At 67.8% G+C, this 56,550-nt stretch carries 49 protein-coding genes (2 of these 49 cut by a window edge); 18 read left to right on the forward strand and 31 right to left on the reverse strand.

The window, feature by feature from the left end:
- Positions 1-882, reverse strand: partial view of an ArnT family glycosyltransferase gene (locus tag ABIC32_RS04565; RefSeq protein WP_354072635.1) — the 5' portion only. 813 nt of this gene lie to the left of the window's left edge; the window shows 882 of its 1,695 coding nt (coding positions 1-882); the start codon lies at positions 880-882; its stop codon lies off the left edge, out of view.
- Positions 883-958: 76 nt separating this feature from the next.
- Here ABIC32_RS04565 and ABIC32_RS04570 point away from each other — a divergent pair, with 76 nt between their 5' ends.
- On the forward strand, positions 959-1,687 hold the full coding sequence (locus tag ABIC32_RS04570) for a glycosyltransferase family 2 protein (RefSeq protein WP_066553941.1): 729 nt from the start codon (positions 959-961) through the stop codon (positions 1,685-1,687).
- On the opposite strand, the gene ABIC32_RS15250 is transcribed toward ABIC32_RS04570, so the two are convergent.
- From ABIC32_RS15250 to groES, 3 genes are all read right to left on the reverse strand, one after another.
- Positions 1,635-1,799 (reverse strand): hypothetical protein, encoded by a 165-nt coding sequence (locus tag ABIC32_RS15250; protein ID WP_492946167.1) that lies wholly within the window; start codon positions 1,797-1,799, stop codon positions 1,635-1,637. The two genes, ABIC32_RS04570 and ABIC32_RS15250, sit on opposite strands and share 53 nt — an antisense overlap.
- Positions 1,800-1,903: 104 nt before the next feature.
- The gene (groL, locus tag ABIC32_RS04575; protein ID WP_055754584.1) at positions 1,904-3,550 is read right to left on the reverse strand and encodes a chaperonin GroEL; all 1,647 of its coding nucleotides are present in this window, start codon (positions 3,548-3,550) and stop codon (positions 1,904-1,906) included.
- 53 nt (positions 3,551-3,603) lie between these two features.
- Positions 3,604-3,891: a co-chaperone GroES gene (gene groES, locus ABIC32_RS04580; RefSeq protein ID WP_055808823.1), complete on the reverse strand. Its 288-nt coding sequence runs from the start codon at positions 3,889-3,891 to the stop codon at positions 3,604-3,606.
- 298 nt (positions 3,892-4,189) lie between these two features.
- On the opposite strand from groES, the gene ABIC32_RS04585 reads away from it, so the two are divergent.
- Entirely contained in the window at positions 4,190-4,612 is a 423-nt protein-coding gene (locus ABIC32_RS04585) for a YMGG-like glycine zipper-containing protein (protein WP_165114280.1), read from the forward strand.
- Between the two features lie 59 nt (positions 4,613-4,671).
- On the opposite strand, the gene pgi is transcribed toward ABIC32_RS04585, so the two are convergent.
- Positions 4,672-6,291, reverse strand: coding sequence for a glucose-6-phosphate isomerase (gene pgi, locus ABIC32_RS04590; protein ID WP_354072639.1), 1,620 nt, complete (start codon positions 6,289-6,291; stop codon positions 4,672-4,674).
- Between the two features lie 99 nt (positions 6,292-6,390).
- Here pgi and ABIC32_RS04595 point away from each other — a divergent pair, with 99 nt between their 5' ends.
- On the forward strand, positions 6,391-6,867 hold the full coding sequence (locus ABIC32_RS04595) for a hypothetical protein (protein ID WP_055808821.1): 477 nt from the start codon (positions 6,391-6,393) through the stop codon (positions 6,865-6,867).
- Positions 6,868-6,873: 6 nt separating this feature from the next.
- Here the strand turns inward: ABIC32_RS04595 and recQ are convergent, their stop codons facing one another.
- Together recQ and ABIC32_RS04605 are read right to left on the reverse strand one after the other, a co-directional pair.
- A complete protein-coding gene (recQ, locus tag ABIC32_RS04600; RefSeq protein ID WP_354072642.1) occupies positions 6,874-8,751 on the reverse strand; it encodes a DNA helicase RecQ in 1,878 nt (625 codons plus the stop codon).
- An 84-nt stretch (positions 8,752-8,835) separates the two neighbouring features.
- Positions 8,836-9,813, reverse strand: coding sequence for a complex I NDUFA9 subunit family protein (locus ABIC32_RS04605; protein WP_354072645.1), 978 nt, complete (start codon positions 9,811-9,813; stop codon positions 8,836-8,838).
- 115 nt (positions 9,814-9,928) lie between these two features.
- Here ABIC32_RS04605 and ABIC32_RS04610 point away from each other — a divergent pair, with 115 nt between their 5' ends.
- Positions 9,929-10,360, forward strand: a complete 432-nt coding sequence (locus tag ABIC32_RS04610) for a DUF488 domain-containing protein (RefSeq protein ID WP_354072647.1) — start codon at positions 9,929-9,931, stop codon at positions 10,358-10,360.
- 2 nt (positions 10,361-10,362) lie between these two features.
- On the opposite strand, the gene ABIC32_RS04615 is transcribed toward ABIC32_RS04610, so the two are convergent.
- Together ABIC32_RS04615 and ABIC32_RS04620 are read right to left on the reverse strand one after the other, a co-directional pair.
- Positions 10,363-12,315 carry a M1 family metallopeptidase gene (locus ABIC32_RS04615; protein ID WP_354072649.1) on the reverse strand — a complete coding sequence of 651 codons (1,953 nt, stop codon included), beginning with the start codon at positions 12,313-12,315 and terminating at the stop codon, positions 10,363-10,365.
- 62 nt (positions 12,316-12,377) lie between these two features.
- Positions 12,378-13,628, reverse strand: a complete 1,251-nt coding sequence (locus ABIC32_RS04620; protein ID WP_354072651.1) for a multidrug effflux MFS transporter — start codon at positions 13,626-13,628, stop codon at positions 12,378-12,380.
- Between the two features lie 128 nt (positions 13,629-13,756).
- Between ABIC32_RS04620 and ABIC32_RS04625 the strand changes: the two genes are divergently transcribed.
- A complete protein-coding gene (locus ABIC32_RS04625; protein WP_354072653.1) occupies positions 13,757-15,202 on the forward strand; it encodes an AMP nucleosidase in 1,446 nt (481 codons plus the stop codon).
- A 164-nt stretch (positions 15,203-15,366) separates the two neighbouring features.
- On the opposite strand, the gene ABIC32_RS04630 is transcribed toward ABIC32_RS04625, so the two are convergent.
- Both ABIC32_RS04630 and ABIC32_RS04635 read right to left on the reverse strand, forming a co-directional pair.
- On the reverse strand, positions 15,367-16,218 hold the full coding sequence (locus tag ABIC32_RS04630) for a metallophosphoesterase family protein (protein ID WP_354072655.1): 852 nt from the start codon (positions 16,216-16,218) through the stop codon (positions 15,367-15,369).
- Positions 16,218-17,156, reverse strand: coding sequence for a diacylglycerol/lipid kinase family protein (locus ABIC32_RS04635; RefSeq protein ID WP_354072657.1), 939 nt, complete (start codon positions 17,154-17,156; stop codon positions 16,218-16,220). Before ABIC32_RS04635 ends, ABIC32_RS04630 begins: the two co-directional genes overlap by 1 nt.
- Before the next feature lie 142 nt (positions 17,157-17,298).
- On the opposite strand from ABIC32_RS04635, the gene ABIC32_RS04640 reads away from it, so the two are divergent.
- The 3 genes from ABIC32_RS04640 (at position 17,299) to ABIC32_RS04650 (ending at position 20,457) form a co-directional block, all read left to right on the forward strand.
- Positions 17,299-17,649, forward strand: coding sequence for a YMGG-like glycine zipper-containing protein (locus tag ABIC32_RS04640; RefSeq protein ID WP_066625255.1), 351 nt, complete (start codon positions 17,299-17,301; stop codon positions 17,647-17,649).
- 119 nt (positions 17,650-17,768) lie between these two features.
- A complete protein-coding gene (locus ABIC32_RS04645; protein WP_354072659.1) occupies positions 17,769-18,209 on the forward strand; it encodes an OmpA family protein in 441 nt (146 codons plus the stop codon).
- An 85-nt stretch (positions 18,210-18,294) separates the two neighbouring features.
- A complete protein-coding gene (locus tag ABIC32_RS04650; RefSeq protein ID WP_354072661.1) occupies positions 18,295-20,457 on the forward strand; it encodes a protein-disulfide reductase DsbD family protein in 2,163 nt (720 codons plus the stop codon).
- A 3-nt stretch (positions 20,458-20,460) separates the two neighbouring features.
- Here ABIC32_RS04650 and ABIC32_RS04655 read toward each other — a convergent pair whose 3' ends face one another.
- The 4 genes from ABIC32_RS04655 to mutM all read right to left on the reverse strand — a co-directional run bounded on the left by ABIC32_RS04655 (position 20,461) and on the right by mutM (position 23,759).
- Positions 20,461-21,354, reverse strand: a complete 894-nt coding sequence (locus ABIC32_RS04655) for an alpha/beta fold hydrolase (protein WP_354072663.1) — start codon at positions 21,352-21,354, stop codon at positions 20,461-20,463.
- A 51-nt stretch (positions 21,355-21,405) separates the two neighbouring features.
- On the reverse strand, positions 21,406-22,194 hold the full coding sequence (locus ABIC32_RS04660; RefSeq protein ID WP_354072665.1) for an enoyl-CoA hydratase-related protein: 789 nt from the start codon (positions 22,192-22,194) through the stop codon (positions 21,406-21,408).
- 239 nt (positions 22,195-22,433) lie between these two features.
- On the reverse strand, positions 22,434-22,877 hold the full coding sequence (locus ABIC32_RS04665; RefSeq protein WP_354072667.1) for a hypothetical protein: 444 nt from the start codon (positions 22,875-22,877) through the stop codon (positions 22,434-22,436).
- Between the two features lie 18 nt (positions 22,878-22,895).
- Positions 22,896-23,759: a bifunctional DNA-formamidopyrimidine glycosylase/DNA-(apurinic or apyrimidinic site) lyase gene (gene mutM / locus ABIC32_RS04670; RefSeq protein ID WP_354072669.1), complete on the reverse strand. Its 864-nt coding sequence runs from the start codon at positions 23,757-23,759 to the stop codon at positions 22,896-22,898.
- 121 nt (positions 23,760-23,880) lie between these two features.
- Between mutM and ABIC32_RS04675 the strand changes: the two genes are divergently transcribed.
- Entirely contained in the window at positions 23,881-25,932 is a 2,052-nt protein-coding gene (locus tag ABIC32_RS04675) for an OPT family oligopeptide transporter (protein WP_354072671.1), read from the forward strand.
- Between the two features lie 53 nt (positions 25,933-25,985).
- On the opposite strand, the gene ubiG is transcribed toward ABIC32_RS04675, so the two are convergent.
- Entirely contained in the window at positions 25,986-26,807 is an 822-nt protein-coding gene (gene ubiG / locus ABIC32_RS04680; protein WP_313446372.1) for a bifunctional 2-polyprenyl-6-hydroxyphenol methylase/3-demethylubiquinol 3-O-methyltransferase UbiG, read from the reverse strand.
- 56 nt (positions 26,808-26,863) lie between these two features.
- Here ubiG and ABIC32_RS04685 point away from each other — a divergent pair, with 56 nt between their 5' ends.
- The 5 genes from ABIC32_RS04685 to ABIC32_RS04705 all read left to right on the forward strand — a co-directional run bounded on the left by ABIC32_RS04685 (position 26,864) and on the right by ABIC32_RS04705 (position 33,452).
- Positions 26,864-28,138 (forward strand): aspartate kinase, encoded by a 1,275-nt coding sequence (locus tag ABIC32_RS04685; RefSeq protein ID WP_017505449.1) that lies wholly within the window; start codon positions 26,864-26,866, stop codon positions 28,136-28,138.
- 62 nt (positions 28,139-28,200) lie between these two features.
- Entirely contained in the window at positions 28,201-30,459 is a 2,259-nt protein-coding gene (ptsP, locus tag ABIC32_RS04690) for a phosphoenolpyruvate--protein phosphotransferase (protein WP_369814640.1), read from the forward strand.
- 112 nt (positions 30,460-30,571) lie between these two features.
- On the forward strand, positions 30,572-31,675 hold the full coding sequence (locus ABIC32_RS04695) for a helix-turn-helix domain-containing protein (protein WP_354072674.1): 1,104 nt from the start codon (positions 30,572-30,574) through the stop codon (positions 31,673-31,675).
- Positions 31,676-31,723: 48 nt separating this feature from the next.
- Positions 31,724-32,860: a flavodoxin-dependent (E)-4-hydroxy-3-methylbut-2-enyl-diphosphate synthase gene (ispG, locus tag ABIC32_RS04700; RefSeq protein ID WP_354072676.1), complete on the forward strand. Its 1,137-nt coding sequence runs from the start codon at positions 31,724-31,726 to the stop codon at positions 32,858-32,860.
- Between the two features lie 124 nt (positions 32,861-32,984).
- Entirely contained in the window at positions 32,985-33,452 is a 468-nt protein-coding gene (locus ABIC32_RS04705; protein WP_354072678.1) for a PEGA domain-containing protein, read from the forward strand.
- A gap of 61 nt (positions 33,453-33,513) precedes the next feature.
- Here the strand turns inward: ABIC32_RS04705 and ABIC32_RS04710 are convergent, their stop codons facing one another.
- From ABIC32_RS04710 to ABIC32_RS04720, 3 genes are read right to left on the reverse strand one after another with little or no spacing between them, the layout of a single operon-like run.
- On the reverse strand, positions 33,514-34,290 hold the full coding sequence (locus ABIC32_RS04710) for a sulfite exporter TauE/SafE family protein (protein ID WP_137720337.1): 777 nt from the start codon (positions 34,288-34,290) through the stop codon (positions 33,514-33,516).
- Positions 34,291-34,323: 33 nt separating this feature from the next.
- Positions 34,324-34,764: an RrF2 family transcriptional regulator gene (locus tag ABIC32_RS04715; protein ID WP_354072680.1), complete on the reverse strand. Its 441-nt coding sequence runs from the start codon at positions 34,762-34,764 to the stop codon at positions 34,324-34,326.
- 57 nt (positions 34,765-34,821) lie between these two features.
- Positions 34,822-35,427: a response regulator gene (locus ABIC32_RS04720; RefSeq protein ID WP_354072682.1), complete on the reverse strand. Its 606-nt coding sequence runs from the start codon at positions 35,425-35,427 to the stop codon at positions 34,822-34,824.
- Positions 35,428-35,631: 204 nt separating this feature from the next.
- On the opposite strand from ABIC32_RS04720, the gene prfA reads away from it, so the two are divergent.
- Positions 35,632-36,699 (forward strand): peptide chain release factor 1, encoded by a 1,068-nt coding sequence (gene prfA / locus ABIC32_RS04725; protein ID WP_017505440.1) that lies wholly within the window; start codon positions 35,632-35,634, stop codon positions 36,697-36,699.
- Here prfA and ABIC32_RS04730 read toward each other — a convergent pair whose 3' ends face one another.
- The 8 genes from ABIC32_RS04730 to ABIC32_RS04765 all read right to left on the reverse strand — a co-directional run bounded on the left by ABIC32_RS04730 (position 36,700) and on the right by ABIC32_RS04765 (position 48,934).
- Entirely contained in the window at positions 36,700-37,062 is a 363-nt protein-coding gene (locus ABIC32_RS04730) for a hypothetical protein (RefSeq protein ID WP_205196067.1), read from the reverse strand.
- A 141-nt stretch (positions 37,063-37,203) separates the two neighbouring features.
- Positions 37,204-37,815, reverse strand: a complete 612-nt coding sequence (locus tag ABIC32_RS04735) for a glutathione S-transferase family protein (RefSeq protein ID WP_354072685.1) — start codon at positions 37,813-37,815, stop codon at positions 37,204-37,206.
- A 56-nt stretch (positions 37,816-37,871) separates the two neighbouring features.
- On the reverse strand, positions 37,872-39,470 hold the full coding sequence (gene odhB / locus ABIC32_RS04740) for a 2-oxoglutarate dehydrogenase complex dihydrolipoyllysine-residue succinyltransferase (protein WP_354072687.1): 1,599 nt from the start codon (positions 39,468-39,470) through the stop codon (positions 37,872-37,874).
- Positions 39,471-39,511: 41 nt separating this feature from the next.
- Complete coding sequence (locus ABIC32_RS04745; protein ID WP_354072689.1) at positions 39,512-42,526, reverse strand: 2-oxoglutarate dehydrogenase E1 component; 3,015 nt, start codon at positions 42,524-42,526, stop codon at positions 39,512-39,514.
- 262 nt (positions 42,527-42,788) lie between these two features.
- Positions 42,789-43,691, reverse strand: coding sequence for a succinate--CoA ligase subunit alpha (gene sucD / locus ABIC32_RS04750; RefSeq protein WP_354072691.1), 903 nt, complete (start codon positions 43,689-43,691; stop codon positions 42,789-42,791).
- Between the two features lie 57 nt (positions 43,692-43,748).
- A complete protein-coding gene (sucC, locus tag ABIC32_RS04755; protein ID WP_354072693.1) occupies positions 43,749-44,939 on the reverse strand; it encodes an ADP-forming succinate--CoA ligase subunit beta in 1,191 nt (396 codons plus the stop codon).
- A gap of 85 nt (positions 44,940-45,024) precedes the next feature.
- Positions 45,025-46,551 carry a spinster family MFS transporter gene (locus ABIC32_RS04760; protein WP_354072695.1) on the reverse strand — a complete coding sequence of 509 codons (1,527 nt, stop codon included), beginning with the start codon at positions 46,549-46,551 and terminating at the stop codon, positions 45,025-45,027.
- A gap of 142 nt (positions 46,552-46,693) precedes the next feature.
- A complete protein-coding gene (locus ABIC32_RS04765) occupies positions 46,694-48,934 on the reverse strand; it encodes a TonB-dependent receptor (protein WP_354072697.1) in 2,241 nt (746 codons plus the stop codon).
- A 177-nt stretch (positions 48,935-49,111) separates the two neighbouring features.
- Here ABIC32_RS04765 and ABIC32_RS04770 point away from each other — a divergent pair, with 177 nt between their 5' ends.
- Entirely contained in the window at positions 49,112-49,870 is a 759-nt protein-coding gene (locus ABIC32_RS04770) for a TetR/AcrR family transcriptional regulator (RefSeq protein WP_354072699.1), read from the forward strand.
- Positions 49,871-49,961: 91 nt separating this feature from the next.
- Entirely contained in the window at positions 49,962-50,726 is a 765-nt protein-coding gene (locus ABIC32_RS04775; protein ID WP_354072701.1) for a LytTR family DNA-binding domain-containing protein, read from the forward strand.
- A gap of 71 nt (positions 50,727-50,797) precedes the next feature.
- Here the strand turns inward: ABIC32_RS04775 and ABIC32_RS04780 are convergent, their stop codons facing one another.
- Positions 50,798-51,259 (reverse strand): COG3650 family protein, encoded by a 462-nt coding sequence (locus ABIC32_RS04780; RefSeq protein ID WP_354072703.1) that lies wholly within the window; start codon positions 51,257-51,259, stop codon positions 50,798-50,800.
- Between the two features lie 79 nt (positions 51,260-51,338).
- On the opposite strand from ABIC32_RS04780, the gene ABIC32_RS04785 reads away from it, so the two are divergent.
- Positions 51,339-52,463, forward strand: coding sequence for a DNA cytosine methyltransferase (locus ABIC32_RS04785; protein ID WP_354072949.1), 1,125 nt, complete (start codon positions 51,339-51,341; stop codon positions 52,461-52,463).
- Positions 52,464-52,856: 393 nt separating this feature from the next.
- Here the strand turns inward: ABIC32_RS04785 and ABIC32_RS04790 are convergent, their stop codons facing one another.
- From ABIC32_RS04790 to ABIC32_RS04800, 3 genes are all read right to left on the reverse strand, one after another.
- Entirely contained in the window at positions 52,857-53,216 is a 360-nt protein-coding gene (locus tag ABIC32_RS04790) for a DUF1318 domain-containing protein (protein WP_112862893.1), read from the reverse strand.
- A 33-nt stretch (positions 53,217-53,249) separates the two neighbouring features.
- Complete coding sequence (locus ABIC32_RS04795) at positions 53,250-53,438, reverse strand: YnbE family lipoprotein (protein ID WP_055754620.1); 189 nt, start codon at positions 53,436-53,438, stop codon at positions 53,250-53,252.
- Between the two features lie 77 nt (positions 53,439-53,515).
- Positions 53,516-56,550, reverse strand: the 3' portion of a protein-coding gene (locus tag ABIC32_RS04800) for an intermembrane phospholipid transport protein YdbH family protein (protein ID WP_354072705.1). Its footprint extends 196 nt past the window's final position; the window shows 3,035 of its 3,231 coding nt (coding positions 197-3,231); its start codon lies off the right edge, out of view; it ends in the stop codon at positions 53,516-53,518.

The following is a 56,550-nucleotide window of genomic DNA, read 5'->3' on the forward strand; positions in this document are numbered from 1 at the left end:
GGCGGCGGGCAACAGCAGGGTCGAGGGGAAGAACAGCAGGGGCGCCAGCAGCAGATACATGCCGGGGAAGCCCGAATGGCTTTCGTGCGCGCCGGCGATCTTGGGCGCCAGGTCTCCGCCGATGGCCTCGCGCCAGAAGCCGCCGTCGGTGGCGATGGTGATGGCGATGGCCCACGGTCCGACCATCAGGGCGACCAGCGGCAGACCCCACCCCCAGCCGAGGCGATACAGCCATTTGATGTTCCGATCCCAGATCGACAGGGCGATGATCGCCAGGGCCACGACCAGGAACCCGATCGGTCCCTTGATCAGGATCGACAGACCGATCCCGATCCAGAACAGCAGTTTATGCGGCCGGATCGGGCGTTCGCCCGCCTTCGTCGCCATATAGATGCGCGCCAGCGCCGCCATGGCCAGGGTCGTCGCGCCGCACAGCATGGCGTCGGTCTTGGCGATCCCCGCCTCGGTCGACAGCAGGAAGGTCGCCCCCATGATGGCGCCGCCGAAGAAGCCGACCCGGCTGCCCAGCATGGCCGAGCCGGCCCAGGCCACGGCCCAAGCCGCCAGCATGGCGCCCAGCAGGGAGGGGATGCGATAGGGCGCGATTTCGCGGTCCTCGACATCCGAGGTCAGGCCCACGGCGATCGCCTGCATCCAGTAGATGCCGACCGGCTTCTTCCAGCGCGGCTCGTCCTGATAGCGGATGTCGACATAGTCGCCGCTTTCCAGCATCTGGGACGTGGCCTGGGCGAACCGGCTCTCGTCGCGATCCAGCGGCGGCAGCAGCAGCAGGCCCGGCAGGCCGGCGATCAACGTCAGCAGGGCCGCGAGAACCGGCCCGCGCCAGCCGGCGATGCGGCCATCCAGATCCAAAGTCTTCATTCCAGACTCCTTACACGGCGACTACGCCTGCGTCAGCCGTCTCCCCTAAGCTCTCGTTATCCTCTATGGAGCGCCGATGACCGCCGAAACGCCCGAAATCTCCGTCGTCGTTCCCGTCCATGATGAGGCGGGCGCCGCCGTGCCCCTGGCGCGCGAGATCGCCGCCGCCTTCGCCGGCCGTTCGTACGAGATGATCTTCGTGGACGATGCGTCCAAGGATGCGACCTTGGCCGAGTTGAAGGCCGCCATGGCCGAACTGCCGGCCCTGCGCGTCCTGGCTCACGGGACCAATGCTGGCCAGAGCCGCGCGGTCCGCACCGGCGTCCTGGCCGCGCGCGCGCCGGTCGTGGTGACGATGGACGGCGACGGCCAGAACCCGCCGGCCGATGCGCCCCGCCTGGTCGATGCGCTTCTGTCCGCCCCCGGCGACGTGGGCCTGGTCGGCGGCCGTCGCGCCAAACGTCAGGACACCGAGGCCAAACGCCAGGCCTCCATCTGGGCCAACCGCATCCGCCGCAAACTGTTGGGCGACGACGCCGACGACACCGGCTGTGGACTGAAGGCCTTCCGCCGCGACGTCTTCCTGCGCCTGCCCTACTTCGATCACATCCACCGCTACCTGCCGGCGCTGATGATCCGCGAGGGGTTCAAGAACCAATATCTCGACGTGGACCACCGCCACCGCGAGGTCGGCCGCTCGAAATACACCAACTGGGGCCGCCTGCGGGCGTCGGTCTCGGACCTCTTGGGCGTCATGTGGCTGAAGACGCGGTCCCGCAAGCCGGGCGCGATTTCGGAGTTCTAGAACGCTGTCTCCTCCCCACCTCGTGGGGAGGTGGCGCGATGCCTCTTGCCGTCGTGACGGAGGGGCTGGCGCCGCACCTCCGACATCGGTGGGCCTTCAACAGCCCCTCCACCGCTCAGCGGTCCCCCTCCCCGCTTCGCAGATAGGATAGGCAAACAAAAAGGGCGGGACCTTGCGGTCCCGCCCTTCTGCATTTCAGCGTCGGTCAGCTTGGACTTAGAAGTCCATGCCGCCCATGCCGCCCATGCCGCCCATGTCGGGGGCCGAGGCGCCGCCCGACTTCTTGGGGGCGTCGGCGACGGCGGCTTCCGTCGTGATCAGGATGCCGGCCACCGAAGCGGCGTCTTGCAGGGCCGTGCGGACGACCTTGGCCGGGTCGATGACGCCCATCTGCACCAGGTCGCCGTACTCTTCGGTCTGGGCGTTGAAGCCGAACGAAGCGTCGCCGTTTTCCAGCACCTTGCCGACCACGATCGAGCCTTCGACGCCGGAGTTTTCGGCGATCTGACGGATCGGAGCCTGCAGGGCGCGACGGATGATCGCGATGCCGGCGTTCTGGTCGGCGTTGTCGCCCTTGACGTCGGCCAGGATCTTGGAGGCCTTCAGCAGGGCGATGCCGCCGCCCGGAACGATGCCTTCGTCAGCCGCGGCGCGCGTGGCGTTCAGGGCGTCGTCGACGCGGTCCTTCTTTTCCTTCACTTCGACTTCGGTCGAACCGCCGACGCGGAGAACCGCGACGCCGCCGGCCAGCTTGGCCAGACGTTCCTGCAGCTTTTCCTTGTCGTAGTCGGAGGTGGTGTCTTCGATCTGGCGCTTGATCTGGGCCACGCGGGCTTCGATCTCGTCCTTGCCGCCGACGCCTTCGACGATGGTGGTGTCGTCCTTGGTGATCGTGACCTTCTTGGCCTTGCCGAGCATGTCGATGGTGACGCTCTCAAGCTTGATGCCGAGGTCTTCCGAGATGACCTGGCCGCCCGTCAGGATGGCGATGTCTTCCAGCATGGCCTTGCGGCGATCGCCGAAGCCCGGAGCCTTGACGGCGGCGACGCGCAGGCCGCCACGCAGCTTGTTGACGACCAGGGTCGCCAGGGCTTCGCCTTCGATGTCCTCGGCGATGATCAGCAGCGGACGGCCCGACTGCACCACGGCTTCCAGGATCGGCAGCATGGCTTGCAGCGAGGTCAGCTTCTTCTCGAACAGCAGGATGAGCGGCTCTTCGAGTTGGGCCTCCATCTTGTCGGCGTTGGTGATGAAGTAAGGCGACAGGTAACCGCGGTCGAACTGCATGCCTTCGACGACGTCGACGGTGGTGTCGGCGGTCTTGGCTTCCTCGACGGTGATGACGCCTTCGTTGCCGACCTTGGCCATCGCCTGGGCGATCAGCTCACCGATTTCCGAGTCGCCGTTGGCCGAGATGGTGCCGACCTGGGCGATTTCCGAGTTGTTGGAGACCGGCTTGGAGTTCGACTTGATCTCTTCCAGCACCAGGCCGACAGCCTTGTCGATGCCGCGCTTCAGATCCATCGGGTTCATGCCGGCGGCGACGGCCTTCAGGCCCTCTTGCACGATGGCTTGAGCCAGAACGGTTGCGGTGGTGGTGCCGTCGCCCGCCTTGTCGTTCGTTTTCGAAGCGACTTCGCGGATCATCTGGGCGCCCATGTTCTCGAAGGCGTCTTCCAGCTCGATCTCTTTGGCGACCGACACGCCGTCCTTGGTCGAGCGCGGAGCGCCGAAGGACTTCTGGATCACGACGTTGCGGCCCTTGGGACCCAGCGTCACCTTGACGGCGTTGGCGAGCACGTTGACGCCGCGCAGCATCTTGTCGCGCGCGTCGGTGTTGAAGTGTACGATTTTAGCGGCCATGAGGGCAGCTCCTATCTATATGGATTGATTGAAGAACGTCGGACGTCGGGTGCTTAGGACAGCACGCCCAGGACGTCGGATTCCTTCATGATGATCAGGTCTTCGCCGTCGATCTTCACTTCCGTGCCCGACCATTTGCCGAACAGGATGCGGTCGCCGGCCTTCAGCTCCAGAGCATTGACCTTGCCGGTGTCGTCGCGGGCGCCAGGGCCGACGGAGACGACTTCGCCTTCCTGTGGCTTTTCCTTGGCGGTGTCGGGGATGATGATGCCACCCTTGGTCTTGGATTCTTCTTCAACGCGCTTGACCAGCACGCGGTCGCCGAGCGGACGGAACGCCATCGGACTTCTCCCTGTAAAACCCCCGGATCGGGGCGTTTTTGAAACGGTGTGCGGCTCTCTCGCGATCGCCGTTTTGGCAGCCGACCAGCGAGAGTGCTAACGCGAGCGGGAGTTAGGCAGAGGCAGGGTCATCGTCAAGCGGCGGCGGTGGATCGCCGCGCGAATTCTCTGTGACAAATGAACCGAAAATGAATGCCGACCTCCGGGGTCGTTCAAACTGGGAGCGATAGAAAGACCTCAACGCTGGATGCCTTCCCGCCCCGGAAACGCAGATCGGCAAGCAAACAAGGAGACCAAAATGTCCAAGCTGCTGAAGATCACTGCGGTCGCCGCCGCCCCCGTCGTGGCCCTGAGCCTGATGGCCGCTCCGGCTTCCGCCCAGTCGCGCGATCGCGACAACACCGGCCGTAACGCCCTGATCGGCGCCGCCGTGGGCGGTCTGGCCGGCGCCATCTATGGCAATGGCGACGGCAGCTATATCGCGGGCGGTGCGCTTGCCGGCGCGGCGCTGGGCGCGGTGGCCTCCAACCGCGGCTCGGGCTGCGAATACTACCGCGGCGGCCAATGCTACCGTAACCAAGGCCATTGGGAGCGCGAGCACGGCATCGACCGCAGCCGCTCGGGCTACGACTACCGCTACGACGGCCGCCGTTACGACTCGCGCTACGACCGCCGCGACTATCGCAATGATCGCGACTACCGCTACGACCGCCGCTGGTAAGCGTTCGACGGTCTAGATGATCGGAAGGGCCCGTCCGGCAAGGACGGGCCCTTTTCGCGTCAGCCCATCAACCGCGTCATCAAGGCTGCCGTGGACGGATCCAGGTCCGCCGAGGGGCCGCCCGCGTCCACGTCCTTCAGGATCGCCTTGGCCAGGACCTTGCCCAGTTCGACGCCCCACTGGTCGAAGCTGTTGATGTCCCAGATCACCCCCTCGACGAAGGTCTTGTGCTCATACAGGGCCAGCAGCGCGCCTAGGGTTTCGGGCGTCAGGCGGTCCATCAGGATGGCCGTCGATGGACGATTGCCGGTGAAGGTGCGGTGGGACGCCAGGCGCGTCGCCTCCTCCTCCGACAATCCTTGCGCCAACCCCTCGGCCTTGGCGGCCTCTGTCGTCTTCCCCAGCATCAGGGCCTGGCCTTGGGCCAAGGCGTTGGACCACAAAGGCGCTTCTGGCGGCGACTCCGGCGCGTCCGCGTGAGTCTTGGCCACGATCACAAACTCGGCCGGGACGGTCTGCGGTCCCTGGTGGATCTGCTGGAAGAAGGCGTGCTGGCCGTTGGTGCCCGGCTCACCGAAGACGACAGGGCAGGTCTGACGCGTCACCGGCGTGCCGTCGCGATGCACCCGCTTGCCGTTCGACTCCATCTCCAGCTGCTGCAGGAAGGACGGCAGACGACGCAGGGCGTGAGCGTAGGGCGCCACGGTACGGGCGGGCCGGTTCAGGCCATCGACATTGAACACCTGGGCCAGGGCCAGCAGGATCGGCGCGTTCCGCTCCAGCGGCGCCGACACGAAATGCTCGTCCATCGCGGCGGCGCCCGCCAGCATCCCTTCGAACACGTCCCAGCCTAGGGCGATGCCGCACGACAGGCTGACCGCCGACCACAGCGAATATCGCCCACCGACCCAGTCCCGGAAGCCGAAGGTCCGGCCGCAGCCGAAGGCCGCCGCCTTGTCCGGCGCCGCCGTCACCCCGATGAAGTGTTTCGTCATCCCCTCGGCCGACAGCGACGCCGCCAGCCAGGCTTTCGCCGCCTCGGCGTTGGCCAGGGTTTCCTGCGTCGTGAAGGTCTTGGACACGACCACCACCAGGGTGGTTTCGGGATCGAGGCCCGTCAGCGCCTCGGCCATGTCGCGCGGATCGATATTGGCGACGAAGCGCAGGTCGATGGCCGGGTCCAGCGGGCGCAGCGCGTCCCAGACCACGCGCGGCCCCAGGTCCGACCCGCCGATGCCGACATGGACGATCGCCTCGAACGTCTTGCCCGTCGCGCCTGCCTCGCCGCCCGACCGCACCGCGTCGGCATAGGCCTTCATGTCCGCCCGCACGGCGTCCACCTCGGCCGAGACCGGCTCGCCCAGGGCCTTGAAGTCGGCGCCCGGCGCGGCGCGCAGGGCCGGGTGCAGCACCGCCCGCCCTTCCGTCAGATTGACGGCCTCGCCGTCGAACAGGGCCGCGCGGCGCCCTTCGACGTCAGATGCCCTCGCCAGATCGAGGCAGGCGTCAAAGGCCGCGCGCGTCCAGCTCTGTTTCGACAGGTCCAGATAGAGGCCCGCCGCCTCGACCGACATCCGTGCCAGCCGGTCGGGATCGGCGGCGAACTGATCCACGATCCGCGCAGAGGCGGCCTCGGCGGCGGCTTGGTCGAATGCGGTCCAGGCGGCGTCGCGGGTCATCGTCGTCTCCATCGGGAATGACAGGGTAAACACTCGTTTACGGCTGGGGCGTATTCAGGTTCAACGTCCCAGCGGACGCTGAAACAGGAAGTCACCTCCATGTCCTGCGGCCTTGCTCTCACGATCGCCCTGGCGATGTCCAATCCGTCCGTCGCCCTGGCCGCCGAACAGCCGGCCGCCGCGCCCGGCGCGCCGATCTCGGTGGCGGGCGAGCCGCTGTTCGCTGACATCATCTCGCGCTCGGCCAGTCTGAAGGCCGTGGTGGACGGTTGGGCCGCCGCCAAGGCCGCCGACGACGCCGCCTTCTTCACCAGCCAGGCCTTCACCGGCTTCAAGGCCCAGGCCGAGCAGTTGGCCGCCCTGGACATGCAGGGCCACCTGATCCTGAAGGAACGCGGCACCGACGGCGATCTGAAATGCATCCTGCGCGGCATTTCCGAGGACATGCCCAAGAAGGTTCAGGCCGTTCAGGCCGCCGCCAACCCGGCCGAACGCGCCACAGCCCTGTCGGAACTGTCCTATCTGCTGAACGACAATGTCGAAGTCATCACCGCCCCGCCCAAGCCGGAAGTCTGACGGCTTCTAAAGGGCGGCCAGCGCCTCCAGCACGCCCTTGCCATAGCGATCCAGCTTGGACTGGCCGACGCCGGAAATGGCGCCCAGACTGTTCAGGTCGCCCGGCTCGGCGTGGGCGATTTCCAGCAGCGTCCGGTCCTGGAAGATGACATAGGGCGGGACGTGCTGTTCCGAGGCGCGGTCGCGGCGCCAGGCGCGCAAGGCCTCGAACCGGGCGCGGACGTCTGCGTCCATCGTCTCCAGCGCCGCATTGCGCCCTTCGCCAGAGCGGTCACGACGGCGCGGGGCGGTATCGGCCCTCAGCGGCGCGCGACGCACCTCGATCTGGCGCTCGCCGCGATAGACGGCGCGCACCGCTTCGGGATCGCCCAGCCCGACCAGCGGCTTGCCGTCGTTGGGATCCTCGGCCAGCAGGCCTTCGAACAGCAGGTGATCGACGATCTCGCGCCAGCTGTTCAGCGAAATCTCGCGCCCGATGCCCCAGGTGGACAGTTGCTGCTCCCACGGCTGCACATCCTTGGTGCGGGCGGTCAGGTGATCGACGACGCGGCCCCTCCCAAACCGGCCGCCCAGCCGCTGCACCGCCGCCAACGCCTTCTGGGCCGGGACGGTCGCATCATAAAGCTGGGGCGGGTCGCCGCAGATGTCGCAGACGCCGCAAGGCTGGGCGTCATGCTCGCCGAAGTATCGCCGCACGGCCTGGGCGCGACAGACGGCGCCGTCCAGCATGGCGAACAGCTGACGGGTTTTGCGCACCTGAACCGATTTGACCTCCTCGGCCATCGGGCGGCTGTCGAGACGACGCAAGGACCAGGCGATGTCGGAGGGGCCATACAGGGTGATGCCCTCGGCCGGTTCGCCGTCGCGACCGCCCCGGCCGATCTCCTGCCAATAGGCCTCCAGGCTGCCCGGCGGATCGGCGTGGATGACGAAGCGGACGTCGGCCTTGTCCACGCCCATGCCGAAGGCGATGGTCGCGACCATCACAGCGCCCTCCTCGGCCAGGAAGCGTTCCAGCCGGCGGTCGCGCTCCTTCGTGTCCATGCCGGCGTGATAGGCGATGGCGTTGGTCCCGGCGTCGCGCAGCGCCTGGGCGACGCGGTCGCAGCCGTCGCGGCTGCCGCAATAGACGACGCCCGACTTGCCCCGCCGCTCGCGCACCAGTTCGATGACGCGGGCGTCGGTCTTGGCCCGAGACGCGCTCTCCTTGCGCTCGGCCGACAGTTGCAGGTTCGGACGCGCGAAACTGTCGACGAAGACCGTCGCCTCTTCCAGCCGCAGCGAACGCAGGATGTCGTCGCGGGTGCGGGCGTCGGCGGTGGCGGTGACGGCGATGCGCGGCACGTCGGGGAACCGCTCGGCCAGCAGACCCAGGTTGCGATAGTTGGGGCGGAAGTCGTGGCCCCATTGCGAGACGCAGTGCGCCTCGTCGATGGCGATCAGGCTCAGCGGCAGTTCGGCCAGCCGGTCCATCATGGCCCCCGCCGCCAGGCCTTCCGGCGAGACATAGAGCAGGTCCAGCTCCCCCGACCGCGCCGCCGCCCAGATGGCCGAACGCTCGTCCAGCGACACGCCGGAATCCAGCCGCGCCGCCGCGACGCCCTGCTGCTTCAACGCCTCGACCTGATCGGTCATCAGTGCGATCAGGGGCGACACCACCAGCCCCAGTCCGGGGCGCAGTATGGCCGGGATCTGATAGCAGACGCTCTTGCCGCCGCCGGTCGGCAGGACCGCCAGCACATCGCCGCCCGACAGGATTTGCTCGACCACCCGTCCTTGCAGCCCCCGAAAGTCGGCATGACCCCAGACACGCGCCAGCAACGCCCGCGCGTCGTTCAGGTCAGGCGTATCGGTGGTGGAGAAATGGGGGCGCGTGGCCGGCATCCTTAAGCTGTGCACTCTTTGTTCCCGAACAGAAGACGCCGCCGGCCGCGAAGGCGACCGGCGGCGGCGTCATAGGGGACGGGTTTAGTGGGCGGGCGCTTCGGCGAACTGGCCGCCGACGCGGTAGCGCCACAGATAGGACGGGGCGATCGCCGCCATGCCGGCCGGATGGTCGATGCCCAGATCGCTGAGGCCGAACGCCTCGGCGGCGACCACATTGTCCTTCTCCAGCATCAGCACCTGATCGCGCGTCAGCGGCGGGGTCAGGCCGACGAACCGGCTCAGTTGCAACAGCGATCCCAGGGGCTTGGCGACGATGAAGGGCACCGAAACCAGCATCCGGTCGCGGCCCGTCTCACGACGCACCAGCTCCAGCACCTCGCGGAAGGTATAGAGGCTCGGCCCGCCCAGTTCATAGGTGCGGCCGGCCGCGTCCGCGCGGGTCACGCCGCGCGCGATGGCCTCGGCGACATCGCCGACATAGACCGGCTGGAACCGGGTCTCGCCGCCGCCGATCAGCGGCAGGGCCGGCGCCATCGTCGCCATGGCGGCGAAGCGATTGAGGAAGCTGTCGCCCGCGCCGAAGACCAGCGACGGACGCAGGATCACCGCGTCCGGATAGACGGCGCGAACGGCCGCCTCGGCCTGAGCCTTGGTGCGACCATAGGCCGAAGGGCTGGCGGCGTCGGCGCCGATGGCCGAGATCTGGACCAGGCGCTCAACGCCCGCCGCCTTGGCGGCCTCGGCGATGGTCTTGGCCGCCTCGGTGTGAACGGCGTCGAAGCCGCGCTTGCCGCCTGCGTCATGCAGCACGCCGACCAGATTCACGACGGCGTCCGCGCCGCGCACGGCCTGCGCCACATCCGTCGGGTTGGTGATGTCGCAGCGCATGAACTGGATCTGGCCGGGATCGCCCAGCGGCTGGATTTCGATCGCCAGGACCGGGTTGCGCACGGCCACCCGAATGCGCCAGCCGCGACGCGCCAGGGCGCGCACCGCCTGCGACCCGATAAAGCCCGAACCTCCGAAGAGGGTCACGACGCCGGGGGCGAGGTCAGCCATGGGGAAAGCTCCAGTCGAAATCCGTTTCGGCGGGATAGACGATAGGGCGCCGCACCGCAACGCGGGCCTTCACGGTCACGCTGGCGTTCGACGCGCGGCCGCCCATCTGAGGCGGATGAAGCTTTTCACCATTGGCTACGAGGGCGCGACCCAGGCCGACGTCATCGCGCGGCTGAAGACGGCCGGCGTGCAGACCCTGGTCGATGTCCGCGCGGTCGCCGCATCCCGCCGCGCCGGCTTTTCCAAGACAATCCTGGGCGAGAGCCTGAAGGCCGAAGGGATCGACTATGTCCACCTGCGCGGGCTTGGCACGCCCAAGACGGGACGTGACGCGGCGCGCAAGGGCCGTGTCGACGAGATGCGCGCCATCTTCGCCGATCACCTGGCCGAACCCCAGGCGCAGATCGAGTACGAGCGGCTGAAGGCGCTGGCGGCTGAAAAACCCGTCGCCCTGCTGTGCTTCGAGGCCGACCACGCCGGCTGCCACCGCGCTGTCCTAGCGGAACGGCTGTCGGCGGAAACCGGCGTGGCGATCGTGGACCTCTAGCCTTACGGCCGTCCGACCAACTGATCGACCGAACCGCTGGTGACCGGGTGATAGAGCGGCCGGGCCTCGGCGTAGATGCGTCGCGCATTGCCGCGACCCCAGTCGCCCTCGTTCCACAGGGTCTGGAACAGCGGCAGGACGAACTTGCGACGGCCCTGGCTGGTCAGGAACTTCTCGGCCGTGGCGACCGACGGCTGATAGCGATGGGCCAGGGCGATCTGCAGCCAGGCGAAGGTCAGTTCGGCGTTGCCTTCGTTCGCCAGGTTCAGCGTACGCTCCAGATCGGCCAGCTGCGCATTCGTCAGCCAGTCGGCGCCCGTCCGCAGACCCTCGGGACGCCAGCCCAGGAAACGCTGGCGCTGCTGGGTGTTCCAGTCCGCCCACGGAATGGCCGAGGCCGGTCCCTTGTCCTTGAAGAAGGCGACGGCGGCCGCATCCACCGGCTCGAAGGCATGGGACACCGGCGCGACAGCGTTGGACGGCAGGCCGGGCTGATAGACCCAGGCGTCCATCTGCAACTGGCTTTCCAGCGCCGCGTCGGCCTTGATCAGGTTGTCGCGGATGTCCTTCAGGAACATGGCCGTGGTCATCGGACGATAGGCGTTGCGGTCGAAATAGCCGCGCAGCCAGGCATCGAACCGATCCCGTCCGACGGTGCGTTCGATGGTCCGCAGGAACAGGGCGCCCTTCTCATAGGCGATGTCGTTCATGCCGTCGTCGGGATCGCGGCCCTTCAGGTCCAGGTGCAGGCGGGTGTCCGCCGCCGGCAAGGACTTCAGTGTGTCCTGAAGGCTGTCCCAGCCCAGCACCTGCTCCTGCATGGCGCGGTCATGGCCATAGACCGACTCCATGATCCGGTTCTCGAAATAGACGGTGAAGCCCTCGTTCAGCCAGAAGTCGTTCCAGGTCGCGTTGGTCACCAGATTGCCCGACCAGGAGTGCGCCAGTTCGTGCGCGACCAGCGACACCAGCGAGCGATCGCCGGCGATGATGGTCGGGGTGGCGAAGGTCAGTTTCGGGTTCTCCATCCCGCCGAACGGGAAGGACGGCGGCAGGACCAAGAGGTCGTAGCGGCCCCAGCGATAGGGGCCATACAGCTTCTCGGCCGCCGTCACCATCTGGGCGGTCGGCTCCAGTTCCCATTGGGCGGCGCGCAGGCGGCTGGGCTCTGTCCAGACCCCGGTGCGGCCGTCGAACGGTGCAAAGGCGATGTCGCCGACGCCCAGCGCGATCAGATAGGGCGGGATCGGATTGTCCATCCGGAAGCGCCAGGTCTTCATCCCGTTTGCGGCTCGCTCGCCGTTCGGCGTCAGATGATCGGCGCTCATGACCACCGTCAGGTCTTCGGGCGCGGTGATGCGGGCCGAATAGGTCTGACGGATGCCCGGGCTGTCTTGGGTCGGCACCCAGGTGCGGGTCAGGATCGCCTGTCCCTGGCTGAACAGATAGGGCTTCTGTCCACCCGCCGTCTGGCTGGGGTTCAGCCATTGCAGGGCCGCCGCATTCGGACGGGTCGAATAGCGGATGGTGATCTTGCGTCGCTCATTGGCGGCGAAGGCCGGGAAATAGACCGTCAGCGGCTGGCCCAGAACGGCGTCATTGTCGCCGACGACATAGCGCAGCGGCTGGCCCGCCGCGTCGCGCACGTCCTGAATGTCCAGGTCGCGGATATCCAGCACGATCTCGTTGGCCCCCGGGATCGCCAGGATGTCCAGGGTCGCCGTGCCCGCCAGGGTCTTGGCGTTGAAGTCGGCGGTCAGGTCCAAGGCCACATCGACGACGCGGGCGATCTCGGGCCGGGCATGGGTGTGGACGTCCACCGCTTCGGGACCGGGCGCCGGGGCGATGGCGGGCGGGGTCATGGCCGACCCTCCCGTCGTGGTGGAGCAGGCGCTCAGACCCATGGCGGCGGCCAGGGCGAGGGCGGAGACGAGACCGAGCGCTTTGCGCGTCATCGAGGTTTTCCTGGGCTGATCTTGAAGATTGGCCCGGAGAACGCGCGGAAACGCGAAAAAGATCAAGCCTTGGCGGCGACCGGCGCGTGATGGGCCCGGAACAGCCGTCCTCGCTCGGCGAACAGCACCCAGCCCAGGGCGATCAAACCAAAGACGGTGAAGCCGACCGACATCGGAATGGTCGTGCCATTGAACTGTTGGCCCACCGCAAAGCCCAGCAGCGAGCCGACGATGGTGGAGATGAAGCCCTGGATCGACGCCGCCGTGCCCGCGATCTTGCCCATCGTCTCCATGGCCATGGATCCGAAATTGCCCGCGATCAGGCCGAAACAGAACATGGTCAGGGTCTGCAGCACCGCAAAGGTCCAGATCGATTCATGACCGCTGATCGCCACCACCGCATGGATGGCGGCGATGCTGGTGAAGCCGATCAGAGCGGTGTGCGAAATCTTGCGCGAACCCAGCTTGACCACCAGCCGCGCATTGACGATCGAGGCCACGGCGATGCCGCCCGCGATCAGAGCGAACACCGCCGGAAACGCCGCCTCGGCCTGAAAGACGTCGGCGAAAATCTGCTGCGACGAGTTGATGAAGCCGAACAGGGCCCCGGTGATCGCCGTCATGGCCAGGGTGTAGCCGACGGCCGTACGATCGGTCAGGGCGATCTTGTAGGCTGCGGTCAGCCGCTTGACCTGGATCGGCAGCCGATCCTCGGGCTTCAGCGTCTCGGGCAGACGCAAGCTGGCCCAGACGATCAGGCCGACCCCGATCAGGCCCAGCCCGGCGAAAATCCAGCGCCACGGCCCGACCAGCATGATCATCTGACCCAGCGACGGCGCCAGGATCGGCACGCCCAGGAAGACCAGGAAGCTGAACGACATGACCCGCGCCATGGTGCGCCCTTCGTAACGGTCGCGCACGATGGAGACGGCCAGCACGCGGGTGCAGGCGCTGCCCAGACCCTGGCCGACGCGGGCCATGATCAGCGTCTCGAAGGTTGGGGCCAGGGTCGCCAGCAGGCTGAACATCACATAGACGCCGACGCCGAACAGCAGGACGGGCTTTCGACCGAACCGATCCGCCAACGGACCGTAGAACAGCTGCGCCCCGCCGAAGCCCAGCAGATACGCCGTCACCACCCATTGTCGGTCGTTGTCGGTCGCCACGTTCAGGTCGGCGCCGATGTGCGGCAGGGCAGGCAGCATGGAATCGATCGCCAGCGCATTCAGCGCCATCATCAGGGCGATGAGGCAGACGAACTCGACGAAGCCGAGCTCCTTCTTGGCGGGCGCTGACGCAAGGGAAGAAGACATCCGGGCCAGATGCGCCGTCACGCCCCGATCCGCAACCGCACGCCCGTCATAAATTGCTGCAATGCAGCGAAATCGGGTTTGAACGGCCGGCACCTCGCCAAAGCCGCGAAGCTTCGCTAGAGGAAGTCATGACAGAACAGATGACAGCACAGGCGGCGCTGGACCGCCTCGAAACCCTCTACACCCAATCCGTGACCAACCTGCGCGACGCCGTGCGGGATTTCGTCAACACCGGCGCGCGGCCCGATCCGGTCAAACGCGCCGAAGGGGTGTTCGCCTATCCCGAACTTCGCATCCGCTGGGACGGGGATCGCCCCCAGGACCTGGAGCCGCGCGCCTACGCCCGACTGTCGAGACAGGGCAGCTATTCGACCACGATCACGCGGCCCGACCTTTTCCGCCCCTATCTGACCGAACAGCTGGGCCTGCTGGAGCAGGAATATAATGCGACCTTCGAGGTCGGCGTCTCGCGCCAGGAGATCCCCTTCCCCTATGTGACCGACGGGCTGGAGGTCGCGCTGGACCGGTCGATGACGGCGGCCCTGGCGCGCTGGTTCCCGACCACGGACCTGGCCCATATCGGCGACGAGATCGCCGATGGTCTGTTCGAGATGGGCGGCGACTTCCCCCTGTCGCACTTCGACGGCCTGCGGACCGACTTCTCGCTGGCGCGGCTGAAACACTACACCGGCACGCCGGTGGACGACGTTCAGTCCTATGTCCTGTTCACCAACTACAATCGTTACGTCGATGAGTTCGTGCGCTGGGCCATCGAGCAGCTTCGAACGCCCGGCTCGCCGTATCAGACCCTGTCCTGCGCCGGCGGCGTGGTGATCACGCGCGACACGCCCAACCCCGAGGCGGCGATCAGCGACACGGCCTGGAAGAAGCACCAGATGCCGGCCTATCACCTGACCGCGCCGGGCCATAAGGGCGTGACCCTGGTCAACATCGGCGTCGGCCCGTCCAACGCCAAGACGATCACGGATCACCTGGCGGTCACCCGTCCGCACGTCTGGCTGATGATCGGTCACTGCGGTGGCCTGCGCGCCAGCCAGACCATCGGCGACTATGTGCTGGCCCACGCATATCTGCGCGACGATCACGTTCTGGACGCAGTGCTGCCGCCCGACATTCCGATCCCCTCGATCGCCGAGGTTCAGCGCGCGCTCTATGACGCCACCAAGTCGGTCAGCGGCATGCCGGGCGACGAGGTCAAACTACGCCTGCGCACCGGCACCGTCGTCACCACCGACGACCGGAACTGGGAGCTGCGCTATTCCAAGTCGGCCCTGCGCTTCAACCAGAGCCGCGCCGTCGCCATCGACATGGAAAGCGCCACCATCGCGGCCCAGGGCTATCGCTTCCGCGTGCCCTACGGGACGCTGCTGTGCGTGTCGGACAAGCCGCTGCACGGCGAGATCAAACTGCCGGGTCAGGCCAACCGCTTCTACGAAGGCTCGATCTCCGAACACCTTCAGATCGGCATCCAGGCGGTCGATCTGATGCGCAGCGAAGGGTCCAAGCTGCACTCGCGCAAACTGCGCGCCTTCGACGAGCCGCCGTTCCGGTAGGCGAGAAAGTCTCCTCCCCACAGCGTGGGGAGGGGGACCGCGGAGCGGTGGAGGGGTTGTTGAAATCCCACTAGCGCCTGCAATGCGGCAAAGAACCCCTCCGTCTCTCCGCTACTCTTCGAGCCACCTCCCCGCTTCGCAGGGAGGGGATGGATCTGAGGTCTTCAGACCGCCGCCTTCTCCAAGGCACCCGGCTCGACCGGGCTGGGCGCGGTGGTCGCCTTGCGGGTGTCCTGGCGGCGCGGCAGTCGCCACACCTGGTGCGAGCGATAGCTGGTTCCATCCCATGCCAGGGCCGTCACGGTGATGGTCTTGGCGTCCCAGTCGATCTGGTTGAAGCCGGGCGGTGCGCCGCGCTCACGGTGCGACAGGGTTCCGCAGCCGACGGCGTAGGAGCAACGATCCGCCAGCGGAATCGGCATGGCGAACGGCACATGGACGTGGCCGGTCATGATCAGATCGACGCCGGCCTCGGCGAAGATCAGGGCCGCCTCGTCGCCGCGCTTGACGTCGCCGGTCATCGGCGTGCCGACCATCTCGATCAGCGGATGGTGGCAGGCCAGAATTCGCAGCGCGCCGATCGGCGCCTGACGCAGGGCCTCGGCCGCGCGCCGCGTCTGGTCCAGATCGATGACGCCCTTCGACCAGTTGGGCCGCGCCTGCCAGCCGCGCGCGGTGACGACACCGCGCACCATCACCGCATCACTGCAGAACTGGCCGTCGTGGGCTGGAAAGCCGGTCGCCGTCTCGAACGCCCGCCAGGGATGGAAGACCCGCGCGATAGCGTCCCAATAGGGCACGTCGTGATTGCCGACGATGACGAAGCGCGGCTCGGGCATAGCCCGCATCCATTCGCCGGCCGCCTTGAACTCGTCGGGAAACCCCTTCTGGGTGATGTCGCCGGTGATCAAAACCAGATCGTTCGGCGTGGCGTGGGCGTATTCCAGGGCGGCGGCGCAGGCGCGTTTGTGCTCGCAGCCGAAATGGACGTCGGAGAACTGAAGAACGCGTCCCACTAGATGCTGTCCTCGGCTGAGGGCGGCTTGGGCGCCAGCGCCTTGAAGGCCTTGGGCACGAAGCGGATCACGGCCTCGGGCTTCAGCAGCAAGGGTTCGCCATCAATTACGGCCGGAATCTTGGAGCGAGCGCGGACCTCGATCCGTTTCGCCGGGCGGGTCGAGACGGCCGGATCCTGGCGCCAATCGCTGAACAAGGCTGTCGCAGCCAGGCGGAAGGCCTGGGTCGTGTCGCTGGGGTCCATGGCCGCGGCTTCCAGGCCGATGGGATCCTCCATCGCCTTGGAGATCATCGGGCTGATCAGCACGAGCGCCTCGGTGCGGCGTTTCTCGCCGCCATCCAGGGTGAACCGCAGACGACCGGAAAAGGCGCGTTTCAGAGCGCGGCGGCCGTATTGCCAGGCCAGCTTGATCTTGCCGGTCCGCATCGCCTCGCGCGCCGGGGCCCACAGCGCGGGCGATCCTAGAATGGCGGCGCAATAGAAGTATTCGCCCTGAACCTCGCCGCCGGAAACAGCCTGAGGCTCGCCCTCCTCTAGCGCCCGCTTCAGCGCCAGCTTCCAGTCGGCGGTGCCGTAAAGCGCCTTGGGCAACATATTCATCGTGCCGCCCGGCAAGGGGGCGATCATCGGACCGTCCGGCTTGGCCTTGGACGCCACCGAGCGCGCCGTGCCGTCGCCGGCCAGAACGAAGATTACGTCCGGCTTGGCGTCGAACGCCTCCGCGATCGTCTTGTCGAAGTCGCCGCCGCCCAGCGTCATCACCTCGGCCTTCAGATCGTAGTCCGCCAGGATCGCCTCTGCCTCGCCCGCCGCACGCGGTCCCACGCTGCCGGACAGCGGATTGACCAGCATCACGACATGCCGGATCTGGGAGCGGATGGACGGCGCGCAGCGCACGTCTGTTTCGGGCGTATCGGGAGCAGCGACATCTATCATGGCGGCCGAACGCCCCGCAGACGCCGTCGTTCCGCCCAAGCGTCACCATAGTTGCCGATGCAGTTTGTCGATGCGGAACCTATGCCGCGAGGACACGTTTGCTGCCCACAGGGGCCAACACCCAGGGACAAAGGAATTCATCATGAAAAAGGCGATTATCGCGATTGCCGGCGCCGGCCTGCTGGCTTCGGCCTGCGCCAGCGACCCGTACGGCTATAACAACGGCTCGAACGAAACCGTTCGCCAAGGCGCCATCGGCGCCGGCCTGGGCGCCGTCGCCGGCGCCATCATCGGCAACAACGTCGGCGGCGGCAACGCTGCGACCGGCGCCCTGATCGGCGGCGCCCTGGGCGGCACCGCCGGCGCCATTCGCGGATCCAACCAGGACCGCAACAACCAGCAGCGTTATCGCGACAGCCAAGGTCGCTACTACTACTGCTACGACAACCGTCAGGACGAGTGCTACTGGGACAACGGTCAACGCCGTTATTGATCAGTGATCAAATGCCGGTCGCGAAGGTCCGCGACCGGCGTTAGGTTGAAGAGGCGGCCTGTCGGACGACGGGCCGCCTCTTTTGCGTAATGGGCCGGCCGAGCCGGAGGAGGGCTGAGATGAAGCGATCGATGGGTCTGGCCGTGGCGGCCGTGGGTGTGCTGGCGGCGTGCGCGCCGATGCCCAAGCGCGAGGCGCTGGTGGTGGGCGAGTCGCTGTGCGCGCCGGGACGTTTCGATATCTATTTCCTGGAGGATCAGGCGCGGCTGACCGAGCCGGCGGCGATGGTGCTGAAGGCGGCGGCGACCAAGGCGAAGGATTGCGACGTGCGCAAGGTGCGCGTGGTGGGCCTAGCTGACGCCACGGGCACGCCCGAAGCCAATCTGAACCTGTCGCAGCGGCGCGCGCGGACGGTGGTCGAGGCGCTGACCCAAGCGGGCATGCCCGCGCCGATCTTCGAGCTGAACGCCGCAGGCGATGCGGGCGCCACGACCGCAGCCGGCAATGACGAACCGCTGCGGCGCCGCGCGGAAGTGATCTACGAGGCCTATCCGCGCTGATCGACGCGGGGGCGGGCGCGGCGATGGCGCGGGGACGCGTGACGCATTAGGTTGCGGCGCTCCCCTCGCCTGCCGGAACACGCGTTTGCGCCTCTTCGCTCTTCTCCTCGGCCTGCTATTCAGTTTGACGGGCGTTTCGGCGACCGTCGCTCAGCCGGTTCAGAGCCAGCCTGCGGGCGTCGTCGCCTTCGGACCGCAGCGGACCGAGCGGATCGAGGCCGAACTGGTCCCGATGTCGCAATGGGTCGCGCCCGGTTCGACGACCGTGGTGGCGGTGCGCCAGAAGATTGCGCCCGGCTGGCACACCTATTGGCGCAATCCGGGCGACAGCGGAGGGGCGACCAGCCTGATCTGGACCCTGCCCGCCGGGGTGAGCGCCGATCCGATCCTGTGGCCCCTGCCCAGCCGCCAGCGGCTGATGAGCCTGATGAACTATGGCTATTCGGGCGCGGTGCTCCTGCCCGTGCCGATCCACGTGCCGCCCACGGCGCGGCCGGGCGAAGTGCTGACCCTGACGACGGACGTGCTGTTTCTGGTGTGCAGCGACCAGATGTGCGTGCCCGAGCCGATGACCCTGTCGCTGGCCCTGCCGGTGCGCGAGGGCGCAGCGCCGCTGGCCAAACCCTGGGGTGGGGAGATCGAGCGGCTGGTCGAGACCGCGCCGCGACCCGCCGGGATCGAGGCGCGCGCCACGCGTCAGGGCGGCCAACTGATCCTGACCGCGACGGGCGGACCGCTGATTGGGGCCAATATCGGTCAGGTCTATTTCTATCCTTTCGACGGCGGGCGAATCGACCATGCGGCGGCCCAGTCGGGCCAGCGGGGGCCCAACGGCCTGACCCTGACGCTGGCGCCCGGCAAGGAAACGGCGACGACGGCGCTGAGCGGCGTCCTGGCGACCGACAAGGGCGCGTGGGAGATCACGGCGGAGCCGGGCGCGCCTCTGGCGGGCGCCCAAGGCGTCGCGGCGCTGAAGCCGCTGGACGACACCACGGCGACGCCGACGAAGACCGGCGCTTGGGTCTTCCTTCAGGCGCTGGGCCTGGCGCTGCTGGGCGGGCTGGTGCTGAACCTGATGCCGTGCGTCTTCCCGGTTCTGGCGATGAAGGCGGCGTCGCTGTCGGCGGCGGCGCATGATCCGGCGCGGGCCCGGCGCGACGGCCTGGCCTTCACCGCCGGGGTGCTGGTCAGCTTTATGGTTCTGGCCGGCGCCCTGCTGGCGCTGAGGGCGGCGGGTCAGGCGATCGGCTGGGGGTTCCAGCTTCAGTCGCCGGGCGTGGTCGCGGCCCTGGCTTTGGTCATGCTGCTGGTCGGGTTGAACCTGTCGGGCGTCTTCCATGTGGGCGCCGGATTGCAGAACGCGGGGTCCGGCCCCCTGTCGCGCCTGCCCGGTTCGGCGGGCGCCTTCTTCACCGGCGTGCTGGCCGTGGTGGTCGCCGCGCCCTGCACGGCGCCCTTCATGGCGGCGGCGCTCGGGGCGGCCCTGGTCCTGTCCTGGCCGATGGCGCTAGCCGTGTTCCTGGTGCTGGGGCTGGGTCTGGCCCTGCCCTATCTGGCGATCAGCCTGTCGCCCGGCCTGCTGTCGCGCCTGCCGCGACCGGGCGTCTGGATGGAGCGGCTGAAGGGTCTTCTGGCCTTTCCCATGTATGGGGCGGCGCTGTGGCTGATGTGGGTGTTCACGCGACAGGGCGGCGTCGACGCCCTGGGCCTGCTGCTGACGGCGGCGCTGCTGCTGGCCCTGGCGGCCTGGCTGACGGGTCTGGCGCAAGCGGCGCGCCAGCATGATGAACGACCGATCCTGAGCACGATCTGCGCGATCGTCGTCGGCGTTCTGGCGCTGGGCCTGGCAGGCGTTGCGGCGGGTGCGGCGCGGAGTGCGGACGCCGCGCCGCAAGGCGACAGCGGCCCGCTGGCGGCCCAGCCTTGGTCGGCGGCGGCGGTGAATGCAGTGACCGCCTCGGGACGCCCCGTGCTGGTCAATCTGACCGCCGACTGGTGCGTGACGTGCAAGATCAACGAACGCGCGGCCCTGTCTTCGCCGCGTGTCGCCAAGGCGATGCGCGAAGCGAACGCCGCCTATCTGGTCGGCGACTGGACCCGGCGCGACGACGCCATCACCCGCGAGCTTCAGGCGCACGGGCGATCGGGCGTGCCGCTGTATCTGCTATATCGACCGGGTCGGGCCGAGCCGGAAATCCTGCCGCAGTTGCTGACCGAGGGCGTGGTCGTGGATGCGCTGAAGGATTGAACCTCAGCTCAGGAACCGCTGCACCGCCGCCAGAAACCGCTGCGGCTGCTGCATCATCACCTGGTGTTCGGCGCCTTCGATCCGTTCGAACCGGACCGGGCGCGCCAGGCCTTCAAAGCCGTAGCGATACAGGCCCTCCAGCCGATTGCGCGGCGCATCGGGATCGCGGGTCCAGCCATAGACGACGGTGACCGGGGCGGTGATCTCCGACAGGCGGGGGCGCAGATCGACGGTCAGGGCCTCGTACAGACCCTGGGCCAGGACGCGCCGGTCGCCGCCCTGAAGCCCCAGCCCCTCGAACACCATGTCGCCGGCCAGACCCATGTCCACGCCAAAGGCCGCAACCTGGGACTTCAGCGCCTGATCGCCGAACAGGAGCAGGGCCTGATAGCCCAGACGGGCCAAGGGCTCGACCTGATCGGATGTGGTGCGGGCGTCGATCAGGGACGGGAAGAAGGGCGAGGAATCGACCACCATGACGCGCCCGATCCGGTCGCCCATGTCGGCGGCGACGCGCAGGGCGATCTGGCCGCCCAGCGAATGGCCGATCACGGCGGGCCGGTCGATGCGTTGCTCGCGGATGTAGCGTTCGATCTCGCTGGCGGCAGGGCCGGCCAGACCGCCGCTGACATTGTCGCCGATCTGGGTCTCGCCAAAGCCGCGCAGGGTGACCAGATGCACCCGGTAGCGGTTATCGAGCCGATCCGCCGTCGAACGCCAGGCCGAGCCGGTCGAACCCAGGCCGGGGATGAAGATGATGTCCGGCCCCCGCCCCCGCGTCTCGACGATGATGCGGCTGGAGCTGAAGGCCGGGGCCTGTGACTGCACCTTGGCCTGGACGGCGATCGGGGCGAGGACGAACAGGGTCGCAAGGAGCGAGGCGAAAAGGCGGATCATCATCCGCCCCTAACGCCCGATCACGGCGATCGGTTGACGCGTGCGTGCGACCTATCGCCCCTTGAACTCGGGTTTGCGCTTTTCGACGAAGGCGGACATGCCCTCCTTCTGGTCCTCGAAGGCGAACAGGGAGTGGAACAGGCGGCGTTCGAACTGGACGCCTTGCGTCAAGGTCGTCTCCAGCGCGGCGTTGACCATCTCCTTGTTGGCCATGATCGCCAGCGGGCTTTGCGAGGCGATCTTGGCGGCGATCTTGCGGGTCTCCTCCAGCAGGGTCTCGTGCGGGAAGACGCGCGAGGCCAGGCCGGCGCGTTCCGCTTCGGCTGCATCCATCATCCGGGCGGTCAGGACCATGTCCATGGCCTTGGACTTGCCCACCAGACGGGTCAGGCGCTGGGAGCCGCCGATGCCCGGCGCGACGCCCAGGTTGATCTCGGGCTGGCCGAACTTCGCCTTGTCCGAGGCGACGATGAAGTCGCACAGCATGGCCAGTTCGCAGCCGCCGCCCAGAGCGAAACCGTTGACCGCGGCGATGATCGGCTTTCTGAACCGGGTGATGCGGTCGTGGCCGAGGGCGAAATAGTTGCCGGTGTACATCTGGGCATAGGTCTGATCCGCCATCTCCTTGATGTCGGCGCCGGCGGCGAAGGCCTTTTCGCCCGAGCCGGTCAGGATCAGGCAGCGCACGCCGTCGTCATGCTCGACGCTGTCGAGGAAGTCGGCAAGGTCCTTGAACAGGGCCGAGTTCAGGGCGTTCAGCGCCTCGGGCCGGTTCAGGGTCACCACCGCATAGCCGTCGGCGTGGCGTTCGATCAGCAGGTTGGAATAGGCGTCGGCCATGGTCGGTCTCCTTCGTTTGTCAGGTCATAGCGGACACCGCCTCTTTCGTCATTCCGGGCGAAGGGCCGCTTGGCCCGAAGACCCGGAACCCAGCGGCGCTGCAGGCGAAGTGGTTCAGCCCCAAAGGCTGTGAGAAGCGGGTGGGAAAGGTGTCCGCGACAGGTTCGCGCTCACGCGCGCCGCTGGGTTCCGGGTCTGCGCTGTGCTTCGCCCGGAATGACGAAAGAAGGAGGGCTGGGTCAGCGTCGGGGCATCAGCGCCAGGGTCAGGGCGGCGCGCGCCAGTTCGACCACGACCACCATGCCCAGCAGAAGATTGGCCGCGATGACCTGACCCCGCGCGCCGGACAGGTCCAAGGTCCAGCCGAAGACGGACGACAGGGCCAGGATCAGCGCCGAGATCAAGACCAGGCCGACCAGCAGCATCAGGGCGACGTGACCCGCCTTCAACGCCGCCTGAAGCGTCGGCCCCTCGTCCAGCACGCGGGCGCGGCGCTGCAACAGACGCGCGATCAGGCCGGTGGCGGCGGCCTCGGCGACGGCGGCGACCACCAGGGCGGCGACGAACCACCAGATCAGGTCGCCGAGATCGCCGGCGCGCAAGCCCTGGACGAAGTGGACGAAATAGGCGCCCCAGACCAGGACGCCGACGATCAGACTGATCCACAGGTGGATTTTGCGCATGGGTCGGACCTCGAAGGCTTATCGCTTCTGGCAGGAGGGGCAGTAGAAGGTGGAACGGCCGCCCTGGACGATGCGGGCGACGACGCCGGTGCATTTCTCAGCACGGCAAGGCTCGCCCTCGCGGCCGTAGACGTCGAAGCGGTGCTGGAAATAGCCCTGGCCGCCCTCGGCGTTGGCGAAGTCGCGCAGGGTCGAGCCGCCCGCCGCGATGGCGTCGTTCAGGACGTTTCGAACCTCGGTCGCCAGACGATCCAGCCGCGCCTTCGACACCGATCCGGCCGCGGCCAGGGGCGAGATGCGGGCGCGGTACAGGGCCTCGCACACATAGATATTGCCCAGGCCGGCGACGATCCGCTGATCCAGCAGACTGACCTTGATGTTCTGTGTCTTGCCGGCGAAGGCCTCGACCAGATGGGCGCCGGAAAAGCCGTTGCCCAGCGGCTCGGGCCCCAGGCCGGCGAACCAGGGATGGGTCTCGATCTGGTCGCTGGGGATCAGGCCCATGAAGCCGAACCGGCGCGCGTCGGCGTATCCGATGCGGGTCGCCGCCCCATCGCGGATGGCGCAGCCGCTGAAATGTTCGTGCTTGCCGGCGATGGGCGCGGCCTCCTCGAACTCGCCCAGCAGGGTTCCGTCCAGGGTGAACCGGCCGGTCATGCCCAGATGGGTGATCCAGGTCTCGCCGGTGGACAACGGCATCAGCAGATATTTGGCCCGCCGGTCGATCCGCAGCACCGTCGCCCCCTCCAGCCGTTCGACGAAGCGCTCGGGAAAGGGAAATCGCAGGTCGGGCCGGTTGATCCGGACCCGCGACAGCCGCGCGCCCTCCAGCACCGGCGTCAGGCCGCGTCGGACGGTTTCGACCTCGGGAAGTTCAGGCATGGGCCGGTCCTAGCCCGTCCGGGTCGCGGGGCCAAGCGGCGGGGGCGCCCGCATCTGACCGCGACCAGTTGCCGCCTGCGACAGAATGCGCTTACGTCCGCGCAAACGTGGGACCTCGCATATGACAGACGCCGCCGCCGCCCCCAAGGGCCGGCTAGAACTTACGCTCCGCGCCCTGGTGCTGGGCTGCCTGCTGGCGGTGATCTTCACCGCCGCCAACACCTATCTGGGCCTGCTGGTCGGCCTGACCTTCGCCTCGGCCATTCCGGCGGCGGTGATCTCGATGGCGGTGCTGCGGGCGTTCCGCACCTCGACCATCTGGGAGAACATGACCGTCCAGACCGTGGCCTCGGTCGGCGGGGCCATGAGCTCGATCATCTTCGTCCTGCCGGGTCTGGTGATGATCGGCTGGTGGCTGGAGTTTCCGTTCTGGCAGTCGGTGGCGATCTGCATCCTGGGCGGCGTGCTGGGCGTGACCTTCTCGATCCCGCTGCGCCGGGCGCTGGTCGTCAACGGCGGCCTGCCCTACCCCGAAGGCGTCGCCGCCGCCGAGGTGCTGAAGGTCGGGTCGCGCGGGGCCGAACAGACCGAAAGCGCGGTGCGCGAGAACAAGTCCGGCCTGTGGGTCGTCGTCGCCGGCGCCGTGGTGTCGTCAGGCTATGCTCTGCTGGTCGCGGGTCGGGTCTTTGCGGGCGAAGCGGCCAAGTTCTTCAAACTGCCGGCCGCGCTGGGCGGCGGGGCGACGGGCATGGGCTTTGGCATGCAGTTCGCCTTGCTGGGCGCCGGGCATCTGATCGGCTTGACGGTCGGTCTGGCGCAGCTGTTCGGCCTGATGCTGGCCTGGGCCATCGCTGTGCCGATCCTGACCAGCCCGGACACCATCGCGTGGCTGACGGCGCACGGCATTCCGTCGATCGCCTCGACCCTGCCCGCCGGCGCGCCGGCCGAGGAGCTGGCGACAACCGTCTGGGCGCGCGAAGTGCGGTTCATGGGCGCGGGCGTCATCGGCGTCGCCGCCATATGGACCCTGATCAAACTGGCCGGTCCGCTGATCGGCGGCCTGACGTCGGCGCTGGCCGCTAACGCCAAACGCGCCCACGGCGAAGTGCTTGAGCGCACCGAACAAGATTTGCCCATCAAATTGGTGGGCGGCGTTTCGGTCGCCTGCCTGGTCGGCATCGCCGGCCTCCTGGCCTGGTTCGCCCAGAGCGCCCCGGCCCTGGCGGGATCGACGCCGCTCCTGGTGATCGGCGGCCTGGTCTATGTGGTGCTGATCGGCTTCGCCGTGGCGGCCATCTGCGGCTATATGGCCGGTCTGATCGGCTCGTCGAACAGCCCCGTGTCGGGCGTCGGCATCCTGGCCATCGTCATCGCCTCCCTGTTGATGCTGGGCGTCATGGCCATCGCCGGCGTGCCGGCCGATCCGTCGATCATCGCCTTCGCCCTGATCGTGACGGCGGTGGTCTTCGCCGTCGCCGTCATCGCCAATGACAACCTTCAGGACCTGAAGACCGGCCAGCTGGTCGAGGCCACGCCGTGGCGCCAGCAGGTGGCGCTGATCGTCGGCGTCGGCGCCGGCGCCCTGGTGATCCCCTTCATCCTGAACCTGCTGAACCAGGCCTTCGGCTTCGAAGGCGGCCCGCCCGCCATCGTGGAAGGCGCCAAGACCCTGGCGGCGCCCCAGGCGACCCTGATCTCGGCCCTGGCGCGCGGCGTCATCAGCGGCGACCTGCGCTGGGACCTGATCGGTCTGGGCGCGGCGATCGGCGTGGTCATCATCGTGCTGGATGCGGTCGTGTCGAAAGCGACCAAAGGCAAGGTCAAGCTGCCGCCGCTGGCCGTCGGCATCGGCTTCTATCTGCCGGCCGCGGTCACCACCATGCTGGTCATCGGCGCCGTCGCCGGCTGGATTTACGACAAGGCGGTCTCGTCCACCCGCTACGCCGACGTGGCGCGCCGGATGGGCGTGCTGCTGGCCTCGGGCCTGATCGTCGGCGAAAGCCTGTTCGGCGTCTTCACCGCCGGCGTCATCGTGGCGACCCGGGACGACGCGCCCTTCGCCATGCTGCCCGAGGGCTCGGCCTGGCCGGCCATGCTGGCGGGCATCGTCGGCTTCGCTGTCGCGGTGTTCGGCTTGTACGCCTGGACGCGCAGCCGGGCTTCAAAGGTCTAGCGACGAGGTTCGGTCAGAAAGAAAGGCCGCCCTTCGGGGCGGCCTTTTGCATTTCAGGCGGCGCTCCGCGTGGCGACCATCATATAGTTGATGCCCGCATCGTCGGTCTGGCTCCATCGGTCGTGAAGCGGGTCGTAGTTCAGGCCATAGGGGCCCTCGACCGCCACTGGCTCTGCGGCCAGCATCGTGCGGATTTCCTCGGGCTTCAAAAACTGGCGCCAGTCGTGGGTGCCGGCCGGCACCCAGCGCAGGATGTATTCCGCCGCCACCTTTCCCAGGGCTAGCGACTTCAGCGTGCGATTCAGGGTGGCGACCATCATCACCCCGCCCGGCCGGACCAGACGCGAGCAGGCGCGCACGAAGCCTTCGGGATCGGCGACGTGTTCGATCACCTCCATCGTCAGGACCACGTCGAACGGCCCCGCCCCTTCCGCCTCGATCTGTTCGACCGTGGCGGCGCGGTAGGCGATGTCCAGGCCGACCATGTCGGCGTGGGCGCGGGCCGTGCCGATGTTCTCGGACGAGGCGTCGATGGCGGTGACGTCAAAGCCCATCCGTCGCATCGGCTCGGCGATCAGTCCGCCGCCGCACCCCACGTCCAGCAGGGTCAGACCTTCGAAGGGCGCCCGCGCCTTGGGATCGCGGCCCAGCCGCATGCAAAGCTGGTCGCGGATCAACGCCAGCCGCGCCGGGTTGAAGCGGTGCAGCGGCGCGAACGGCCCGTGCGCGTCCCACCATTCGGCCGCCTGGGCCGAGAAGCGCGCGACGTCGGCGGGGTCGATCGATGCGCCGAACGCCGTTTCGGACGAATTTTGCGAAAAACCTTGCCCCTGTTGGGGTAGGCGAGACGGAGCGGCGCCGTTAGAAGCGGTCATGACGCGAGGGATGAACCTTCGCGCCCTTTCACGCAAGCAGGGGGCGGAACGCCACGATGACGCGGCCCGATACGACACGACTGGTGATGAAGTTCGGCGGTACCTCGATGGGCGACCTCGAACGCATTCGCCGTGCGGCGCGGATCGTTGCGGCCGAAGTCTCGGCGGGCAAACAGGTCGCCGTCGTCGTCTCCGCCATGGCGGGCAAGACCAATGAACTGGTCGCCTGGACCGACGGCGCCGGACCGGCCGCCGCGGGCCTGCCGCTCAGCGATGACGAATATGACGTGGTGGTCGCCTCGGGCGAACAGGTGACCTCGGGCCTGTTGGCCGCGACCCTGCGCAACATGGGCTTCAACGCCCGCTCGTGGATGGGCTGGCAGGTGCCGATCCTGACCGACGACGCCCACGCCCGCGCCCGCATCATCGACATCCCCGGCGAAAAACTGGGCGCCGCCGTCGACGCCGGCGAGATCGCCATAGTGCCCGGCTTCCAGGGCGTGACGGCGGACGGCAAGATCACGACCCTGGGGCGCGGCGGTTCGGACACCTCGGCGGTCGCCGTGGCGGCGGCCCTGGGCTGCCCCTGCGACATCTATACCGACGTGGACGGCGTCTACACGACCGATCCTCGCATCGAGAACCGCGCGCGCCGCCTGGCCAAGGTGTCCTACGAAGAGATGCTGGAAATGGCGTCCCTGGGCGCCAAGGTGCTGCAGACCCGCTCGGTCGAGCTGGCCATGGCCAAACAGGTCCCGGTCCGCGTCCTGTCTAGCTTTATCGAACCCGACGCGAATGGCGTCATGCCCGACAAGGGTGGAACCCTGATCTGCGACGAGGAGGAGATCGTGGAAAAACGTATCGTGTCCGGTGTGACCATGAGCCGTGACGAGGCCCGCATCACCCTGCTGGGCCTGTCCGACCGGGTGGACGCCCCCGCCGACGTCTTCACGCGCCTGGCCGAGGCCAACGTCAACGTCGACATGATCGTGCAGAGCCAGTCGCGCACCGCCGGAACGGTCAACCTGACCTTCACGACCGGCCGTCGCGACGCCGTGCGCGCCGCCGACCTGATGACCGCCGCGAAGGAACAGCTCGGCTTCGAGGAAATCCGCGTCGACGAGGACGTGGCCAAGGTTTCGGTCGTCGGCGTGGGCATGCGCAGCCATGCGGGCGTCGCCCAGACCATGTTCAAGGCCCTGGCCGACAAGGGCGTGAAGTTCCAGGCGATCTCGACCTCCGAGATCAAGATCAGCGTGCTGATCGACGCCGCCTACGCCGAGCTCGCCGTTCGAGCTCTGCATTCGGCATATGGGCTGGACGCGGTATAGGGTGAGTTCAGAAGGCGCTTAGGCGCCGGGGCGCGGGAGACATGATGCCGGCAGGCGGCGCGATGACCAGAGGACCCCGGATCCTCCTGCGCCAGATCCGCGAGGCTCTGGGCGGGGCCGGCGCGGGCGCGACGCCGGCGCAGGACCGGCTGAACATGGTCGTCAAGATCATCGCCCGGTCGATGGTCGCCGAGGTCTGCTCCATCTATCTGCGTCGCGCGTCGGGCGAACTCGAGCTGTTCGCCACCGAGGGTCTGAACCCCGACGCCGTGCACAACACCCGGCTGCGGCCCGGCGAGGGCCTGGTGGGCGAAGTGGCGCGGATGGCCCAGCCCATCAGCCTGTCTGACGCGCCGTCGCACCCGTCCTTCTCCTATCGTCCCGAGACGGGCGAAGACCCCTATCACGCCTTCCTGGGCGCCCCGCTGCTGCGCGGCGGCCGGGCCATTGGCGTCCTGGTCGTCCAGAACCGCACCGAGCGGCGCTATGACGAGGAAGAGGTCGAGGACATCCAGACCATCGCCATGGTCCTGTCCGAGACGGTGTCTTCAGGCGAGCTGCTGGCGCTGGACGAGCTGCGCGACGTGGAGCTGGCGCCGCACCGGCCCGAACGGCTGAAGGGCCAGAAGTTCGCCGACGGCCTGGCCTTCGGCCATGTGGTTCTGCACGAGGCGCCGCTGGCGCCCGAACGCCTGCTATCCGACGACCCGGCGATGGAGGAGGCGCGGCTGAAGCTGGCGCTGGCCACGCTGAAGAGCGGCCTGGACGTCATGCTGGACAAGGGTCAGGGCCTGGCCGGTCCGTCGTTCGAGGTGCTGGAAACCTATCGGATGTTCGCCGACGACCGGGGCTGGAACCGGTCGCTGGAAGAGGCTGTGAGGAACGGTCTGACGGCCGAGGCGGCGGTGGACCGGGTCCGGAACGAACACCGCGCCCGCTTCGCCCAGGCGCGCGACCCCTATATCCGCGAACGACTGCACGACTTCGAGGACCTGGCCAACCGGCTGCTGCGGGTGCTGGCGGGCGACAAGCCGGGCGAGCGCGAACTACCCGACGACGCCATACTGGTGGCGCGAAACCTGGGCCCCGCCGACCTGCTGGAATATCCGCGCGACAAGCTGAAGGGGCTGTTGCTGGAAGAGGGCTCGGCCGCCAGCCACGCCGCCATCGTCGCGCGCGCGCTGCAGATTCCGTGTGTCGGCCGTCTGATGGGCCTGCGCGACCGGCTGTCGGAAGGCGACATGGTCATCGCCGACGGCGAGACAGGCGAGACCTATCTGCGTCCCCGCCCCGACATGCTGGAGGCGGTTCAGTCGCGCATGGCCGTGCGCGAACAGCGCCAGGCCGAGTTCGCCCAGCTGCGCGACGTGCCGGCCGTGACCCTGGACGGGCAGCGGATCACGGTCCTGACCAATGCCGGGCTGGCGGTCGATCTGGAAAACATGATCGAGACGGGCGCCGAGGGCATCGGCCTGTTCCGCACCGAGTTCCAGTTCATGGTCTCGGACGAACTGCCCCGGCTGGACGCCCAGACGGCGCTCTACAAGCTGGTGCTGGACGCGGCGGGCGACAAACCCGTCACCTTCCGCACGCTGGACATCGGCGGCGACAAGGTGCTGCCGTATCTTGAGGCCGAGCGCGAAGAGAACCCGGCGCTGGGCCGCCGCGCCATCCGCCTGGGTCTGGACCGACCGTCGCTGTTGCGAATGCAGCTGCGGGCGCTGCTGGCGGCCGGGGCGGGGCGCGAACTGCGTGTCATGTTCCCGATGATCGCCACGGTGGACGAGTTCCGGGCCGCGCGTGAGCTGGTGGATATCGAATGCGCCTGGGCGCGTCGTCGCGGGCGCGCCTTGCCCGCCCTGCTGCGCGTCGGGGCGATGGTCGAATGCCCGTCGCTGCTGTGGCATCTGGACGCCCTGTTGCCGCTGACGGATTTCGTCTCCATCGGCACCAACGACCTGTTCCAGTACATGTACGCGGCCGACCGGACCAATCCGCTGGTGTCGGATCGCTACGACCCCTTGTCGCCGCCGACCCTGCGGGCGCTCCAGACCATCCAGAAGGCCTGCGCCGACACCGGCACGCCGGTCTCGATCTGCGGCGAACTGGCGGGACGGCCGCTGGAGGCCTTCGCCCTGATCGTGCTGGGCTTCACCCGGCTGTCGGCCCCGGCGGGCGGCGTCGGGCCGGTCAAGCGGATGATCCTGTCGGCGGACCTGAATGCGGCCCGGCGCGGCATGGCCAATCTGCTGAACCTGTCCACCGGCTCGGTTCGTAACGAGATCGAATCCCTGGCGCGCAAGCTGAACGTCGCGGTCTGATCGCAGCCGTCTGGACGCACGGGCGGCGTTGCTGGTCGGCGCGCAATCGTCTATCTCGGGCCCTGTGAACGGCGCGTCGGCGCTGTGTTTCCCGGACATGGGGTCAGGCGTCATGACGCTGAATGCGGGGGTCGCCCCCGAGGCGATCGAAAGCATTGCGGACCGGCCGGATCCGACGGCCGCCTTCGTCGACGCCGCGACCCTGGGCGACGGTTTTCGCGCCGCCCGAGAGCGGTCGGGCAAGTCGCCGGCCGAGCTGGCCGCCGAAACCAAGGTCCATCGCCGGTTCCTGACCGCCCTGGAGCAGAACGACTGGTCGTCCCTGCCCTCGCGCGTCTTCGCCCTGGGTTATGTGCGGGCCTACGCCTCGGCCCTGGCGCTGGACGAACAGACGGCCGTCGAGCGGTTCAAGCGCGAGAGCCCCGATACCTCCGTGCCGCTGAAGGCGCCCATCGGCATCGCCTTCGAGGACGTGAAACGCCATTCGCCGCGCATCGTCGCCGGCATCGCCGCCGTGGTGGTCGCCGTCATCGGTTGGAACGTGTTCCAGCGCGCCAGCCTGCATCAGACCGCCCATCCGTCCGATATCGCCGCCGTGCCAAAGACTTGGACCGGAGCGGCCGATCCGGATCCGCAGGTCGCGCTCAGCGCGCCCATGTCCGCGCCGCCCGATCAGACGACGCCGGCGCTGTACATCACCCCGGGGCTGGAGGCCGAACTGACCGGGGTCGATCCGACCGATCCCGCCGTGATCGCCGCCGCCGCCAATCCGGAGCCGGTGCAGAAGGCGTTCAACCCGCGCGGGGCCGTCTATGGCGCCTCGGCCAACGCCTCGATGGTGGTGATCCAGGCCAAGACGGCCGGCGCCCTGGTCGTTCGGCTGGGCGACGGTCAGGCCCTGTTCGCGCGACAGATGGCGCCGGGCGAGGCTTGGCGCGCGCCCATCGGCGTGGCGGCGACGGTGGACGTGTCCAACCCGGCCGCCTTCGACGTCTTCCTGAACGGCGAATACGGCGGACCGCTGGCCGGCGTGCTGACGCCGCTGGCCCAGTTGAACAGTCGCGCGGACCAGGCGGCCAAGGCGCTGGCCGCCAGCCAGGCGCGCGCTCAGGTCCAGGCTCAGCCCGCCCAGGCCCGGACCCAGGCGGCCGCGACGCCAGGGGCGACGCCTTCCCCCGCGCCAGCGCCCTCATCACCCGCCCCCGCGCCGAACTGATGCGTCGGCCGTGGTCCCGCCGTCATCATCGGCCTATATGATGCTCCCATGAGCGATCACACGCACGTCCGACCCTGGCGCCACATCGAGCGTCGCAAGAGCCGCCAGATCCGCGTCGGCTCCGTCCTGGTGGGCGGCGACGCCCCGATCAGCGTCCAGTCGATGACCAATACGCCGACGACGGATGCGGCGGCGACCATCGACCAGATCCGTCAGTTGGAAGAGGCCGGCGCCGACATCGTGCGCGTCTCCTGCCCCGACGTGGAATCGACCGCCGCCTTCAGGACCATCGTGCGCGAGGCCAAGGTTCCCTTGGTCGCCGACATCCACTTCCACTACAAGCGCGGCATCGAGGCCGCCGAGGCGGGCGCCGCCTGCCTGCGCATCAATCCGGGCAACATCGGTTCGGCCGACCGCGTCCGCGACGTGATCCAGGCGGCCAAGGACAATGGCTGCTCGATGCGGATCGGCGTCAACGCCGGCTCGCTGGAAAAGGAACTGCTGGAAAAATACGGCGAGCCCTGCCCCGACGCCATGGTCGAGAGCGCCCTGAACCACGCCCGCATCCTGCAGGACCACGACTTCCACGAGTTCAAGATTTCGGTGAAGGCGTCCGACCCGTTCCTGACCGTCGCCGCCTATCAGCAGCTGGCCGAGGCGATCGACTGCCCCCTGCATCTGGGCGTGACCGAGGCGGGGCCGCTGCGCACCGGCACCATCAAGTCGGCCATCGGCCTGGGGTCAATGTTGTGGGCCGGGATCGGCGACACGATCCGCGTGTCCTTGGCCGCCGATCCGGTCGAGGAGATCAAGGTCGGTTTCGACATCCTGAAGTCGCTGGGTCTGCGCCACCGGGGGGTCAACATCATCGCCTGCCCGTCCTGCGCGCGTCAGGGCTTCAACGTCATCGAGACGGTGGCGGTGCTGGAAGAGAAGCTGGCCCATATATCGACGCCGATGAGCCTGTCGGTGATCGGCTGCGTCGTGAATGGCCCTGGCGAAGCGCTCTATACCGACATCGGCTTCACCGGCGGCGGCAAGGGCGCAGGCATGATCTATCTGAACGGCAAGATCGCCCACAAACAGGCCAACGACGGCATGATCGACCACATCGTCGATTTGGTCGAACAGAAGGCCGCCGAACTGGACGCCGCACGCGCGGCGAAGCTTCAGGCGGCGGAGTAGCGGTCGCTCTGGTTGCAGCAACTGGGCGCGCGTCACCAACCTGTGATTGACGACAACGGGTCTGCGTGCGACCTGTGCGTCAGGTTCGGCCGGGGGGCCGACCCGTTAATCCACTGAGGGGCCCATGATTTCCAGAAACGCCGCACGCCTTGGCGTGCGTCTGCTCGCGCTTGCCGGCGTGGCGCTTTCGTTGCCTGCCTGCGCGACCGTCACGCGCGGCTCCAGCCAGCAGTTCACGGTCGAAAGCACGCCGCCCGGCGCCCAGGTCAGCACGTCGAACGGCTTTGAATGCCAGGCGACGCCTTGCACCTTCCGCATGCCGCGCAAGGACGGCTTCCGCATCACGGTCGCCAAGGAAGGCTATGTCTCGCAGACGCACGAGATCACCAGCAGCGTTTCAGGCGCCGGCGGAACGGCCATGGCCGGCAATATTCTGGTCGGCGGCATCATCGGCGGGGCCATCGACGCCACGTCCGGCGCCATGAACGACCTGAAGCCCAATCCTTTGGTCGTCACCCTGCGCACGCCGGCCGAAGAGGCGGCAGCGGCCCGCACTCCGGTCTCGACCACCGGCGCGCCGGGCGGTCAATAGCCGAAGACCCGCGATTGAACGTGAGACAGCGGCGGGTGCGAACCCGCCGCCGTTTTGCGTTTCAGATCACCTTGAACAGCCGCAGGGCCTGATAGCCGGCCGAGAGCAGCACCACGGCGCCGACGCCGTAGGTTAGGGCGCGGCGCGGGGCGATGCGGGCGATGACGCCAGCGAAGGGGGCGGCGATCAGGCCGCCGAGGATCAGGCCCAGCACCGCCATGGCGTGGGTGGAGAAGCCCTCCGCCTCTTGCCAATGTCCGGTCAGCAGTGCGACCAGGAAGGTCGCGGAAATGGCGGAGGTGACGAAGAACTCCGCCGTATTGGTGGTGCCGATCGAGACGCGCGGATCCTGGCCCGTGCCGACCAGTGTGGTGGTGACCGTGGGTCCCCAGCCGCCGCCGCCGATGGCGTCGAAGAAGCCGCCGACCAGACCCAGAGGGCCGGCGAACTTGCGCGGGAAGATCCGCTCGCGCGTCTGACGTGTGGCGCGCCAGATGATCACGACGCCCATGATGGCCAGATAGGTGGTGATGAAGGGCTTCAGCAGATCCCCGTCGATGCTGGTCAGGACGAAGGCGCCGAAACCCCCGCCGACGACGCCGCCCAGGGCCAGCGGCACGAACAGCTTCCAGTTCACGTTCTTGTTGACCGTATGGGAGCCGGCCGACGCCGCCGTGGTGAAGACCTCGGCGGCGTGGACGCTGGCCGACGCCGTCGCGGGCGGCACGCCGAACGACAGCAGGACGGTCGAGGAAATCACGCCATAGGCCATGCCCAGCGCCCCATCCACGATCTGGGCCAGAAAACCGACGGCGAGGAAGAGCAGGAAATCTTGCATGGCGTCCTCTGAAACAGGGGCGAACGGTGCGGGCTATTTCCCTAGTCGGTCAATAGGAGAAGAAGTGACGGCGGCTTGCAGAAGGGTTCGCGCCTCGAAGACGGCGGCGATCGCGTCGCGACCGTCCTGAAGCACGGGCTGCAACGGACAGGTCTCGACATCCGGGCAGGTCTCGCACGGACCATAGGCGGTGCGCGAGGCGCAGGGCGCGAGGGCCAGCGGGCCTTCCAGCGCGCGGATGACGTCGGCGAAGCTGATGGCGTCGGCGGGCGCGCCCAGCGCATAGCCGCCCGCCCTGCCCCGCTTCGAGGCCAGCAGACCCTGACGGCGCAGATCCAGCAGGATGGCCTCCAGGAACTTGCGCGGGGCCGCCGCCGCCTCGGCGATCTCGGCGATGGTCGCAGGACCGCCGTCCGGCAGACTGGCCAGATGCACCATGGCGCGCAGGGCGTAGCGGGACCGGTTCGACAGCATAATCCGTGATCGCGCGCCTGCGCCCTAGACGCAAGCTGCGAGGCCCGACCCCACCCCTCAGGCGAGGCGCGCCACCGCCTCCAGAATCTGCGCGCCATTGTAGGGTTTCAGCACCAGGGCCTCGGCCATGTCCGCATTCTTCGCGGCGGCGGCCACGTCGCCTGAAATGAAGATGACACGCACGGCCCAGCGGTCGGTCAGGACGCGGGCCAGTTCCACCCCGGTCATCTCGCCGGACAGGTTGATGTCCAGCAGGGCCGCATCGATGCTGTGCAGCGCAGCGGCGGCCTCGGCGGCGGCGGCGCTGTGGAACGGGCCGACGACATTGTGGCCCGCCTCGGTCAGCAGTTCGGTCAGGGAGGCGGCGGCGTCGGCATCGTCCTCGACCACCAGCAGGGTCAAGGCCTCGATCTCGGCCGGCGCCGTGGCGTCAATCGGCGCCTGACGCGTGACCACGGCGCGAAGGTCGCGCCACACCTCGGTCGGGGGGCGGTCGGTGTCCAGATCATAGATGGCGGCCATGGCCTTCATTTCGCGCGCGTCCTCAGGCGACAGGTCGCCGCCGGTCTCGGCCAGACGGCTGTCGTACAGGCGGCACAGGCGATCGACGCTTTCGGCGACCTCGGCGGCGTCCGGCTGCGACGGGGGCGGGCGATCGAACATGGCGTCCTCCTTACGGTTGTTCGATCTCAACTAATGGCTTTGAGCCGATTGCGTCACCGCGACTGACGCCATCGTGACCCGGTTGTCATCGCCGATCACAAGCGTGGCGCCGGCGCCGGCCCACGCCCCGACACGCCTGCAATCGACACGAGCCCCCCCGGCGGGTAAGGACGGCGCTCCGCTTTTTCTCAGGACATTTCCCTCTTGCGACTGCCCCAGGCCCGTCTCGATCAGGTGCTCGACCGTTTCCATGAGGTGGAGGCGCGCATGGGTTCGGCGACCGACGGCGCCGAGATCGTGCGGCTGTCCAAGGAGCACGCCGAGCTGAAGCCCGTCGTCGATGCGGTCCAGGGCCTGGCGCGCGCGCGCGCCGAAATGGCGGACCTGGAAGCCATGACGGCCGATCCGGAAATGGCGGCGATGGCCGAGGAGGAGCTGCGGGCGCTGACCGACAGGCTGCCCGAGCTGGAACGCGAGGTCGCCCTGCTGCTGGCCCCACGCGACGCCGACGAGAACGCCTCGGCCGTACTGGAAGTGCGCGCCGGCACCGGCGGGGACGAGGCGGCCCTGTTCGCTGGCGACCTGTTCCGCATGTATTCGCGCTACGCCTCCACGCGTGGCTGGCGGATCGAGCTGGATTCGGCGACCGAGGGCGACGCCGGCGGCTATAAGGAAATCATCGCCACGGTGACGGGCGAGGGCGTGTTCGGCCGGCTGAAGTTCGAGAGCGGCGTTCACCGGGTCCAGCGCGTGCCGACGACCGAGTCCCAGGGGCGCATCCACACCTCCGCCGCGACGGTGGCGGTCCTGCCCGAGGTCGAGGACGTGGAGATCGAAATCCACGACAAGGACATCCGCATCGACACCTTCCGCGCGTCGGGCTCGGGCGGCCAGCACGTCAACACGACCGATTCCGCCGTGCGCATCACCCACCTGCCCACCGGCATCATGGTGACGTCGTCGGAGAAGTCCCAGCACGTCAATCGCGACAAGGCGATGAAGAACCTGCGCGTGCGCCTGTACGACATGCAGCGCCAGGCCAAGGACCTGGCCCGCTCGGACAGCCGCAAGTCACAGGTCGGGTCAGGCGACCGGTCGGAGCGGATCCGCACCTACAACTATCCGCAAGGGCGGGTCAGTGATCACCGCATCAACCTGACCCTGCACAGCCTGCCCCAGATCATGGAAGGCGACATCGACCCCCTGCTGAACGCCCTGATCGCCGAGGATCAGGCTGCGCGTCTGGCCGACCTGGAAGCCGAGTTCGGTTGATCAACCCAGGACGCCGGTCAGCGGCAGCCACAGCACCACGCCGGTGACGGCGGTATAGGCGGCGAAGGCATGCACCGACTTCAGCCGGCCGCTGGCCAGCGGGCTGTCGAGATCGGCGCGGTTGACCCACAGTAGATAGGCGGCCTGGATCGCCCAACCGGCGAGGAAGGCGACCACGGCCCAAGCGCTGAGCGCCGCCAGCGCGACGCCCGACATCAGCACCACCACGCCGCCCAGGGCGATCACGCCGTCTGCGATCTGATCGTCTGCGGGAACGGCGATGACGCCGGACAAGGCCCGTTGCAGACGCCAGTTGAGCCAGGCCTGATACAAAAGCATCAGTCCGCCCAAGACGTAAAACATCCCTATCGCGCGCGCCGCCCACTCCATGTCCGAAATAAGGCGCCATTTTCTGCGGTTGTAATCAGGGAAAATGCGACGCCGATTCGGATCATTAACGACCGGCGCAAATTAGACACAACCGTTGGTCTGCGAGCGCGCCCGCTAAGCTTTGGCGGCCAAGGCGTTCTGGACCGCCGGACGCGCCTTCATGCGCTCGAAATGCGCCTGGACGCGAGGAAACTCCGCGATGTCCACGCCATCGATTTCCAGCCAGCCGGCGAAGGTGAACAGATAGGGGTCCGCGACCGTATAGGCGTCGCCCATCGCCCATTCGCCGGTCAGGTCCGCCTCGATCAACGCAAAGCCGTCGCGCATGTTCTGCGTGACCTTGGCCGCCATCGACGCCTGGGCGGCGGCGTCGTCGCTCCAGCGCGCGGCGCGGCGACCATGGGCGTGGGCGACGTGGACGGTGGTGGCCAGATAGAGGTTGAACGACTGCATCCGCGCAAAGGCGAAGGAATCGGTCGGCGCCAATAGGCCGGGCGAAGACAGGGCGGCGATGTGCGCCAGAATGGCCGGGCTTTCGGTCAGGACGCCCTGATCGGTCGCGAGCGCAGGAACGCGCCCCTTGGGATTGATCGCCAGATAGGCCGGCTCACGTTGCTCGGCCTTGGCGAAGTCGACCAACCGCACCTCATAGGCGAGCCCCGACTCTTCCAGCGCAATATGGCTGGCCCGGCTGCAGGATCCGGTCGCGGCGTAGAGGGTCAGCATGGTCGCGCCTCGCAGCAAGGAAAAAGGCGGCGAGATCAGCGCCGCCTTCTAGGAAATCAGAGGTCCAGCAGGGCCCGCGCCGGATCTTCCAGCAGTTCCTTGACCCGGACCAGGAAGGTCACGGCTTCCTTGCCGTCGACGATGCGGTGATCGTAGCTGAGGGCCAGATACATCATCGGGCGGATCTTGACCTCGCCGTTGATGGCCATCGGGCGCTGGACGATGTTGTGCATGCCCAGGATGCCCGACTGCGGCGCGTTCAGGATCGGCGTCGACATCAGCGAGCCATAGGTGCCGCCGTTGGTGATGGTGAAGGTGCCGCCCTGCATCTGATCCATGGTCAGCGAGCCATCACGCGCGGCCTTGCCCAGGGCGCCGATGCCCTTTTCGATGCCGGCGAGCGACAGGGTGTCAGCGTCGCGCAGGACCGGAACCACAAGACCCTTGTCGGTGCCGACGGCGACGCCGATGTCGTAGTGGTTCTTGTAGATGATGTCGGTGCCGTCGATCTCGGCGTTAACGGCCGGGATCTCATGCAGGGCCGCGACGACGGCCTTGGTGAAGAAGGACATGAAGCCCAGCTTCACGCCGTGGCGCTTTTCGAACACGTCCTTGTACTGGGCGCGCAAGGCCATGACGTTGGTCATGTCCACCTCGTTGAAGGTGGTCAGCTGGGCGGCCGTGTTCTGCGATTCCTTGAGGCGACGGGCGATGGTCTGACGCAGGCGCGTCATCTTCACCCGCTCTTCGCGCGGTTGGTCGGCGCGCGGCGCGGCGGACGCAGCGGCGGCGGCAGGGGCCGGAGCCGAGGCCTGGCCGATGGCGGCGATGGCGTCAGCCTTGGTGATATTGCCCTTCGGTCCCGTGGCATTGATGGCCTTGGGATCCAGATTGTTCTCGCCGACCACGCGCTGGACGGCGGGCGACAGGGTTTCGTTCTTGGCGGCCGAGACCTGGGCCGAGCCGGTGTTGGCCGGGGCGGCGGCAGGCGCCGGAGCGGCTGCGGCGGGAGCCGAGGCGGCGGCGCCCGAACCCGAGCCCGACCCTGAGATTGAGCCGATCTTCTGGCCCGGCGTGACGGTCGCGCCTTCGTCGGCGGCGATGGTCAGAACGCCGTCAGCCGGAGCCGACACCTCGACCGCGACCTTGTCGGTTTCGATCTCGACCAGCAGTTCGTCCTTCTTGACCGTGTCGCCGTTCTTCTTGACCCACTTGCCCATCGAGCCCTCGGCGACGCTCTCGCCCATGACCGGCACGGTGATGTCGATCGCAGCGGCGGCGGCCGGAGCAGCGGCGGCGGCCGGAGCAGCGGCGGCGGCCGGAGCAGCGGCGGCGGCCGGAGCAGCGGCGGCCGGCGCGGCCTTGGCGTCAGCCTTGGCGGCTTTTGCAGGCGCAGCGGCCGGAGCGGCGGCGGCGGACGCGCCTTCCGTCACCGAACCCAGGACCGTTCCGGGAACGACATTGTCGCCCTCGGCCGCCTTGATGTCGCCCAGCACGCCGTCGGCGGGCGAGACGACCTCCAGCGAGACCTTGTCGGTCTCCAGCTCAACCAGCAGTTCGTCCTTCTTGACCGGGTCGCCGACCTTCTTGGTCCACTTCGCGATGGTGGCTTCGGTGACGGATTCACCGAGGGCGGGGGTCAGGATGTCGGCCATGTCAGGTCCAGCTCGTCTCTAGTCGGTCTTTTATACGTGTATCAGGCGAAGGCTTCGGTCGTGAAGGCTTCGAGTTCCTTCAGGTGCCGGCTCATCAGACCGGCGGCGGTCGAGGCCGAGCCGGGACGGCCGACGTAGCGGGCGCGCTTGGCCTTCACGTCCAGCTTGTCCAGCGTCAGCTCCAGCCACGGATCCACGAAGGTCCAGCCACCCATGTTCTTCGGCTCTTCCTGGCACCAGACCAGTTCGGCGTTGGGGAAGCGCGCCAGTTCCTTCCGCAGCGACTGGATCGGCCACGGATAGAACTGCTCCAGACGCAGGATATAGACGTCGTCCACGGCCTGGCCGTCCTTGGCCTTCTTCTCGCGCGCGTCCAACAGGTCGTAATAGACCTTGCCCGAACACAGGATGACGCGGCGGATGTCCTTGTCCGCCTTGATCGTGATGCCGGCGATCTCGGGCCGCGTCTGGGCGTCGTCGTGCAGGACGCGGTGGAAGGCCGAGCCCTCCGCCAGGTCCGCCATGGACGAGACCGCCTTCTTGTGACGCAGCAGCGACTTTGGCGTCATCAGGATCAGCGGCTTGCGGAACGGCCGGTGCATCTGGCGACGCAGGATGTGGAAGTAGTTGGCCGGGGTGGTGCAGTTGGCGACCTGCATATTGTCTTCGGCGCACTGTTGCAGGAAGCGCTCAAGACGGGCCGAGGAGTGTTCGGGTCCCTGGCCTTCATAGCCGTGCGGCAGCAGCATGGTCAGGCCGCTCATACGCAGCCACTTGCGTTCGCCAGAGCTGATGAACTGGTCGATCACCACCTGGGCGCCGTTCACGAAGTCGCCGAACTGGGCTTCCCACATGACCAGCGTATTGGGGTCGGCCAGCGAGTAGCCGTACTCGAAGCCCAGCACCGCCTCTTCGGACAGGGCCGAGTCGATGACCTCGAAATTGGCCTGGCCTTCGCGCAGGTTGTTCAGCGGGATGTAGCGCTCTTCGGTCGTCTGATCGATGATGCCCGAGTGACGCTGCGAGAAGGTGCCGCGCACCGAATCCTGACCCGACAGACGGATCGGGAAACCTTCATCGACCAGCGAGGCGAAGGCCAGGCTCTCGGCCGTAGCCCAGTCCAGGCCCTGGCCCGAGGTGACGGCTTCGCGGCGACCGTCGATGACGCGCTTCAGCGTCTTGTGCATGTCGACGCTGTTGGGGATCGTGGTCAGGCGGTGGCCCAGGTCGGTCAGCTTGGCCAGCGGCACGGCGGTGTCGCCGCGCAGCTCGTCCTTGGGCGACTGGAAGCCCTGCCACTGGCCGTCCAGCCAGTCGGCCTTCTCGGCGGACCAGGTCTTGCCGGCCTCGAACTGCTCGTCGAGGAATTTTTCGAACCGCTCGACCTCGGCGTCCACCTCGGCCTGGCTGATCACGCCTTCGGCCACCAGACGCTGCGAATACAGTTCGCGGGTCGAGGGCTGGGCGCGGATCTTCGAATACATCAGCGGTTGGGTGAAGGTGGGGTCGTCGCCTTCGTTGTGGCCGAAGCGGCGGTAGCAGAACATGTCCACCACCACGTCCTTGTGGAACTTCTGGCGGTATTCGGTGGCCACCTTGGCGGCGAAGACGACGGCCTCGGGATCGTCGCCGTTGACGTGGAAGATCGGCGCCTGGACCATCAGGGCCACATCCGACGGATAGGGCGACGAGCGCGAGTTGCGCGGGCTGGTGGTGAAGCCGATCTGGTTGTTGATGACGAAGTGCAGCGTGCCGCCGGTGCGATAGCCCTTCAGCCCCATCAGGGCGAAGCATTCCGCAACCACGCCCTGGCCGGCGAAGGCGGCGTCGCCGTGGATCAGCAGCGGCACGACCTTGGAACGGTCCAGCGCCCACTGCCCCTCGGGCACGCCCTCGTTGGCCTCGCGAATGTCGAACGCCTGTTTGGCGCGGGCCTTGCCCAGCACGACCGGGTTGACGATCTCGAGGTGGGACGGGTTGGCGGTCAGCGACAGGTGGACGTGGTTGCCGTCGAACTCGCGGTTCGACGAGGCGCCCATGTGATATTTGACGTCGCCCGAGCCCTCGATGTCGCTCGGCACGGCCGAGCCGCCCTGGAACTCGTGGAAGATGACCTTGTAGGGCTTGCCCATCACGGCGGCGAGCACGTTCAGGCGGCCGCGGTGGGCCATGCCCAGCACGACCTCGTCGACGCCCAGCGAACCGCCGCGCTTGATGACCTGCTCCAGCGCCGGGACCATGGCCTCGCCGCCGTCCAGACCGAACCGCTTGGTGCCGGGGAAACGCTTGTGCAGGAAGCGTTCGAAGCCTTCGGCCTCGACCAGCTTGGACAGGATGGCCAGCTTGCCTTCCTTGGAGAAGGCGTTCTGCTCGAACTTGTCGGCACCCTCGAACCGCTGCTGCAGCCAGGATTTCTCTTCCGGTTCAGCAATGTGCATGAACTGGATGCCGATATTGCCGCAATAGGTGCGTTTCAGGATCTCCAGCGCTTCGCGGATCGTGCCGGTCTGAAGACCAAGCACGCCGTCCAGGAAGATCGGACGGTCCAGATCGGCGCCGGTGAAGCCGTAAAACTCGGGCGTCAGCTCGGGGTTCTCGACCGGCTGTTCGATGCCCAGCGGGTCCAGTTTGGCCTGCAGGTGCCCGCGCACGCGATAGCTGCGGATCAGCATCAGGGCGCGGATGGAGTCGTGGGCGGCGGCGCGGATCGCATCGGCCGAGACGTCGGCGGACGCGGCCTTGGGCGCAGCAGCAGCCGGCGCAGCGCCGGCCTTTTTGGGATCGGGCTTCGGCGCCGGCCAACGACCGTCGAAGACGCCGGTCTCCTCTGTGGGTTCGGTCGCCACGCCGCGACCCCAGCTGCCGGCGCCGGCCGAAGCCGTCACCAGCGCGGCGTTGTCGCGCAGCTGGTCGAAAAAGGCTTTCCATTCGGCGGAAACGGAGCCGGGGTCTTTCGCCCACTTCTCCTGAAGCTCCTCGACGTAGGCCGCATTGGACCCGTAGAGGAATGAGGTCTCGGCAAAGACCTGGTTCAGCCGACCGGCATCGTCCGCCATCGTTTCGCAATCCCTGGGCCCCGACGGACACATCTCCGTGAGGGGCGCGCCCGTCATATAGGCGTCGTTTCCTGACGGGTCATGACCGAAACGGGGCAATTTGGTAGGAAATTGGTCGCAGGCCCAAGAAAAAACGCCCCCGGCCTGAGCCGAGGGCGTTCATCGATGCGTCACACGGCATTTTTGATGCCGAAAAGGCGCTCAAGCAGCGAGGCGCCGCGCGGCGAGCGTAGCGCCCGCGCGTAGCACGCACTTGGAAGCCTCAGCCCTTCAGAACTTCGACCAGGGTCTTGCCGAGGCGCGCGGGCGATTCCGACATGCGGATGCCGGCGGCTTCCATCGCCGCGATCTTGGATTCCGCATCGCCCTTGCCGCCCGAGACGACCGCGCCGGCGTGGCCCATGGTGCGGCCCTTCGGAGCGGTACGGCCCGCGATGAAACCGGCCATCGGCTTCTTGCGGCCCTTCTTGGCTTCGTCGATCAGGAACTGGGCGGCGTCTTCTTCCGCGCCGCCGCCGATTTCGCCGATCATGATGATCGAGGTGGTTTCCTCGTCGGCCAGGAACAGCTCCAGCACGTCGATGAACTCGGTGCCCTTGACCGGGTCGCCGCCGATGCCGACGGCCGTGGTCTGGCCCAGGCCTTCATTGGTGGTCTGGAACACGGCTTCATAGGTCAGGGTGCCCGAACGCGACACGATGCCGACCGAGCCCTTCTTGAAGATGTTGCCCGGCATGATGCCGATCTTGCACTCGTCCGGCGTCAGGATGCCGGGGCAGTTCGGGCCCAGCAGGCGCGACTTGGAGCCTTCCAGACAACGCTTGACCTTGACCATGTCCATCACCGGGATGCCCTCGGTGATGCAGGTGATGAAGGGGATTTCGGCGTCGATGGCTTCGATGATCGCGGCGGCCGCGCCCGACGGCGGGACGTAGATCACCGAGGCGTCGGCGCCCGTGGCGTCCTTGGCTTCGGCGACCGAGGCGTAGATCGGCAGGCTCTCACCGTGCGATCCGGTCCAGTTCGTGCCGCCCTTGGAGGGATGCACGCCGGCGACCATCTGTGTGCCGTGATAGGCCAGGGCCTGTTCGGTGTGGAAGCCGCCGGTCTTGCCGGTCAGGCCCTGGACGATGATCTTGGTGTTCTTGTCGACGAGAATGGACATGGGTCTGTGCTCTGAATTCGATGTGTCAGCGGGGCGGTGGCGAGTAAGGCCGAAGCCTTAGCCGACCGCCGCGACGATCTTCTGGGCGGCGTCGTCGAGGTCGTCGGCGGCCTGGATGGTCAGACCCGACTCGTTCAGGATTTTCTTGCCCAGTTCGGCGTTGGTGCCTTCCAGACGCACCACCAGCGGCACCTTCAGGCCCACTTCCTTCACGGCCGCGACCACGCCCTCGGCGATGACGTCGCACTTCATGATGCCGCCGAAGATGTTGACCAGGATGCCCTGGACGTTCGGGTCGGCGGTGATGATCTTGAAGGCCGCCGCGACCTTCTCCTTGCCGGCGCCGCCGCCGACGTCGCAGAAGTTGGCCGGCTCCTTGCCGTACAGCTTGATGATGTCCATCGTCGCCATGGCCAGACCGGCGCCATTGACCATGCAGCCGATGTTTCCGTCCAGCGAGACGTAGGCGAGGTCCCACTTGGACGCTTCGATTTCCTTGGCGTCTTCTTCGGTTTCGTCGCGCAGTTCCTTGATGTCGTCGTGGCGGAACAGGGCGTTGCCGTCGAAGCTGACCTTGGCGTCCAGAACGCGCAGATGGCCGTCCTTCATCACGATCAGGGGGTTCACCTCCAGCATGTCCATGTCCTTCTCGACGAAGGCCTTATACAGCGCGGGGAACAGCGACTTGGCGTCTTCGGCCGCGGCGCCCGTCAGGCCGTAGGCGGCGGTGATGGCGGCGACGTCGGCGTCGGTCACGCCCGCGTTCGGGTCGATGACGATGTTCTGGATCTTCTCGGGCGTGTCGTGGGCGACGGTTTCGATGTCCATGCCGCCTTCGGTCGAGACGACGAAGGCGATGCGGCCATAGGCGCGATCGACCAGCAGCGAGCAGTACAGTTCACGCTCGATGTCGGCGCCGTCCTCGATGTAGAGGCGGTTGACCTGCTTGCCGGCGTCGCCCGTTTGGGCGGTGACCAGGGTGTTGCCCAGCATTTCCTTGGCGTGGGCGACGGCTTCCTCGACCGAGAAGGCCAGGCGAACGCCGCCCTTGGCGTCGGCCGGCAGTTCCTTGAACTTGCCCTTGCCGCGGCCGCCGGCGTGGATCTGCGACTTCACGACATAGAGCGGACCGGGCAGCGACTTGGCGGCCGCCTCGACCTGATCGACCGACGTCACCGCGACGCCTTGCGCGACCGGAGCGCCGAAGCCTTTGAGGACCTGCTTGGCCTGATATTCGTGAATGTTCATGGGGGACCGTCGCAACCGCTGCTGGGAGAGTTGCGGGGCTTATAGGCCCCACCCCTTCGCAGGTGCAACCGTCCACAGGCCCCCTTTAGTCGACCCAGTCCTTCTTGAGGGTGCGCGACGCCCCGATCAGCAGGATCGCGGCGAGCACATAGAAGCCCATGCCGGTGTAGATGGCCCAGCGCAGGCTTTCCTCGCCGAAGCGCGGGGCCAGCAGGTCGCTCATCCAGCCGAAATAGTAGAAGCCGACCGCGATCCCGAGCAGATTGTTCAGCAGCAGGAACAGGGCCGAGGCCGTCGAGCGCATGGCCGCCGGCACCAGATGCTGGACCGCCGCCGTGATCGGGCCCAGCCAGGCCAGGTTCAATCCGGTCGGCAACAGGAAGATCAGGAAGGCCAGGGTCAGCTGCTGAACGTGGCTGCCGCCGCCGGGCAGAACAAGGCCGATCAGCCAGGGCGAGTTCATCGCCAGGATGAAGCAGGGCGCCGAGATCAGGAAGGCGATGGCGGGCGTTAGCGGATAGGCGCCCTTGCCCTTCTTGGACAGCTTGTCGGCGATCATGCCGCCCAGCCAGATGCCCAGGATGCCGCCGATCAGGGCGATGCCGGAATAATAGATGCTGGTCTGTTTCAGGGTCAGGTCGAAGCTGCGCATGAAGAACAACGGCAGCCAGCCGGCGACGCCATAGCCGCACACCGACGACGAGGCGGCGCCCAGACCCAGCAGCCAGAAGCTGGGCTTCTTGATCACCACCGAGGAGGTGCGACGCGCGATCATCAGCGATATGCCGATCACCACCGCCAGCAGGCCGCCGAAAGCGAGCACCAGCGGATTGCCGAGCGACATACCCATCAGCCAGCTCAAGGCGCCGAGGATCAGCAGGCCGGCGCCGAGGCCCAGCATGATCTGGGCGGCGATCTTGCCGGCCCGGTCCGTGCCGACAGGAGCCGAGGCCAGAGCCGCGACCTGGGCTTCGGTCTTAATGGCGTCTGTGCCGCCGCGCCTGGGATCCCGCACCGTCAGCCGCAGCAGCGGCGCGACCAGCACGCCCAGCAGGCCGACCACAATGAAGGCGGTGCGCCAGCCATAGGTCGCCGCCAGCAGGCCGCCGACCAGGGTCCCCGCCGCCATGCCCAGCGGAATGCCGAAGGCGAAGGCCGCCATGGCCCGCGCGCGCTGATGCGGCGGGAAATAGTCGGCGATCAGTGAATAGGCCGGAGCCACGCCGCCCGCCTCGCCGATGCCCACGCCCATCCGGCACAGGAACAGCTGGCCGAACGACCCCGCCATGCCGCACAGGGCGGTGAAGCCCGACCAGACGGCCAGGGCGCCGGTCATGATCCAGACCCGGCTGAACCGGTCCGCCAGCCAGGCCAGGGGAATGGCCAGTGTCGAATAGACCGAGGCGAAGGCGATGCCGCCCAACAGGCCGAACTGGCTGTCGGACATGCCGAACTCTTCCTTCAGCGGCGCGGCCAGGATGCCGATGATCTGGCGATCCAGGAAGTTCAGCATGTAGATCAGGATCAGAACCGCCAGCACATAGTAGCGGTAGCCGGGCCGCTCAGGCCGCGCGGGCCGCGCCTCCTGGACCGTCAGCGTCTCCGTCGTCATCGGCGTTTCCCCTCGGCGTCTTGTTGTTCGTTGCGGCGAGCCTAGCCGCAAGTCCGGCCTGTGCAAAATAGGCCGCACGAAGCGAAAAAGGGCGGCGGCCCGGAGACCGCCGCCCCTCGTCGTCAGGCGTTATGGATGTGGATCAGAACTTCAGACCCAGGGTCGCCGTGACGGTGCGCGGCGGACCGTAGAAGCCGATAATCGAGTTGCCGGTCAGGGCGCCCGGGAAGGTGTAGCCGCCGACGCGATAGCGTTCGTCGCCCAGGTTCTTGCCGTGGACGCCGAAGGTCAGGCGGTCGTCGGACGAGGTCCAGACGATGCTGGCGTCATACATCCAGTAGGCGTCCTGATCGAGCAGCGGCGCAGGCGTTTCGAACTGCTGATAGGCGCCGCGGTAAGCGACCGACGGGATGAAGGCGATCGACGAGCCATTCTCCATGACCCAGTTGTAGTTGGCCGAGATCGATCCGGTCCATTCCGGCGTGTTCTGGAAGTCGCGCTGCGAGGACACGTCGACGACGCAGCCCGGCAGGGTCGGGCAGGACGTATTGCCCGAGGCCGTCGGGATATAGGCCAGGAACTGGTCGAACTTGGCGTCGATGTAGCTCAGCGAGGCGTTGAACGTCAGGGCGTCGGTGGCGCGCAGGCGGCCTTCGAACTCCCAACCGCGGATCGAGGAGGAGCCGACATTGTCCACCACCGAGGCGACGGTCGCGCCGGCCGGATATTGGGTCGTGATCTGCTGGTTCTCGTAGCTGGAATCGAAGATCGCGGTGGCGAAGGTCAGGCGACGATCCAGCAGCGAACCCTTCAGCCCGATCTCGTAGGTTTCGACCGTTTCCGGGGCATAGCCATTGACGGTGGCGGGATACAGGACCGCATCGCCGCGCATGTCGAAGCCGCCCGATTTGAAGCCCTCGCCCCACGAGGCGTAGGCCGTCAGATCGGGGCCGAACTTGTAGTTGACCGAGACGCGCGGGGTGAACTTCTCGAACTCGCGCGTGCGAGTGTAGTTGGTGCGCGGCGCGCCCAGCGGCACGGCGGCGTTGTTGCCGAAATAGGGGCTGCGAATGCCCAGATACTGCTGACGGAAGACGGTGCCTTCCTTCTCGTCCTTGGTGAAGCGTCCGCCGACCGAGACCGACAGGGCGTCGGTGAAGTCATACGAGAAGTCGGCGAAGGCGGCGTAGCTCTTGGTCGCCACCGAACCCGAGGTCAGGGTCGTCAGATTGGCCAGACCCACGACGGTGTCGAAGGCCCCCGAGGCGTTGGCGTCCATATAGAAGACGCCGGCGACGCCGTTCAGGCGGCCCGCGCTGACCAGAACCTGAAACTCCTGGCTGAACTGGTCGTCGTCATAGGCGGCGGGGATGTCGAGAATGGGCTGGGGCAGGTTGTCGAAGTCGATGTTGCCGCGCGTCAGGCCTTCGCGATAGGCGGTGATCGACTTGAAGGTGAGCATGTCGCTCATCTCCCACTCGCCGGTCAGCGACACGCCGCGCGTCTGGACGCGGTTCTTGTCGCCGGCGCCGGCGTTGGTGTCATAGACATCGGCAGGCGACGGGGCGAACTCGCGGTGACCGTGGCGCGCGTTGGAGTCGTCGTTCACCAGATCGCCAGCCAGACGGAAGAACAGGCTGTCGGTCGGGCTCCATTCCGCGCTGGCGCGGAAGGCGGTCACGTCCTTGTTGTAGTGTTCGTTGCCGGTGTTCAGGTTTTTGCCGTAGCCGTCGCGCAGATAGCGGGCCAGGGCGGCCGAGACCTTGAACTCGTCGCTGAAGGGCAGTTGGGCGCTGGCGATCACGTCGCGCTGGTTATAGCTGCCGTAGGAGGCGCGCAGGCGTCCCTCCGGCTCGTCCGCATTGATGCGGCTGGTCACATATTTGATGGCGCCGCCGATGGTGTTGCGGCCGTAAAGCGTGCCTTGCGGACCGCGCAGCACCTCGACCCGCTCCACGTCGAAGATGTCCAGAACGGCGGCCTGCGGACGGGCCACATAGACGTCGTCGATATACAGGCCGACGCCGGGATCGAAGCCCCACAGCGGATCCTGCTGGCCCACGCCGCGAATGAAGGAGATGAGGGTCGAGTTCGAGCCCCGCGCGGCGTTCAGCGTCAGGCTGGGCGTCGAGCGCGCCAGTTCGGTGATGTCCAGGGCGCCGCGCGCCTCAAGCTGTTCGCCGGTGACGGCGGTCACGGCAACCGGCACATCCTGCAGGCTTTCCGCGCGGCGGCGCGCGGTGACGACGATGTCGTCGACGGTGGCGGCGTCCTGGGCGTTCGCGGCCTGAGCGGTCGCCTCCGCGTCCTGGGCGAACGTGGCCCCCGCAAGCACGCCCCACGCCGCGCCGGCCAGCAGCGCGCACTTCACATGACGATTCATGATCCTAGACCCCTTTGTCGTTTCCAGCCCGATGGACGCTTTTATTCAGCGTTCAATGATTTTCACGGAACCTACCCGGTTTCGGCCGTCTGTCAAACACTGGACTGACGCAGCGTCACTTGGTTCCCAGACCGTGGCGCCGTTGCACCGTCGCGATCGTGCGCCTAGCCTTGCCGGATGAGAAAGCCGGACGCCGCCGCCCCCCTTCCCCGCCCTGTCGCCGCCGCGCGCCGCAAGGCGGCGGGCGCCGCCCCGGCGCGGCGCGGCCGGCCGCCCAAGACCGAAGCCAAGGCGGCGGGCGAGACGCGCGATCTGATCCTGGATGCGGCCGAAGACCTGTTTTCCAAACACGGATTCTACGGCGTCACCATCCGCGAGGTGGCGCGCGAGGCGGGCGTCGATACGGCCCTGGTCCACTACTATTTCGGAGCCAAGCGCGAGCTGTTCGACGCCGTCTTCCTGCGCCGAGCCGAGGTCTGGAACGACGACCGCGTAGCCGCCATTGATCGCTATGCCGAGACGGCGGGCGACGACATGACTCTGGAGGGCCTGTTGGAGGCCTTCCTGCGGCCGCCGTTCGAATGGTCGCTGAAGGGCGGGCCGGGCTGGAAACACTATTCCGCCCTGGTGGCCCAGACCAACGCCAACCCCAGTTTCGGCGGCGAGACCATGGCGCGCTATTTCGACCCGGCCATCCACCGGCTGATCGAGCTGATCGCCAAGGTGCTGCCGGACGCCAGCGAGGTCGATCTGTACTGGGGCTATCACAATCTGTCGGGCGCCCTGACCCTGACGCTGGGCGAGACGGGGCGCCTGGACCGGCTGTCGAACGGGCGGGCGCGATCCGGCGATCTGGAGACGGCCGGCGACTATATGGTCCGGTTCGCGGCGGCCGGTTTCCGCGCCGTGGCGGGAATGACCCCGCGCCAGGGCTGATCGGTCACGCCGGGGCGCCGTCGCGCGCCCGGCTTTCGCCCGGCCGAAAATCGTGGTTTCAAGGCGCGATCTTCCGACTGCGAAAGCCCAGATGACCGCCCCTGCCGCCGACCGCCGCCGCACCTTCTTGCGCGGTCTCATCGTCGCCGTTCTGGCAGGCGTCTTTCTGGCGGTGACCGGCGCCTTCGGCAGCGCAGGCGCGTCGCTGCCCGTCCGGCTGGCCTATTGGGTGCTGGTGATGGTGCTGGGCGGACTGTGGGGGCATCTGTGCGGGGTGCTGGTCAGCCGATTTCTGGATTCGGACGAGCGGCCGTGGCTGAGCATTGCGGTCATGGTCGTGATCATCACCGGGCCGCTGTGCGTGCTGGTCTGGGCGGCGACGGGCCTGTTCTTCGCCCAGAGGCTCTATCCGCTGGCGGTGCTGCCGGAACTGGTCGTGCCCGTCGTGGTCATCACGGCGGCGGTGACGACGTTGAACGTCTTTCTGGGGCGGGGCGTGCCGGTCCAGACCCATGCGGCGCCGCCCGAGACAGCGGCTCGCCCGGTGCGGTTTCTGGACCGTCTGCCGATCAAGCTGAAAGGCGCGACGATCCGGGCGGTGCAGGCCGAGGACCATTATCTGCGCATCCACACCGACCGGGGATCGGACCTGATCCTGATGCGGCTGTCGGACGCGGTGGAGGAACTGGAGGGGCTGGAGGGCGCCCAGACGCACCGCAGCTGGTGGGTGGCGCGCGAGGCGGTGCGCGCCGTCGAACGCGGCGACGGCCGCGCGACCCTGACGCTGGACGGCGGCCTGTCGGCGCCGGTCAGCCGCCGCTACGCCCGGATGCTGCGCGACGCCGAATGGTGGTGACGCTCTCTTTGAGCGCATGATTCACGCTTCGGACGGGGCCGCGTTGCGTCCCAATCCGAAACGATCACGCGCTAGGGCGCGGGCTGGGTGGTCAGCATCGACGCGGGCGCGGCGCAGCCGGTCAGCTCGTCGTCGCCGATCTCGACCTTGGCCGTCAGCGGATAGGTGCGGTCGCTCATGCCGTCCGAACATTCGGTGGCAATCAGCACGACGTTCAGCGCCTTGTTCAGATTGGTCGAGCTGGCGAAGGTCGCGACCGTGCCCTGAACCGTCGCGCCATGGTTCGGCGCGCGCTGGGTCGGCTGATCGACGCGGGTGTAGATCAGGGCGTCCGGCGTGATCTCCACGCCCCAGAAGGGTTCGGTCCCCAGCGCCCGCACCGGCTGACCCAGATCGACGCCGCCCAGGGTCACGGCGGCCTGAGGCTGCGGCGCCGGCTTGGGCTTGGAGTCCTCGCGGTCGTAACAGGCGCCGAGCGAGAGGCCGACGAGGGCAATGGCGAACGGGGCAGCGGCGAGCGGAATGAGGCGCATGACGGCTCCTTTTGGTTCGGGCGCAGGTGAGGTCCCCGCCGCCCTCGGTCAAGGGGCGCGGCTGGGTTATGCTGGCTCCATGTCGATTCGCCCCACCGCATTCGAGTTCTTCGCCGGGGGCGGCCTGGCGGGTTTGGGACTGTCCGCCGCCGGCATCGACACCGTCTTCGCCAACGACATGGACGGGGCCAAAGCGCGCGCCTTCACGGCCAATCATCCACATACCCCGTTTCGTCAGGGCGATATCTGGACCCTGACCATCGACGATCTGCCGGGACGGCCCGACATGGCCTGGGCTTCGTCGCCCTGTCAGGACGTCAGCCTGGCGGGCGCGCGCGGCGGGCTGGAGGCTGGGCGATCGGGCGCCTTTTGGGGCTTCTGGCGATTGATGCAGGGTCTGGCGGCCCGGGGACGCGGCCCGCGCGTGATCGTGCTGGAGAACGTCATCGGCCTGCTGACTTCTGGTCAGGGGCTGGATTTCGCGGCCGTCTGCACGGCGATGGTCGAGGCAGGCTATACGGTCGGCGCGCTGGAGATGGACGCCGCTCACTGGCTGCCCCAGTCGCGCCCGCGTCTGTTCGTGGTGGCCATTCAGGGCGAAGCGCCGCGCGCGGCCGGTCCGACCCAGCCCTTCCATTCAGCGCGTCTGGTCGCCGCCCACGCACGGCTGCCCGAGGCGGTCAAGGCGGCCTGGGCCTGGTGGTCGCTGCCTGCGCCGCCGCAGCGCAATCTGGACCTGGCGGCCATGCTGGAGCCCGACGACGCCGTCTGTTGGCTGGATGATGCGGACGCTATCCTGGCCCTGGCCCTGGCCGCGCCGCTGCACCGCGCCCGGATCGCGTCGGCCCTGGCCTCGGGCCAGCGCTGCGTCGGCGCCGCCTATCGCCGGGTGCGGACCGAGAACGGCCATAAGGTCCAGCGGCTGGAAATCCGGTTCGATGGCCTGGCGGGATGCCTGAGGACGCCGGCCGGCGGCTCGTCGCGTCAATATGTGGTGGTGTGCGATCGGGGCTTGGCGCGGGTTCGGCGGCTGACCGGGCGCGAGGCCGCGCGGTTGATGGGCGTGTCTGACGACTATCGCCTGCCGTCGAGCGAAAGTGCGGCGCTGAAGCTGATGGGCGATGCAGTCGCCGTCCCGGTGGTCAGGGCTTTGGCGGAGGGGCTGTTGCTGCCCGCGCTGCTGGATCGACGCGCGGCGGCCTGATCGGGCGACGGCGGCGGAACTGCACCTCGACGAAAAACAGTGCAATGCGTGCAATCTCACGTCAGAATATTGTTTTTGTTGGAATAAAACTTGGCGTCTAATTGCACCCATACAAGAAAGTGCAATACGCTCAGTGAAGTTGGACTCCGAAAAACAGCCCAACGAGTCCAAGTCGTGCGGATGGCGATTTCAAAGACCGGGCCGGCATCATAATCCGGTCTGGGGTCGCGCGAAGGAAGATGACGATCCAGCGGACTAATGAACTGAAAAGGCCGCGTTTCTTTTCGCACAATAGGATAGGTGGGCTGTCCGAGAAGGCTTGAGGCCTCGCAGATCGTGCCTGACCCGCCGTGGACCCTCGGGAAAAGCCCGAGGGTGACGGTCTTTTTTGCCTTAGCGCTGGACCCACTGACCCTGGGCGTTGCGGTACCATTGGCCCGAGGAGATGCGGGGCAGCAGCTGGGCCTCGAACATCCGGGCCCCGGCGACATCGGCCGAGGTGCCGGCGTCGGCGGCGCTGCGGGCGTAGGCGGCGCGGCGGCCGGAGTTGGTGGCATCCACGGCGGCGCGCAGGCTGGCGTCCGAGGTCGGGGTGCGGAAGCCCAGATAACCGTCGGCCTGCTCACCCACGGTGCCGGCGGCCTTGGCCTGGTCGATCTGCGCCTTCTGGGCGCTGGTCTGAGCGAGGGCGGCGCCCGCGACGCCCAGAGCCGCAACGGCGGCGCCGATGACGAAGAGTTTGCGGAAGGTCATGTCAGCCTGTCCCTTTCAGAGAGAAGCGGGAAATCAGAAGAGGTTGGGGTTCTGCTGCAACAGCTGCTGCAGCTCCTGGTCCAGACGAACGCGCACGTCGGCGTCCAGCTTGGCGTAGATCTGGATCGGCGCGACCTCAAGACGGATGGTCGGGGCGCAGGCCGCGAGAGCGACGACGACGGCTCCGAACCCGAGGCCGGCCAGTTGGCGCTTGTGGATCATGACGTGGGCTCCGGTTCGGCCGAGGGTGATGTCTCTAATAGCACGCCGTCCAATGAACGCGCGCTGAATGGTGAAGTTCAATCGGCAGGCGCCGGAATGGGCGTGGCGTTGGGCGCCGGGACGGGCGCGGGCGTCGCCTCCTGCTGACCCTGGCGGGCGCGATTGACGGCCAGCAGATCCGAGATCAGCTGGTTGGCGTTCAGGGTCGTGTCCAGCGTCAGGTCGATCTGGGTGTTGGACGGCAACGGCAGTTTGCGGTTCAGGAACTGGCGGCTGATCAGTTCGCCGATCGTCAGCCGAAGCTCTTGGCGCTTGGGCGGATCGTGGCGGCCGCGGATGTGGAACAGGACCGCCAGACGCCCGCCGTCCAGGCTGTTCACATCGGCGCTGAGCTGATCGAAGGACAGGTTCTCCATCGCCTGATAGGCCAGGTCCTCGACGACGTTTTCGGACACCTCGCCGCCCCCGCCGCTGGCGGCGACGTCGGTCAGGACGTCACGCTTGATCGACAGGCGGCCCGGCTGCACGGCCTCCAGCTTGCCGGCGGTGATCTTGAGCCCGCGCTTGGGGTCCATGATGAAGGGCAGGCGGCCCGAGACGACGGCGTCCAGCTCAACCTTGTCGTCAAAGCCGGTGTCGGCGACGATATCGCCCAGCTGCACCCGGTCCAGCACGATCACGCCGCTGTACGGCTGGCTGGCGTCCAGCGGGACGGTGAAGGGCTCGACCGAGACGGTCCCGCCGCCGGCCACGACCTGAGCGCCGTCGATCAGCACCCCCGCCTCATTGATCGAGAAGGTCACGTCCAGCGCCGTGACCGCCGTGCCGACGGCCAGGCTGTCGGCCGTCAGCTTCTGGTTCGGGGCGGTGATCAGGGGCGTCAGGCTGCTGAAGACGATGTCGCCGCGCAGGCCCTTCACCGCCCCGGCCGGACTGACGAAATCCAGGCCCGGCGTGACCAGATGGCCGCTGGAGGTCGGTTCGGCGTCCTTGGTCCAGTCGAAACGTCCGTCGAAGCTGACGGCGCCCTCGACCGGCGACTGCAGGAAGTCGGCGGCCAAGGGGCTGAGCATCGCCGGCTGAAGCCCATGCTCGGCGAAGGTCACGTTCGGGGCGGTGATGACGATGCCGCCCGAGCCGCTGCGGCCATCATGCGCCAAGGTCAGGCGCCCAAGATCATAGGCGGCCGCCGCGCCCGTGCCCTTCAGATCGAAGGCGCCGCTCCAGCGTTCGTTGGCTAGCGTCGCAGATCCTGTGGCCGAAAGCGGTTCGAACCGTTCCGGCGTCAGGGCGTCGATGACGCGGGCGGCGGCCACATTGGCGGTCAAACCGATGCCCGCCTTGGTCCCATCGACGGTGACACGGCCCGCGGCGTCGGCGAACCGCATACCGAGGAAGGGCGCCTGGGCCGAGACTTGGGCGAAACCGCCCGCGACGCGCCAGACGCCGTCCTTGGACGTCAATAGCGGACCGCCCTGGGGACACAGTTTGCCGGCGACCTGATGGACATCGTTCTCGTCCAGCTCCAGCCGCTCGACGGTCAGGTCGACGCAGTCGGATGTCGCATAGGTCAGCCGGCCGGCGTTCAGGGCCAGGACGCCCCGCGTCCGGGCGTCGATGCCGCGCGCCAGATCGAAATCCAGTCGGGCGCGACCGTCCAGCGTCGCTTCGAACCCGCCCTCGGTCAGGCGCCAGTTCGGGACCGCGACCGCCAGTTCCGGCAGGCCCTTGCCGCGCGTTGCGGTCAGGGTCAGCGCCCCGCCGCCCAGCCGCCCCGGCTCGGCCTGATAGGCGCCGCCCTGACCCTGGGCCACCGTCAGGACGCCGCCGTTGGCGGGCGTCAGGGTGACAGGACGCGACAGGGATACGGTCGTGCCGGCCGCGCCCGTGGCGAAGCGGATGGCGGGCGCGTTCAGGGCGAAGCGTCCCAGCGCGCGCTTCATCTCGGCCAGCTCGGCGATGTCGTCCGGGCCGACCGCGCCGAACAGGGGCCAGGCCCCGTCCGCGGCGCGAAGCGATCCGTTCGCCGCGATCTGAATTCCGCCGTCGCTGACCACGTCCAGATTCAGGTCGGCGCGGCCGCGCTTCAGCGCCAGGTCGCCGAAACCGAAACGGTCGAAGGTCGCGCTCAAAGGGCCTGTCGCCTCGAAGGCCGCATCCTTGCCGCCCAAGGCCAGGTCGCGCGACGTCAACGACAATCCGCCGATCGTCGTCTGACCCGTCCGTCCCGAACCGGCGGTCAGGGCCAGCGGCCCCTGCATGCGCCAGCGCACGTCGTCGTCGCGCGACATCGTCAGCTTGCCCCGCGTCGCCGTCGCGGCGACATCGGCGATGCGCAGGTCCGCGCCCTCGACGGCCGCCGCCTTCAGCGCGGTCGTGACTTCGCCGTCCAGCCGGAAGGTTTCGATCCAGCCGGAGACGACGCCGTCGAACCGGGCGGCGACATCGGCGCTGCGGGCGCTGAGCGTTGAGGTTCCCAGGCGCTCGCCCGCCAGGCGGGCGTCCAGAACCGCCCGGCCGTCGCCGCGCCGCGTCTTCAGATCCGGATAGGGCAGATCGCCGCTCAGCGTCAGCGCAGCCCCCTGCCCTCGGGCCGCCGGTGTCGCGAAGCTGTCGGCGGCGGCCGACAGTTTGATCGCCATCCGGTCGCCGGTCGTGGTCAGGTCCAGAAGTCCGGTCAGGCCCTGGGCCTGCGTTTCGCCGCTCTTCAGCGCGGCTTTCGGCAGGCGCGCCGCCAGCCGCATCAGCTTGCCGTCGTCAATCCGGGCGTCAGCCAGCAGATCGACCGGCCCGTATTCCGTATTCAACCGCCCGCGGCCGCCCTCGACGATGACCAGGGGCCCGCGCGAATCCGGGCGCGGCGGTCCGCCGGTGAACTCCTTGATCAGCGGGTCAAGCGAGCCGAACGACAGTTTTCCACCCTTCCAGCTGGCCCGGACGACCGGTCGCAGTAGGCGGATGCGGCTGGGGGTCACGCCTAGGCCCGACCTGGACCACGGCAGGGCGACGGCGTAGTCGACCTCGGCTCGCTCGACCACGACATCCGGATTGTCGGGATCGCCGATGCGGATGCGGCCGACGAAGCCGTCGATCTCGATCCGCTCCACCTCGA

This window comes from Brevundimonas sp. 1080, assembly GCF_040545985.1.
Lineage (GTDB): Bacteria > Pseudomonadota > Alphaproteobacteria > Caulobacterales > Caulobacteraceae > Brevundimonas.

Excerpts from the sequence above, each read along its gene's own strand:
- groL (WP_055754584.1), bottom strand. The coding sequence starts at position 3,550 with ATGGCCGCTAAAATCGTACACTTCAACACCGACGCGCGCGACAAGATG.
- ABIC32_RS04795 (WP_055754620.1), bottom strand. The coding sequence starts at position 53,438 with ATGATCCACAAGCGCCAACTGGCCGGCCTCGGGTTCGGAGCCGTCGTC.
- ABIC32_RS04585 (WP_165114280.1), top strand. The coding sequence starts at position 4,190 with ATGTCCAAGCTGCTGAAGATCACTGCGGTCGCCGCCGCCCCCGTCGTG.
- ABIC32_RS04735 (WP_354072685.1), bottom strand. The coding sequence starts at position 37,815 with ATGCTGACCCTCTACGCCGCGACCGGATCCTGCAGCCGGGCCAGCCAT.
- ABIC32_RS04685 (WP_017505449.1), top strand. The coding sequence starts at position 26,864 with ATGACGCGGCCCGATACGACACGACTGGTGATGAAGTTCGGCGGTACC.
- ubiG (WP_313446372.1), bottom strand. The coding sequence starts at position 26,807 with ATGACCGCTTCTAACGGCGCCGCTCCGTCTCGCCTACCCCAACAGGGG.
- ABIC32_RS04570 (WP_066553941.1), top strand. The coding sequence starts at position 959 with ATGACCGCCGAAACGCCCGAAATCTCCGTCGTCGTTCCCGTCCATGAT.
- odhB (WP_354072687.1), bottom strand. The coding sequence starts at position 39,470 with ATGGCCGACATCCTGACCCCCGCCCTCGGTGAATCCGTCACCGAAGCC.
- recQ (WP_354072642.1), bottom strand. The coding sequence starts at position 8,751 with ATGCCGGCCACGCGCCCCCATTTCTCCACCACCGATACGCCTGACCTG.
- ABIC32_RS04640 (WP_066625255.1), top strand. The coding sequence starts at position 17,299 with ATGAAAAAGGCGATTATCGCGATTGCCGGCGCCGGCCTGCTGGCTTCG.
- ABIC32_RS04675 (WP_354072671.1), top strand. The coding sequence starts at position 23,881 with ATGACAGACGCCGCCGCCGCCCCCAAGGGCCGGCTAGAACTTACGCTC.
- ABIC32_RS04660 (WP_354072665.1), bottom strand. The coding sequence starts at position 22,194 with ATGGCCGACGCCTATTCCAACCTGCTGATCGAACGCCACGCCGACGGC.
- ptsP (WP_369814640.1), top strand. The coding sequence starts at position 28,201 with ATGACCAGAGGACCCCGGATCCTCCTGCGCCAGATCCGCGAGGCTCTG.
- ABIC32_RS04615 (WP_354072649.1), bottom strand. The coding sequence starts at position 12,315 with ATGACGCGCAAAGCGCTCGGTCTCGTCTCCGCCCTCGCCCTGGCCGCC.
- ABIC32_RS04645 (WP_354072659.1), top strand. The coding sequence starts at position 17,769 with ATGAAGCGATCGATGGGTCTGGCCGTGGCGGCCGTGGGTGTGCTGGCG.
- mutM (WP_354072669.1), bottom strand. The coding sequence starts at position 23,759 with ATGCCTGAACTTCCCGAGGTCGAAACCGTCCGACGCGGCCTGACGCCG.
- ABIC32_RS04695 (WP_354072674.1), top strand. The coding sequence starts at position 30,572 with ATGACGCTGAATGCGGGGGTCGCCCCCGAGGCGATCGAAAGCATTGCG.
- pgi (WP_354072639.1), bottom strand. The coding sequence starts at position 6,291 with ATGACCCGCGACGCCGCCTGGACCGCATTCGACCAAGCCGCCGCCGAG.
- ABIC32_RS04745 (WP_354072689.1), bottom strand. The coding sequence starts at position 42,526 with ATGGCGGACGATGCCGGTCGGCTGAACCAGGTCTTTGCCGAGACCTCA.
- ABIC32_RS04790 (WP_112862893.1), bottom strand. The coding sequence starts at position 53,216 with ATGACCTTCCGCAAACTCTTCGTCATCGGCGCCGCCGTTGCGGCTCTG.
- ABIC32_RS04785 (WP_354072949.1), top strand. The coding sequence starts at position 51,339 with ATGTCGATTCGCCCCACCGCATTCGAGTTCTTCGCCGGGGGCGGCCTG.
- ABIC32_RS04610 (WP_354072647.1), top strand. The coding sequence starts at position 9,929 with ATGAAGCTTTTCACCATTGGCTACGAGGGCGCGACCCAGGCCGACGTC.
- groES (WP_055808823.1), bottom strand. The coding sequence starts at position 3,891 with ATGGCGTTCCGTCCGCTCGGCGACCGCGTGCTGGTCAAGCGCGTTGAA.
- ABIC32_RS04780 (WP_354072703.1), bottom strand. The coding sequence starts at position 51,259 with ATGCGCCTCATTCCGCTCGCCGCTGCCCCGTTCGCCATTGCCCTCGTC.
- ABIC32_RS04770 (WP_354072699.1), top strand. The coding sequence starts at position 49,112 with ATGAGAAAGCCGGACGCCGCCGCCCCCCTTCCCCGCCCTGTCGCCGCC.
- ABIC32_RS04765 (WP_354072697.1), bottom strand. The coding sequence starts at position 48,934 with ATGAATCGTCATGTGAAGTGCGCGCTGCTGGCCGGCGCGGCGTGGGGC.
- ABIC32_RS04760 (WP_354072695.1), bottom strand. The coding sequence starts at position 46,551 with ATGACGACGGAGACGCTGACGGTCCAGGAGGCGCGGCCCGCGCGGCCT.
- ispG (WP_354072676.1), top strand. The coding sequence starts at position 31,724 with ATGAGCGATCACACGCACGTCCGACCCTGGCGCCACATCGAGCGTCGC.
- ABIC32_RS04710 (WP_137720337.1), bottom strand. The coding sequence starts at position 34,290 with ATGCAAGATTTCCTGCTCTTCCTCGCCGTCGGTTTTCTGGCCCAGATC.
- ABIC32_RS04595 (WP_055808821.1), top strand. The coding sequence starts at position 6,391 with ATGTCCTGCGGCCTTGCTCTCACGATCGCCCTGGCGATGTCCAATCCG.
- ABIC32_RS04665 (WP_354072667.1), bottom strand. The coding sequence starts at position 22,877 with ATGCGCAAAATCCACCTGTGGATCAGTCTGATCGTCGGCGTCCTGGTC.
- sucC (WP_354072693.1), bottom strand. The coding sequence starts at position 44,939 with ATGAACATTCACGAATATCAGGCCAAGCAGGTCCTCAAAGGCTTCGGC.
- ABIC32_RS04605 (WP_354072645.1), bottom strand. The coding sequence starts at position 9,813 with ATGGCTGACCTCGCCCCCGGCGTCGTGACCCTCTTCGGAGGTTCGGGC.
- ABIC32_RS04720 (WP_354072682.1), bottom strand. The coding sequence starts at position 35,427 with ATGTTCGATCGCCCGCCCCCGTCGCAGCCGGACGCCGCCGAGGTCGCC.
- ABIC32_RS04620 (WP_354072651.1), bottom strand. The coding sequence starts at position 13,628 with ATGTCTTCTTCCCTTGCGTCAGCGCCCGCCAAGAAGGAGCTCGGCTTC.
- ABIC32_RS04655 (WP_354072663.1), bottom strand. The coding sequence starts at position 21,354 with ATGATCCGCCTTTTCGCCTCGCTCCTTGCGACCCTGTTCGTCCTCGCC.
- ABIC32_RS04775 (WP_354072701.1), top strand. The coding sequence starts at position 49,962 with ATGACCGCCCCTGCCGCCGACCGCCGCCGCACCTTCTTGCGCGGTCTC.
- ABIC32_RS04715 (WP_354072680.1), bottom strand. The coding sequence starts at position 34,764 with ATGCTGTCGAACCGGTCCCGCTACGCCCTGCGCGCCATGGTGCATCTG.
- sucD (WP_354072691.1), bottom strand. The coding sequence starts at position 43,691 with ATGTCCATTCTCGTCGACAAGAACACCAAGATCATCGTCCAGGGCCTG.
- ABIC32_RS04625 (WP_354072653.1), top strand. The coding sequence starts at position 13,757 with ATGACAGAACAGATGACAGCACAGGCGGCGCTGGACCGCCTCGAAACC.
- ABIC32_RS04730 (WP_205196067.1), bottom strand. The coding sequence starts at position 37,062 with ATGTTTTACGTCTTGGGCGGACTGATGCTTTTGTATCAGGCCTGGCTC.
- ABIC32_RS04635 (WP_354072657.1), bottom strand. The coding sequence starts at position 17,156 with ATGATAGATGTCGCTGCTCCCGATACGCCCGAAACAGACGTGCGCTGC.
- ABIC32_RS04705 (WP_354072678.1), top strand. The coding sequence starts at position 32,985 with ATGATTTCCAGAAACGCCGCACGCCTTGGCGTGCGTCTGCTCGCGCTT.